Origin of the sequence: Micromonospora globbae (assembly GCF_003610785.1) — a bacterium.
Lineage (GTDB): Bacteria > Actinomycetota > Actinomycetes > Mycobacteriales > Micromonosporaceae > Micromonospora > Micromonospora globbae.
On sequence record NZ_RAQQ01000006.1, the window covers coordinates 112,462 to 167,616 of the forward strand.

A 55,155-nucleotide genomic window follows, 5' to 3' on the forward strand; every position below is an offset into this window, starting at 1 on the left:
GCACCTACTGGACCACCGAGCTGCCGGTGGAGTCGCTGCTGCGGCCGCTGCTGGCGGCCTCCCCGTTCGGGGACCTGTCGTCGACGATCCATCTCACCGACGACGTCCGCGAGGCCGTCCGCCTGCTGACCGGGGCGTAGGCCCGGGTCGCAGCCGGATCACCGCCGGCCAGGCCCGGTAGAGAGCCCGGGAACGCCGACGGCCGGCTCCCGCGCGGGAGCCGGCCGTCGTGGTACGCGTCCTACTTGTTCATGGTGGTGCCGGTCGAGCGCAGGGCCTCGCAGGCCTCGACGACCCGGGCGGCCATGCCGGCCTCGGCGGCCTTGCCCCAGACCCGCGGGTCGTACATCTTCTTGTTGCCGACCTCGCCGTCCACCTTCAGCACACCGTCGTAGTTGCGGAACATGTGGTCCGCGACCGGGCGGGTGAAGCAGTACTGGGTGTCGGTGTCGATGTTCATCTTCACGACGCCGTAGTCGAGCGCCTCGCGGATCTCGGAGAGCAGCGAGCCGGAGCCGCCGTGGAAGACCAGGCTGAGCGGCTTCTCCTTGCCGTACTTGGCGCCGACCGCCACCTGGATGTCGTGCAGCACCTGCGGGCGCAGCTTCACGTTGCCCGGCTTGTAGACGCCGTGCACGTTGCCGAACGTCAGCGCCGCCATGTAGCGGCCCTTCTCGCCCAGGCCGAGCGCGTCGACCATGGCGAGGCCGTCCTCGACGGTGGTGTAGAGCTTCTCGTTGATCGCGTTCTCGACGCCGTCCTCCTCGCCGCCGACCACGCCGACCTCGATCTCAAGGACGATCTTGCCCTTGGCGGCCTCGGTGAGGAGCTGCTCGGCGATCTCCAGGTTCTCCGCCACCGGGACCGCCGAGCCGTCCCACATGTGCGACTGGAACAGCGGCTCCTCGCCACGCTTGACGCGCTCCTGCGAGATGCCCATGAGCGGCCGGACGAACTTGTCCAGCTTCTCCTTCGGGCAGTGGTCCGTGTGCAGGGCGATGTTGACCGGGTAGTTCTTCGCGACCTCGCGGGCGTAGTGGGCGAACGCCACCGCGCCGGTCACCATGTCCTTCACCGAGGGACCGGAGAGGTACTCGGCGCCACCGGTCGAGACCTGGATGATGCCGTCGCTCTCCGCGTCGGCGAACCCCTTCAGCGCCGCGTTCAGCGTCTGGGAGGAGGTCACGTTGATCGCGGGGTACGCGAACCGGCCCGCCTTGGCGCGGTCCAGCATCTCCGCGTAGGCCTCGGGGGAAGCGATGGGCATGTCGAACGCTCCTAACTAACCGCTCTCGGCCGGGTGGCCGCTGTTGTCCATGGGTGCGCCGGACCGCGCTGTCCTCCGCCGGAAGTATCCCGCAGTACGACTGACCGGACGCAACCGACCCGGTGCACGTCCACCGCCGGTGACCCGGGGAAGTCGCCGGTCACCGCCCCTCCAGGCGGTCCGGGACCGCGATGCTGATCAGCCAGGTCACCACGGCCATCACGATGGCGCCCCAGAACGCGGCCCAGAAACCGTCGATGGAGAACGGCAGGTCGAGCGCGCGGGCGATCCGGTCGGTCAGCAGGAACAGCAGCGCGTTGACGACCAGGGCGAACAGGCCAAGGGTCAGCAGGTAGAAGACGCAGCCGATCACCCTGATCACCGGCTTGAGGACCGCGTTCACGATGCCGAAGATCAGCGCCACGACGATCAGCGTCAGCACGGTGTTGGCCCCGGACCGCCCGCCGACGTCGACCCCGGGCACGATCAGCGTGGTGATCCACAGCGCCACCGCGGTGATCGCCAGTCGGATCAGGAAGCCCACCGCTCCATCCTGGCATCGGTGTGATCCGGCGGTGGGCCGATTCCGTCGACTCGGCTTCGCCGCCCGGGCGAGCGGGGAACGGGTGCAGCCCGTACGGTGGTGTGTGGTGACCGTCCGCCGAGATCCAGGGAGGGACGATGGGTCAGCCCGACGAGGACTTCGCGCCCAGCGACCACCTCAGCCCCGAGGAGCGCGACCTGGAAGCGGAGCCGGCCGACGCGTTCGAGCAGGCCGTCGCCGTCGACCCGGGCGACGCCGAGCCCGAGCCGCACCGCGGTCTGGAGGTCGACGACTGGGACGCGATGGAGCAGGCGCGGGTGGTCGTCGGCGACGAGGACGACTACCGCTGACGCGTCCGTAGCGGAGAGCGGCGGCGGCCGGGAGGGCGGGGCCCGTCGGAGATCCGGCTGGCCGCTCACCCGGCCGCGGCCCGGTCAACCGTTCGGTCACTGTGCGACGCCGATCGTGGGGTCGGGACAGCGAGGAACCTTAATGGTTCCTTAAGATCCGCTGGCCCACCCGATCATCCCCCGACACGAGGGAACCCCATGATCAAGAATTCCGCCCGGCGCTGGCTCGCCGGGTTGGGCGTCGCAGGCGCGTTCGTCGCCGCCTCCGCCACCCCCGCATTCGCCGAGGAGCCCGAGATCACCCTCGGCTGGTACTTCAGCGACACCACCGTCGCCGCCGGCACCCCCGGCAAGGTCGAGGCAGGCGTCATCTCCGCCTCGGCCTCCACGGTGCTGCACGAGTTCACGGTCCGCTACGACTACACCGATCTGGTCGGCACCGTCGACGTCACGGCGTTCGAGGACACGTTCGACGAGTGCAGCAGCCCCTCGAAGGGCCTACTGGTCTGCACCTCCATGTGGGAGGAGATCGTCGAAGAGTGGGGGCTGGGCGGCCTCTTCCCCGTCCAGATCACCCCCACCAAGACGGCGAAGGACGGTGACAGCGGCACGCTCAAGACGACGGTGAGCGCCGCGGGCATCGACGCCGTCAGCACCGAGTCGACCGTCCGCGTCGGTGAGGGCGTCGACCTCGCGGCCGGTCCGCAAAGCAGCTTCTCCCTGAACCCCGGCAAGAGCTACACGGCCCCGTTGAAGGTCAGCAACGTCGGCGACTCGGTCGCCAAGGGGGCCGTCGCCGTCTTCTTCAACGACTACGGCATGAACGCGGCCAAGCGCTTCAGCAACTGCACGTACGTGGGCGACATCCTGCGCGCCTGCCACTTCGACGGCGACCTCGCGGGGCACAGTTCCTTCAGCACGTCGCTTCCGTACGTCCTCGGCTCGGACACCTTCGCCCCGGGCCTGGTGTACGGGGAGATCCTCTGGCTGACGCCTGCCGAGTTCGAGGACTTCGCGGGCTACGTGAAGCGCCAGGGTATGAACTTCGGCGAGCCGGGCACCGACGGCGAGTTGTCCCTGACCGAGGCCGGCGGCGACAAGGTCAGCACCCAGGGCTTCCAGGCCGACACCCAGCCGGACAACAACTGGTCGAGCGTCGAGGTGAAGGTCACCGGCAAGAACAGCACGGACCTCGAGGCCCTCGGCGACAAGGTCGGCGGCAAGGCCGGCGACACGGTGAAGGCCACGGTCGGCGTGCGCAACAATGGGCCCGCGACCCTCGACCGCAACCGGGCGGCCAGCTCCGTGACCTACCTGACTCTGGGCGTGCCGAAGGGCACCACGGCGGTCGAGGTGCCGCAGACCTGCATGCCCGAGAACGGCGACGAGTGGGGCGAGCCGGGCGAGCCGGGTGCAGCCCACTACCGTTGCTTCTTCGGTTCGTTCCTGAAGGCCGGCGACACGGCCACCCTGGACTTCACGCTGCGCATCGACAAGGTCATCGCGAACGCCACGGGCACGGTGAAGATCAACGTGCCCTGCGCGTGCGACGGCGGCTTCTACGCCGACCTCAAGCCCGCCAACGACACCACCAAGCTGCTGGTGAACGCGACTGCCGACGGCGACGGCGGTCAGGGTGGCGGTGACGACGGTGACGGCCCGACCCTGCCGATCACCGGTTCCTCCACCGGCCTGATCGCCGGCGTCGGCGCCCTGCTGCTCGTGGCCGGCGTCGGCGGCTACGTCCTGGCGCGCCGCCGCAAGACCCGCTTCGTGGCCTGATCCGTACCACCACCAGCCGGTGCCCCGCCGACCACCCGGTCGGCGGGGCACCGGCGTCTGGTTCCGTCGCAAGGGCCGCCCGCACCCGTCGGCGCCCGGGTGTTCCGGACCCCGGGTGGCGCACCGCTTCTGTGACGTCGAGCACGGGGCATCTCGGACGGCCCCCTAGACTACGGACGTCCGTCGCCGCTCGCGACGTGCCCGCCAGTCCCGCCTGCCGACACCCGGAGGTCACTCGTGCCGACGCCCACCACCACGCTGGCCCTCGGGCCGGACTGGCTCGACCCGGAGTGGTTGATCTCGACGTTCGGGCTGCTCGGCATCCTCGCCATCGTGTTCGCGGAGTCCGGCCTGCTGATCGGCTTCTTCCTGCCGGGCGACTCGCTGCTGTTCACCGCGGGCCTGCTGACCGCCGACGGGCAGTACATCACCTGGCCCCTGTGGGTGGTCTGCCTGCTCATCACGATCGCGGCCATCGCCGGCGACCAGGTGGGTTACGCGTTCGGCCGCAAGGTCGGGCCGGCGCTGTTCCGCCGCCCCAACTCACGGCTGTTCAAGCAGGAGAACGTGCTCAAGGCGCACGAGTTCTTCGAGAAGTACGGGGCGCGTTCCATCGTGCTGGCCCGCTTCGTGCCGATCGTGCGGACGTTCACGCCGATCGTGGCCGGCGTCAGCCGCATGAACTACCGGACGTTCGTGACCTACAACGTGATCGGCGGGGTGCTCTGGGGCACCGGCGTGACGGTGCTCGGCTACTTCCTCGGCCAGATCTCGTTCGTGAAGGAGAACATCGAGTTCATCCTCATCGCGATCGTCGCGGTCTCGGTGATCCCGATCGCCATCGAACTGCTCCGGGCGCGGATGGCGGCGAGGCGCGGCACCACCGCCGAGGAGCGGGCTGCCGCCGAGCAGGCGATCCGGGAGACCCGGCAGCACTACGGCAAGCACTGACCGGCCGGCCGTCCGGCGCCGTCCCTGGTCGGGGAGGGCACCGGACGATCGGGTACGGGTCAGCGGGCCTTCTTGGTGGCCCGCTTGCGCGGCGGGGTCAGCAGATCGGCGATCGTGGCGATCGCGCTCGGGACCAGCCGGTAGTAGGCCCACACACCGCGCTTCTCCCGCTCCAGCAAGCCGGCCTCGGTGAGGATGCGCAGGTGGTGGCTGACCGTCGGCTGGGAGAGGCCGAGCGGCGCGGTCAGGTCGCAGACGCACGCCTCGCCCTCGGGGGCCGACTGGATCAGGCTCAGCAGCCGCAGCCGGGCGGGGTCGGCGAGGGCCTTGAGGACCCCGGCGAGACGCTCGGCATCGGCACGTTCGATTGGCTCGCCGGCGAGCGGCGAGATCTGAGGCATAGTCATTTCAGCCAACGCAGTTCCCACGTTTTCCATCCTTCCACCAGCAGCATCGATCCGCCTGCATATCAGCAGATCCGAATCGGCAGACTTTTACGCCACAAGGCCGAGGTCAGCCAACGTATAGGCCGCCCGATACGGCAATCCGGCGGCTCGCACCGCGTCGCCGGCTCCTCGATCAACAATAACCGCAACGCCGATGACCTCGGCCCCGGCCTCGCGCAACGCCTCCACCGCGGTCAACACGCTCGACCCCGTCGTCGACGTGTCCTCCACCGCCAGCACCCTCCGGCCGGCCACGTCCGGCCCCTCGATCCGTCGCTGCATCCCGTGCGCCTTCCCGGCCTTGCGCACCACGAAGGCGTCCCGGGGCCGGTCGGTCGGGGCGGCGGCGTGCAGCATCGAGAACGCGATCGGGTCGGCACCGAGGGTCAGGCCGCCGACCGCGTCGTACTCCCAGTCGGCCGTGAGGTCGAGCATCACCCGACCGACCAACGGCGCAGCCTGGTGATGGAGCGTGACGCGACGCAGATCGACGTACCAGTCCGCCTCGATGCCGGAGGAGAGCACCACCCGGCCATGGACCACGGCCAGATCGGTGATGAATTTACGCAGGTCGTCGTGGTCCCCCATGGCGATAGAGGGTACTGCGCGAGTCTGGGAGCCGCGTGCCGGGTCCATCGGGATCCACCGCGCGAGCGACCGATGGATGGCGATGTTCAACTACTCTGCGCGATCAATCCCGACCCGATCGCCACGGCCGGGCCGCCGGCGGGCGCGCCGACGGAGCCCGCCAGGGTCAGGCCTCGTCGCGGCCGATGCGACCGCGGGTGTCCCGGGCGACCGCGTGCAGGAGTCGCCGCGGCGCGTGGCGCAGACCGGCCACGGCCAACTTGTACCGCCACGCGGGAACGCTGACGAGCTTGCCTTTCCGCAGGTCACGCAGGGCGTCGTCGACCACGTCGTCGGCTCGTAGCCACATCCAGCCGGGCGTCTTGGACATGTTGATGCCGGCCCGGTCGTGGAACTCCGTACGCGTGTAGCCGGGGCAGAGGGCCATCACCCGTACGCCGAACGGCCGCGCGGACTGGCCCACCGACTCGCTGAAGTTCGTGACCCACGCCTTGCTGGCCGAGTACGTCGATCCGGGCATCACCGCGCCGAAACCGGCGACCGAAGAGACATTTATCACTGCGCCGCGCCGCCGCTCGGTCATGGGTCGCAGCGCCGCGAGGGTCAGGCGCATCACCGCGTGCACGTTGAGCCGGAGCAGCCGGGTCTCGTCCCCGGCGGAGGAGCGCAGGAAGGGCTTGTTGAGGCTGATCCCGGCGTTGTTGACCAGCAGGTCGACCGGGCTGCCGGAGGACAGCCGCTCCTCCACGAGCGCGCAACCGTCGTCGGTGGACAGGTCGGCCGAGATGGTCTCGACCTCGTGGCCGTGCCGCTCCGCCAGCTCGCCGGCCGTCTCGGCGAGGCGGGCGGCGTTCCGGGCGACGAGCACCAGGTGCCAACCGTCGGCGGCGAGCCGGCGCGCGAACGCCGCACCGATGCCGGCGGTCGCGCCGGTCACCAGGGCCCGCTGCTCGTGGGGCGTGGAATCGGGGGTCACGGGACGATCCTCACCGGGGCGGGTACGGGGGCGGGGGCTGGTGCGGGGCGGGTGGGAACCCGGGCGGTGCCGGCGGGAAACCGGGCGGCACGGACGGCGGGAAGCCGGGCGGCACGGACGGCGCGGGCGGGCGCCGGCGGAACCACACGTTCGCCGCCGGCAGCGCCAGCAGCACGGCTACCACAAGGTAACCGAGTGCCTGGCCGACGGAAAGCCCCGCGCTCAACGGGATCCACCACGGCGGGTAGGCGTCGCCGACCAGGTTGAGCAGCTCGGCCGTGGCCTGGTCGTCGGCGCCCAGCCGCAGCGGGGTGGACCGCTGGACGACCAGCACCGTCAGGCCGCAGCAGCCGCAGAGCAGGCCGAGGCCGCAGACGACCCAGGTGGCCACGCGCGCACCGGGGCGACCGCCGGCCACGCCGAGGGCGAGGACGGCGAGGAGGACGGCGGCCAACACGTTGATCACCGCTGCCAGCACGGCGGAGGTGCGCAGCAACGCCACCACACCGTCGATGTCGTCGGTGGTCGCCGAGGACCCGCTCGCCGCCGACCGGAAGCGGTCGACGGTCCCGCCGACGACCAGCAGGCCCACCACGACGTACGCGAGCGCGAGGACCGCCATCAGCAGCAGCACCGTCGTCGCCAGCGTGACCGTGGCGGGGCGGCGGGCCGGCACCGGCTGCGGGTACGACACGACGGGTCCCTCCGATAGGCGTCGACTGCAACCTATCGGAGGGACCCGTCGATGTGGCTCTCCGCGGCTCAGCTCATGGGCGGCGGCGTCGGGCCGGGCCGGTCCGACGGCGGTGGCTGGTCACCGGGCTGGCCGGGTGCCGGCGGCTGACCCGGCTGACCGGGCTGACCAGGCGTCGGGTAGCCCGGGGCCGGCGGGTAGCCGGGGGTCGGCGGGTAGCCGGGGGTCGGCGGGTAGGCGGGCTCGCCGGACGTCTGCGGGTAGCCGGGCGTCGACGGCTGGCCCGGGTAGGCGCCACCGGGGACCGGCGGCTCCCAGACCGGCTGCGGCTTCCGGAAGAACTCGTTCGCCTTCGGCAGCGCGAGCAGGATCAGCGCGGCGAGCAGCGCGAGCACGCCGATCACCCCGAGCAGCGTGTTGACCGGGGTGAACCAGCCGGGCAGCGCCGCGTCGAGCCGGCGCTGGATCTCGTCCGGGCTCGGCGCGTCACCACTCGTGCCACCGGCGCCGCCGGTGAAGCCGCCCGCGGCGCCGCTGACCAGGTTGCCGCCCGAGCAGCAGATCATGATGCCGCCGAGGACCCAGGTCGTGATCCGGGAACCGTTCTTGCCGCGGTTGTTGAGCAGCGCGAGCACGACCAGCGCCGCCGCGAGGAGCAGCGAGAAGACGGCCGCACCGATGCCGATGGCGTAGGTGACGGTGCCGATCGCGTCGGCGGTCTCCCCCGAGGTGTCGGCGTACGCGTCCTGCAGCGCGTCGCGGATCTTGCCGATCGTCGCCAGCGTGATGATCAGCCCGATCACCTGGAGGACGGCGAAGAGTATCAGCAGGTAGCTGGAAATCGTCACCACACCCGGCCGGGACCGGGCCGGGGTGCTGGGTGGATCGACCACGATGCTCCTTCCCTAGATCGCGCCCACACCGTATCGGCATACGACCAGCCGGGCACGCCGCGACGCCGCGGGCCGGGCGGCCGGACGCGGAAGGCGGCCCGCTAACCCCGGGCCGTCGACGGATGGACCAGGATCTCGCCGAGGTGCAGCAGTTCGCCCCGGGCCACCTCCCAGCCCGCCTCCCCGTACGCCTCGAAGGTGAGCCGGGCGCCACCCGGCGCCTGGTAGTCGTGGTAGCGCATGGTGCCGCTCGGATCGAGACCGGTGCTGCCGCTGGTCGTGTACCGGGCCTGCCCGGACTCCATCCAGTCGTACCGCCGGCCGGCGAACTCGATGGTGGGGGCGCCCGGGGTGAGCGCCGCCGCGGGCTCCGCGTCCCAGAGCACGAGCTCCAGCTTCCGGTCCTCCTCGATCGAGAGCCGGCGCCGGACGCCGTCCGCGTCCTCGATCAGGTGCTCGATCCAGCTCCACCCCACCTCGACGAGGCGGATCGTGCCGCGGACCGAATAGGACACCTGGCGGATCTCCACGACGTCGCCGGGACGGATCCGGCGCGGGTCAGCGCGCGGGACGTCCCTGGCGGCCGCTCGCCGCCGGGCCCGGGACCGGTGCGCGGCCGCCACGGCGAGGGCCACCGCCGCAACCACGACCAGGCAGCCCACCACCAGGTACGCGACCCATCCGTTCACCGACCACCCTCCCCCGGCACGTCGGCGCGAACGCTAACAACCCCGCGCACCCGGGCGTACGGGCCGATGGTCGAAGTGAGCGCCCGGTCACGGACCGGTGGGCACGCGTGCCCACCGTCGGACGCACCGGGCTGCCGGATCACGCCGCGGCGAGGCGGTCCGCCGCGTACTCGCGGAGTGAGGAGCGGCCCATCACGCAGCCGGTGAACGTCGTGAACTCGGCCGGGTCGTCGCGCAGCGCCGTCCAGGCCGCCCGGGCGGCGCCCGGGTCGACCTGTTCCAGGAGCGTCGCCGCGTACGCCCGCCCCGCGGGCGACCCGCGGTCGAGCAGCCGGTCGACGTGGCCGCGTACCTCGTCGGGGTGCGCGGCCAGCGCGGCCTCGACCCGCCGGTACGCCTCGGTCACCGGCAGCACCGTGCCGGCGAACCCCACCCCGCCGAAGGCGAGCGTGTCCGCCCGCGCCAGTTCCTCGACGGCGTCCGTCAACTCCCGGTCACGCGCTCCGCTGCCGACCATGTCCTCATCATTCCCCGCGCCGCCCCGTCCCATCCCTTCCCGGACGTGACGGGGGTCGGCGGCACACGCCGCCGACCCCCAGGACGGGCGGGTCAGGCCGGGGTCACCGACAGGGTGTCCCGGCTCGGCGCCAGGTCGACCTTGACCGTCTGGCCGTCGCGGACCTGTCCGGCCAGCAGGGCCTTGGCGAGCTGGTCGCCGATGGCCGACTGCACGAGCCGCCGCAGCGGGCGGGCCCCGTAGATCGGGTCGTACCCGTGCTCGGCCAGCCAGCTCCGGGCCGCGTCGGTGATCTCCAGGTCGAGCCGCCGGTCGGCGAGCCGGCGCCGCATCCGGTTGAGCTGGATGTCCACGATGGCCCGCAGGTCGTCGCCGCGGAGCGCCGCGAAGACCACCACGTCGTCGAGCCGGTTGAGGAACTCCGGCTTGAAGTGCGATCGGACCACGGCGAGAACGCCCTCGCGGCGCTGCTCCTCGGCGAGCGTCAGGTCGCTGATCACCGACGACCCGAGGTTCGAGGTGAGGATCAGGATCGTGTTGCGGAAGTCCACCGTGCGGCCCTGGCCGTCGGTGAGCCGGCCGTCGTCGAGCACCTGGAGCAGGATGTCGAAGACGTCCGGGTGGGCCTTCTCCACCTCGTCCAGCAGGATCACCGAGTACGGCCGGCGACGCACCGCCTCGGTGAGCTGACCGCCCTCCTCGTAGCCGACGTAGCCGGGCGGGGCACCGACCAGCCGGGCCACGGAGTGCTTCTCGCCGTACTCGCTCATGTCGATGCGGACCATGGCGCGCTCGTCGTCGAAGAGGAACTCGGCGAGCGCCTTGGCCAGCTCCGTCTTGCCGACACCCGTCGGGCCGAGGAACAGGAAGCTGCCGGTGGGCCGGTCCGGGTCGGCGACGCCGGCGCGCGCACGGCGTACGGCGTCGGAGACCGCCGCCACGGCCTCGGCCTGACCGACCACCCGCGCGGCGAGCGACTCCTCCATCCGCAGCAGCTTCGCCGTCTCACCCTCCAGGAGCCGCCCGGCCGGGATGCCCGTCCAGGAGGCGACCACCGCGGCGATGTCGTCGGCGCCGACCTCCTCCTTGAGCATCGCGCCGTCGGCCTGCAGCCGCGCCAGCTCCTCCTCGGCGCGCTTCAGCTCGGCCTTGAGGGCGGGGATCCGCCCGTACCGCAGCTCGGCGGCGCGTTCCAGCTCGCCGTCACGCTCGGCCCGCTCGGCCTCGCCGCTGAGCCGCTCCAGCTCCTCCTTGGCGGTGGACAGCTTGGTGATGTGGTCCTTCTCCAGCTTCCAGCGGTCGGAGAGCGCGGTGAGCTGCTCGCGCTTGTCGGCCAGCTCGCGGCGCAGCCGTTCCAGCCGCTCGGCGGAGGCGTCGTCCGGCTCCTTGGCCAGCGCCATCTCCTCGATCTCCAGCCGGCGCACCGCCCGCTCGATCTCGTCCACCTCCACGGGGCGGGAGTCGATCTCCATCCGGAGACGGGACGCGGACTCGTCGACCAGGTCGATCGCCTTGTCGGGCAGGAACCGGTCGGTGATGTAGCGGTCGGAGAGGGTGGCGGCGGCGACCAGGGCGGCGTCCGTGATGCGTACGCCGTGGTGCACCTCGTAGCGCTCCTTGAGCCCGCGCAGGATGCCGATGGTGTCCTCGATGGTCGGCTCGCCGACCAGCACCGGCTGGAAGCGCCGCTCCAGGGCCGGGTCCTTCTCGATGTGCTCGCGGTACTCGTCGAGCGTGGTCGCACCGACCATGCGCAGCTCACCGCGGGCCAGCATCGGCTTGAGCATGTTGCCGGCGTCCATCGAGCCCTCGCCCTTGCCCGCGCCGACCACGGTGTGCAGCTCGTCGAGGAACGTGATGACCTGCCCGTCGGAGTTCTTGATCTCCTCGAGCACGGACTTGAGGCGCTCCTCGAACTGGCCGCGGTACGACGCGCCGGCGACCATCGCGCCCAGGTCGAGCGAGACGAGCTTCTTGTCCCGCAGCGACTCCGGCACGTCACCGGCGACGATCCGCTGGGCGAGACCCTCGACGATCGCGGTCTTGCCCACGCCCGGCTCGCCGATGAGGACCGGGTTGTTCTTCGTACGCCGCGACAGCACCTGGATGACCCGGCGGATCTCCGAGTCCCGGCCGATCACCGGGTCGATCCTGCCCTCACGGGCGCTCGCCGTGAGGTCGACGCCGTACTTGGCGAGGGCCTGGTAGGTCTGCTCCGGATCGGCGGTGGTGACCCGCCGGTCGCCGCCGCGTACGGTCGGGAACGCGGCGACCAGGTTCTCCTCGGTGGCGCCGGCGTTCCTCAGGGCGACGGAGACCGCGCCACCCACCCGCGCCAGGCCGGCCAGCAGGTGCTCGGTGGACGTGTACTCGTCGCCGAGCGGCCGGGCGATCTGCTCCGCGGCGCCGATGGCGTTGACGAACTCGCGGGCGAGGGTCGGCTCGGCGATGCTGGAGCCGCGCGCGGCGGGCAGGGCGTCGATGGAGCGCTGGGCGACGCGGCGCAGCTCGGCGGCGTCGGCCCCGACGGCGCGCAGCAGGCCCGCGGCGGTCGAGCCCTCGGTGTCCAGCAGTGCGAGCAGCAGGTGCCAGGGTTCCACGGTCGCGTGGCCGCGCTGGTTCGCCAGCGCGACGGCACCGGTGATGGTTTCGCGGCTCTTCGTGGTGAGACGTTCCGTGTTCATGGCTCCCCCGGATCGGCGTGTCCACTAGGAAGGACACAACCAGAGTTGAGCCTATTCCGCTCAACCCTGGCGATGTGACTCCGGTCACTAGCAGGAGATGGAATGTGCGGGATGCGCCCTCCGGAGGGGCGTTCCGCCACTAGGATCTGCGGAAATCGCTGAGCGGTAGCCTTGTCGGGTGCGAGTACGTGTCGAACAGACCGCGCTGCCGGGGATCGGCGTCCGTCACGACCTCGTGACGGAGTCGGGACGCCGGCTGGGCGTGGTCACCCACCGCAACGGTCGTCGTGACCTTGTCCTCTATGACCCAGACGATCCTGATTCGTGCCAGGCTGACGTTCCGCTGACCGACGACGAGGCGGAGGCCCTCGCCGACATCCTCGGCGCGTCACTGATGCTCGGTCAACTCTCCGGGCTGCGCGAACAGGCCGCCGGGCTGCTCACCGAGCAGATCGCCATCCCGGCCGGTTCCCCGTACGTCAATCGGAAGCTCGGCGACACCAAGGCCCGTACGCGGACCGGCGCCTCGATCGTGGCGGTGCTCCGCCAGGGCGAGGTGATCGTCTCGCCGGACCCGGCCTTCCGCTTCGCCGCCGGTGACGTGGTGGTCGTCGTCGGGACCCGCCAGGGTCTCGACGGAGTGACCGCCATCCTCGCCGACAGTGACCCGGACGGCTGAGGCGCGTATGCACGAGACCACAACACTGCTCATAGAAGTTGGCGCGCTGCTCTTCCTGCTGGGCCTGCTCGGCCGGTTGAGCCGCCGTATCGGCCTCTCGCCGATCCCCCTCTACCTGCTCGCCGGCCTGGCGTTCGGGCACGGCGGCCTGCTCCCGCTCAGCGCCAGCGAGGAGTTCTTCGCCGTCGGCGCCGAGATCGGCGTGATCCTGCTGCTCGTGATGCTCGGCCTGGAGTACTCGGCCAGTGAGCTGGTCGGCAACCTCCGTTCCGCGGCGCCGGCCGGGCTGATCGACGGCCTGCTCAACGCGCTGCCGGGGGCCGCGTTCGCGCTGCTGCTCGGTTGGGACTGGGTGGCCGCGCTGGTGCTCGCCGGCATCACCTGGGTCTCCTCCTCCGGTGTGATCGCCAAGGTCCTCGGCGACCTGGGCCGGCTCGGTAACCGCGAGACACCGGTCATCCTCTCGGTCCTGGTGATCGAGGACCTAGCCATGGCGCTCTACCTGCCGCTCGTCACCGCCGTGCTCGCCGGCACCGGCCTGCTGGGCGGCGGCCTGACGCTCGCCATCGCGGTCGGCACCGTGCTGCTGGTGCTCTTCGTCGCCGTCCGCTTCAGCAGCGCCATCTCGACGTTCATGTCCGCGAAGGACCCCGAGGCGCTGCTGCTCGGGGTGCTCGGCATGACGCTGCTGGTGGCCGGCGTCGCGGCCGAACTCCAGGTCTCGGCGGCCGTCGGCGCGTTCCTCGTCGGCATCGCGCTCTCCGGACCGGTGGCCCACCACGCGACGGAGCTGCTCACGCCCCTGCGGGATCTCTTCGCCGCGGTCTTCTTCGTCTTCTTCGGGCTGACGACGGATCCGCGGGAGATCCCGCCGGTGCTGCTGCCCGCGCTCGGGCTGGCGATCGTCACCATGGCGACCAAGACGCTCACCGGGTACCTGGCCGCCCGGCGGGTCGGCATCGCGGAGCCCGGTCGCTGGCGCGCCGGCCTCGCGCTGGTCCCCCGCGGTGAGTTCTCGATCGTCATCGCCGGGCTCGCGGTGGCGGCCGGCAGCGTCGAGCCGCGACTGGCCGCGCTCGCCACGGCGTACGTCCTCATCACCGTCGTGACGGGGCCGCTGTTGGCCCGGCTGCCCGACTTCCCGTGGTTCAAGCGGTGGCTGCACCGCCGCGCGAACGTCCAGCGGCGGGAGCCGGTCCCCGTCCCCGACTGACGCCGCTCGCCCCGAGCCAGCCGGGTCGGCCGTACGGTCGGCCCGGCTCGGCCAACGGTCGGCGAATTGCTCCCTGGAGGGTCTACCGCTACTTACCGGTACCGCGTTACCGTGTCGCCCCAGCAGCCAGGTCCGCAGGTGGCCGTGTCAACTGCGGGCGCGATCGGAAGGTTGGCCGGTGAGCGTGCAGGAGTCGACGTTCCACGGCTTCGCCAATCCCGTCGACCCGTCTCCGGCGGAGTTGCGCGCGTGGGCCTACCACCCCGACTCGGTGCCGCTGACCTCCATGCCGCCGGACTGGGACCTGCTCGTCGCCGGTGACCGGCTGGTGAGCACCCTCTTCGACCTGGCCATGGACCAGTCGTGCCCGGCCCGCCGGTTCGCGCTGCACTGTCTCTACATCTACGCGGCCGACGGGATCCGGACGAACTTCCGCGCACACCCCAAGCGCCGCTTCCGCAAGCTCGTGGAGCAGGCCGAGAAGAACGGCGACGAGTTGATGCGCACCTGGGCGCACAACAGCCGGGTGCTGCTGGCCCGGCCCGAACTCTTCGTCTACCGGGACTGGTGCGAGGGCGGCCTGGTCCGGGAGAACCGCCGGCTCGGCTGAACCGGCGCGGGCGCAGGCCCGGTCGTGGCGTTCCCGGGAACGACGAACGGGCCGGGACCCCCCGTGGCTCCCGGGCCGTCCGTCGCGCCCGACCTCAGGTCGGGCCGCCCTGCCTCCCCGGTCGGATCTCCACCCTGTTCCTGCCGGCCCCGTCGTTCCTACCCGGCCCGTCGTTCCTGCCGGCCCGGTCCGTTGCCGGCGGCCCCCTCGTCCGCGAAGCGTCCCGACTTCACCACGTCGGCGAAGTGCGCCCTCGTGATGTCCCCGAACCGCTTCCGCACCATCTCGGTGACCTTGTCCAGTCGGTCCTCCGCCTGCTGGGCCACCTGCTTCGCCGCCTCCGTCATCGCTCCCCCTGCCATGCCGGTAGGTCCGGATTGTGCGGAAAGGACCCACCTGCAGGCTAACCAGAACGGCCCGGCCCGCGCCGGTGAACCGGTGAGCGGGCCGGGCCGTCGAGGGGCCGGAGAAGTGTGGTCAGCGGTCGGGCCCGCGACGCGGGCGCCAGACCACGAGGGCCGTCGAGGTGCGGTTGGTGGGAACCAGGTCGCGACCGGAGAAGCGGGCCAGCGCCTCCAGCTCGGCGATCCGGCGGTACGCGGCGTCCAGCTCCGCCTCCAGCCGGGCCACCCGCTGCTGGGCCTCCTCGAGCAGGCGCTCCAGGCCGATGATCCGCTTCACGCCGGCGAGGTTGATGCCGTCGTCCTGGCTGAGTCGCTGCACCTCACGCAGCAGCACCACGTCCCGGACGCTGTACCGGCGGCCGCCGCCGGCCGCCCGCCCGGCCTGCACCAGGCCGAGCCGGTCGTACTGGCGCAGGGTCTGCGGGTGCATGCCCGCCATCCGCGCCGCCACCGAGATCATCAGGACCTTCGCCTCGTAGGCAGGGTCATCCGGCGAAGCGGCGAACCCGTCCGACATCCCGCTCACCTCCGCGTCCATCCACAGCCTCAACTGGCTCGACGCACCCGCGCGTCGAGATGTTCCCGGGCCGCCGGCGGCGTGTGCTCGGCGAACGCCTCGAGCGCCGCCCGTGCCTCGTCCGACAGCCGCGCGGGTACCACCACGTCCAGTGTGACCAGCAGGTCGCCCGCCCGCCCGTCCCGGCGGACCACGCCCTTGCCCCGCGCGCGCAGCACCCGTCCGCTCGGCGTACCCGGGGGCACCCGCAGCGTCACGGCGCCGTCGAGCGTGGGCACCCGCAGATCCGTGCCGAGCACGGCCTCCGCGAAGGTGACCGGCACGGTGAGCGTCAGGTCGTCGCCGCTGCGCCCGAAGATCTCGTCGGGCCGGACCTTCACGTGCACGTAGAGGTCGCCCGCCGGACCGCCCCGCTCGCCCGGCTCGCCCCGCCCCGCCAACCGGATCCGCTGGCCGTCGGCCACGCCGGCGGGGAAGCGGACGTTGAGCGTACGTGTCTTGGTCACACCGCCGGTGCCCTGGCACTCCGGGCACTTCTCCTCGACCACCGTGCCGACGCCCTGGCAGTTGCGGCACGGCTCGGAGAAGCTGAACGAGCCCTGGTTGCGGGTCGTCACCCCGGCGCCGTGGCAGACCGGGCAGGCGCGCGGCTGGGTGCCCGGCTTCGCCCCGCTGCCGTGGCAGGTGTCGCAGACACCCGGCGCGCGCAGGGTCAGCGGCAGGGTCACGCCCCGGACCGCGTCCCCGAAGTCGAGCGCCACCTCGGTCTCGATGTCGCGGCCCCGCGCCGGACCACGCGGAGTGGCCGGGCCGGCGGGCCCGCCGGAGAAGATCGAGCTGAACAGGTCCGAGAAGCCGCCGCCGCCGAAGCGTCGCTCTCCCGCGGCCGTCGCGCCTCCGAACAGGTCCGACACGTCGAACGGCATCCCACCCGGCTGGCCCCCGCCCCGGGCGTTGCGTCGGAACGCTCCCGACCCGAACAGGGAGCGCATCTCGTCGTACTCCCGGCGGCGGCCGGGGTCCGACAGCACGTTGTACGCCTCGGAGACGGCCTTGAACCGCTCCTCGGCCTTCGGGTCACCCGGGTTGTGGTCCGGGTGGGACTCCCGGGCCAGCTTGCGGTACGCCTTCTTGATCTCGTCCGCGGAGGCGGCCTTGTCCACGCCGAGCACGGCGTAGAAGTCCTTCTCGATCCAGTCCTTCGAACTCACCGGTCCACCCCCTTCCGACCGTCCTGCCCGGGTCGCCCCGCCCACCGTCCGGCGGGCGGGGCGATCCGGTCACGTCGTCCCGGCACTACTCCGGGTCCGCTACCGCGACCAGCGCCGGCCGCAGGAGCCGCTCACCGAGCTGGTAGCCCCGGCGCATGATCTGCACGCAGGTCGGCTCGGTCACGTCGGCCGAGGTCTGGTGGGCCACCGCCTCGTGCCGGGTCGGGTCGAACGGGTCGCCCTGCTCGCCGAACGGCGTCAGCCCGAACTTCCCGAGCGCCGCGATGAGCTGCTCCGCCACCGATCCGAACGGCCCGACCAGGTCGCCGTGTTCCCGGGCCCGGTCCAGGTCGTCGAGGATCGGCAGCAGTGCGGCCAGCACCGTGCCGGTCGCCTGCTCGGCCACCGCGGCGCGGTCACGCTCCACCCGCTTGCGGTAGTTGGCGTACTCGGCCGTCACCCGTTGCAGGTCGCGGGTGCGCTCGTCGAGGTCGGCCCGGAGCGCCTCCAACTCGGCGCCGAGCGTGGAGCTGGTCGCCGCGTCCACCGGCTCGGCGGGCGCGTCGACCACCGGCGGGCCGGCGGGCGTCGCCCCGTCGACCGTGCCGGCCTCCACCTCGATCTCGTCGACCACGACCTCGGCGTCCTCGACCAGCCCCTCGGCTGGGGCGTCCGTCCCGGCGTCGGCGGCCGTGCCCTCCGGCTCGGCCGGCTGGCTGATCTTGCGGTTGTTGCGGATGACCACCCGCGGCGCGTCACCGGTGGCCGGCTCGGCGGGCGCGGAGCCACCCGGCGTCGACCCGGTGTCCTCCGGGCCGGCAGCTCGTGGCTTCTCCTTCTCCGTCATGCGGCTACCTCATCCCTTCGCCGTGCGCGTGTCGGGGCGGAAGGTCACTTCTTGTCCTCGTCCACGATCTCCGCGTCGACGACGTCGTCGCCGCCACCGGTCTGCCCGCCGGTCGCCCCGGCGCCCGGGCCGGCCTGGCCGGCCTGGCCGCCCGCCTGCTGGCCCTGCTCGGCCTGCTGCTGCGAGTACAGCAGCGAACCGGCCTGCTGGGAGACCTGCGCCAGCCGCTCGTGCGCGGACTTGATCTTCTCGATGTCCTGGCCGCCGAGCGCGCTGCGCAGCTCGCCGAGCGCCTCGTTGAGCTGGTCGCGGTTCTCCGCGGGCAGCTTGTCGCCGCTCTCGGCGAGGAACTTCTCCGTCTGCCACTGGAGCGCCTCGGCCAGGTTGCGGGTCTCGGCCTCCTCGCGGCGGCGCTTGTCCTCCTCCGCGTGTTCCTCGGCGTCGCGGCGCATCCGCTCGATGTCGTCCTTCGGCAGCGAGGAGCCGCCGGTGATGGTCATCTTCTGCTCCTTGCCGGTGCCGAGGTCCTTCGCGTGGACGTTCACGATGCCGTTCGCGTCGATGTCGAAGGTGACCTCGATCTGCGGCACGCCGCGGGGCGCCGGCGGCAGGCCGGTCAGCTCGAAGGTGCCGAGCTTCTTGTTGTAGGCCGCGATCTCGCGCTCACCCTGGAAGACCTGGATCAGCACCGACGGCTGGTTGTCGTCCGCCGTGGTGAAGACCTCGGAGCGCTTGGTCGGGATGGTGGTGTTGCGCTCGATCAGCTTGGTGAAGATGCCGCCCTTGGTCTCGATGCCCAGGCTCAGCGGGGTCACGTCGAGCAGCAGGACGTCCTTGACCTCGCCCTTGAGGACGCCGGCCTGGAGGGCGGCGCCGACGGCCACGACCTCGTCCGGGTTCACGCCCTTGTTGGGCTCCTTGCCGGTCAGCTGCTTCACCAGGTCGGTGACGGCCGGCATACGGGTCGAGCCACCGACGAGGATCACGTGGTCGATGTCCGAGATCTTGATCCCGGCGTCCTTCACGGCCTGCTCGAACGGGCCCTTGCAGCGGTCCAGCAGGTCCTGGGTCATCCGCTGGAACTCGGCACGGCTCAGCGTGACGTCCAGGTGCAGCGGGCCCGCGGACCCCGCCGTGATGTACGGCAGGTTGATGTTGGTGGTGGTGGCGGCCGACAGCTCGATCTTGGCCTTCTCGGCGGCCTCCTTGAGCCGCTGCATGGCCATCTTGTCCTGCGAGAGGTCGATGCCGTGCTCGCCGCGGAAGGTCTTCACCAGGTGGTCGATGATGCGCTGGTCCCAGTCGTCACCACCGAGGTTGTTGTCACCGCTGGTCGACTTGACCTCGATGACGCCCTCGGCCAGCTCGAGCAGGGAGACGTCGAAGGTGCCACCACCGAGGTCGAAGACCAGGACGGTCTGCTCCTTGGAGCCCTTGTCCAGCCCGTACGCCAGGGCGGCCGCGGTCGGCTCGTTGACGATCCGCAGCACGTTGAAGCCGGCGATCTCACCGGCCTCCTTGGTGGCCTGCCGCTGGCCGTCGTTGAAGTAGGCCGGAACGGTGATCACCGCGTCGGTGATCTGCTCGCCCAGGTACGCCTCGGCGTCCCGCTTGAGCTTCATGAGCGTACGGGCCGAGATCTCCTGCGGCGTGTACTTCTTGCCGTCGATGTCCACGGTCCAGTTGGTGCCGATCTCCCGCTTGACCGACCGGATCGTCCGGTCCGGGTTCGTCACCGCCTGCCGCTTGGCGACCTCGCCGACGAGCACCTCGCCGTTGCGGGCGAACGCGACGATCGACGGCGTCGTCCGCGAGCCTTCGGCGTTGGCGATGACGGTGGGCTCACCGCCCTCGAGAACGCTGACGCAGGAGTTCGTCGTGCCGAGGTCGATACCGACCGCACGTGCCATCTTCGCTTCCTCGCTTCGTTGGGTTTGAGCAGGTGACGGGCACCGCCCGCAGCGCACCCACCACAAGTTGAGTGGACTTGACTCAATAGTGCCACGCCCCGGTAGATCGTCAAGTCGAGGTTGAGCCGACTCGACGCAACTCCCGATGCTACCGATCGGTTGTATTCCCTTGCGCCGGTCGGGCACGCTTTAGCGGTGACGACGCACGGGGACCCCGCCACCCAGCCCGGCGCGCCCGACGTCGCCGCCCGCACCGGCCCGCCGGACGCGGAGGACCCGCCCGCCACCGCCGGGGACGAGAGCCTCCCCGGCGCCCTGACCGCCCTGCGGGCCGCGATCGGGGCGGCCCTGTTTCCCCTGGCCCTGCCGTCGGCCGAGGCGGCCCGCCGCGCCGCCGACGGCCTGACCGCCCAGCTCGACGACTACCTGCTGCCCCGGCTCGCCCGGCTCGACGCGCCCCTGCTGGTCGTGGTCGGCGGCTCCACGGGGGCCGGCAAGTCGACCCTCGTCAACAGCCTGGTCAAGGCCCGGGTGAGCGCCGCCGGGGTGCTCCGCCCCACGACCCGCTCGCCGGTGCTGGTCTGCAGCCCGGCCGACTCGTCCTGGTTCCGCCAGGGCGAGCTGCTGCCCGGCCTCACCCGCACCAACGAGCCGAGCGAGGACCCGCGCACCCTCCAGCTCGTCGCCGCCCCGGCGCTCCCGCCCGGGCTCGCGTTCCTCGACGCGCCCGACATCGACTCGGTGGTCGACGCCAACCGGGCGCTCGCCGGCCAACTGCTCGCCGCCGCCGACCTCTGGCTCTTCGTGACCACCGCCGCCCGCTACGCCGACGCCGTCCCCTGGGAGCTGCTGCGCAGCGCCCGGGCCCGCGGCACGGTGATCGCCATGGTCCTCGACCGGGTACCGCCCGAGGCGACCGACGAGATCACCGCTCACCTGTCCGAGATGCTCGCCGAGCAGGGGCTCGGCCAGGCACCGCTCTTCGTGCTGCCGGAGACGTGGGTCGACGGGCAGGGCCTGCTGCCCGAACGGGTCACCGCACCCATGGCCGACTGGTTCGCCCGGCTCGCCGCCGACGCCGGCGCCCGGGCCGCCGTGGTCCGGCAGACGCTGGACGGTGCGCTCGCGGCCCTGCACCCCGCCGTCGAGGGCCTCGCCGACGCGGCCGAGGAGCAGCTCACCGCGGCCGACGCCCTCGACGAGCGGGTGCGGGCCGCGTACCGGTCGGCGCACCGCACGGTCGAGCAGGGGCTGAGCGACGGCCGCCTGCTCCGCGGCGAGGTGCTCGCCCGCTGGCAGGAGTTCGTCGGCACCGGCGAGTTCTTCCGCACCCTGGAGGCCCGCATCGGCCGGCTCCGCGACCGGGTGGTGGCCGCGTTCACCGGCCGTCCGGCGCCCGCCGCCGAACTGCGCACCGCCATCGAGTCCCAGCTCGTAACGCTGCTGCGCGGGGTGGCCGCGGAGGCGGCCGAGCAGGCGTACACCGGGTGGAAGGCCCATCCGGCCGGCGCCGCGCTGCTCGAACCGGACCTCGCCCACCCGGGCGCCGACCTGCCCGCACGGGCCGAGCGGCTGGTCCGCGACTGGCAGCGCGGGGTGCTCGACCTGGTCCGGAAGGAGGGCGGCGACAAGCGCTTCGTGGCCCGCACCGCGGCGTACGCGGTGAACGCCACCGGCCTCGCCGTCATGATCGCCGTCTTCGCGTCGACGGCGTTCATCCCGACCGGGCTCGAGGTGGCCACCGGGGCGGGCACCACCGTGGCCGCGCAGGCCGTGCTCCAGGCGATCTTCGGTGACCAGGCCGTGCGTACGCTCGCCACCCGAGCCCGTGCGGACCTGCTGGAGCGGGTGCGGTCCCTGCTGGACGACGAGGCCGGCCGCTACCTGGCCCTCAGCGCGGCGGCCCGGCCCGGGCCGGAGACCGCGGAGGCCCTGCGCACGGCCGCCGGCCGCGTGGAGACCGCCCGGCGCCGGTCCCGCCTGACCGGCGGAGGATCGGCCACATGAGCGAGCGCAGCGCGCGGATCGTGGGGCACGGCGCCGTGCCGCCTCGTGGTGACGCCGAGTGGAACGGGGTGCCGGCGTGAGCAACGTGGTCGGCCGGATGCGCGAGGCGTTCCGCGGCGACCAGCGCGTCGACCCGGACGTCCTGCTCGCCCGCCTGGACGCCGTACGCCGCTTCCTCGCGGCCGCGGACGGGCACCTGCCGGACGCCCGGCTGGTCCCCGCGCACACCGTGGTCGAGCGGGCCGGCGCCCGGCTGGCCCTCTCCCGCGACCACACCGTGGTGGCGCTCGCCGGCGCCACCGGCAGCGGCAAGTCGAGCCTGTTCAACGCGCTGGCCCGGCTGGAGCTGTCCCCGGTCGGGGTGCGCCGGCCCACCACGGGCGTCGCCCACGCGTGCGTCTGGGGCCCGCCGGAGGGCGCGGCCGGGCTGCTCGACTGGGTCGGCGTCCTGCCGCGGCACCGGTTCGTGCGGGAGAGCGCGCTCGACGGCGACGACGAGGCCGCGCTGCGCGGCCTGGTCCTGCTGGACCTGCCCGACTTCGACTCGGTGCAGTGGTCCCACCGGCTGGAGGTGGACCGCCTGCTCGGGCTGGTCGACCTGGTGGTCTGGGTGGTCGACCCGCAGAAGTACGCGGACCGCGTGATCCACGACAGCTACCTGCGCGAGTTCCACCGCCACCGCGACGTCACGCTGGTCGTGCTCAACCAGGCCGACCGGCTCCCCCCGGCCGAGCTGCCCAAGGTGCTGGCCGACCTGCGGCGGCTGCTCGACGCGGACGGGCTGGACGGCGTACCCCTGATCGCGACGACCGCCACGGAACCGGCCGGCATCGCCGACCTGCGCGCGACGCTCGAACGGACCGTCGCCGAGCGCCAGGCGGCGCTGCGCCGGCTCGCCGGCGACGTGGACACCGTGGTGGCGGACCTGGGCGAACTGGTCGGCACCGACCGCCCGGCCGCCGGCCCGGACGCCGCGACGACCGATACGTTGACCCGCGCCCTCGCGGGAGCGGCCGGTGTGCCGGCCGTCACGGAGGCGGTGCGGCAGGCGTACCGCCACCGGGCCGCGGCGAGCACGGGCTGGCCCCTGGTGCGCGGCTGGCGGCGGCTGCGCCCCGACCCGCTGCGCCGGCTCCACCTGCCCGGCACGGCCGGCGGGGGCACCGACCCGGCGGAGAGCCTCGTGGCCGCGACCTCGGTGCCCGACCCGACGGCCGCCCAGCGTTCCGCGCTCGGGCTGGCCATCCGGTCGGTGGCCGAGCACGCCGCCGCGGACCTGCCGGGGGCCTGGCCCACGGCGGTCACCGACGCGGCGCGGTCCCGCCTCGGCGACCTGCCCGACGCGCTCGACCGGGCGGTGGCCGGCACGGATCTCGGCCTGGACCGCCGGCCGCTCTGGTGGCGGTTCGTCGGCACCGGGCAGTGGCTGGTGACCCTCGCCGCGGTGGTCGGGCTCGGCTGGCTGGTGCTCGGCTACGTGGTCCGGGCGCTCGGCCTGCCCGCGCTGGAGAACCCGACCGTGGGCGTGGTGCCGCTGCCCACCGTGCTGCTGCTCGGTGGACTGCTCGCCGGCCTGCTGCTCGCGGCGCTGACCCGGCCCCTGGTCCGCTGGGCGGCCGTACGGGCCCGCCGCCGGGCCGAGCAGCGGCTCGTCACGGCCGTGGCGGCGGTGGGCGACGAGTACGTGCTCGCCCCGGTGCGGGGCGTCCTCGCCCGGTACGCCGAGGCGCGGGACGCCCTGCGCGACGCGTCCCGCCGCTGACCCCGCGGGGTCGCTACGGCTGCCGGTACGCCGCGTCCGGCGTAGGGTCGGCACATGGCTCCTCCCCGGACCCCGTACGACGCGGTGCTGCACGCCGCCCGCGACGTGACGCGGCTGGACTGCGCCCTGGACGCCGAGATGCTCGGCGCCGCGCTGCTGGGCAGCGTGTACGCGATCGCGGAGACCGATCGCAGCGCCGCCGTCCGCGAGTTCGTCGGCGGTTTCCTCGCGGCCACGTCCCGCCGGCGCACCGCCGCCGCGACCACCATCCGCTCCGTGTTCGCCACCCTCGTGCCCGACGCCGAGGGCGCCGCGCGGGTCCGGCCCGGCAGCCAGGCGCCGGCCTGGTCCGGCCAGCTCGGGCGGGTGCACCTGACCGGCAGCTGGGCGTACGGCGACGTGTACGGCGACCAGACCTCCTACGTCGCCACGTTCGCGTACGACGACGACGCGGGCGGCCCGGAGCACGCGATGGTGGCGCTGATCGACCACAACATCGGCATCACGAAGGACATCTTCGTCGGCGGGCCGGCCGAACGGATCCTCGACCAGGTGCGGCAGATGTGCGCGGCCGACGAGCTGACCTGGTTCCGGGAGGAGGACCCGGCCCGGATCCGCGGCGAGGTGGCCCGCCACCTCGCGGTCACCGACGACCTCGGCGAACTGCCCGGCGAGGGCGCGCTCGCCACGGACCGGGCGCTCGCCGGCGCGCGGCTCGCCGTGCTGCCCGCCGCGCCGGCCACCGCACCGCCGGTCGCCGAGCCGCTCTCGGCGGACGAGCGGACCCGGCTGGTCCGGCGTTTCCTCGCCTCGCCCGAGGCCGCGCGGGCCGGGCTGGACACCGTCGACGACGCGGAGCTGGCCTCGCTACACTTCTGCCTCGGCCTGCTGCTGGACCACGCGGCGAGCTTCCCGGACGCCGACCCGCTGCGGTGGAGCCCGGCCGTCGCCGGCCTGTTCCTGCTGGACTGGGTGCACCGGCGGGCCGTGCTGGACATGGACGACGCCGCCATGCTGCCGCGGGTGCTGCGGGCCTGGGCCCGGTACGCCGCCCGGCAGCGGGGGCTCCCGGCGATCGCCGTGGCGCAGACCGACGCGGCGATCGAGGAGATGGTGCCGGAGTTCGCCCGCCTGTACAGCACCGGGGAGCGGCGCAGCCCGGCCACCGCGGCAGTGGCCGAGCTGATCGCCGACGGGGTGGACCTGGACGACCCGGCCGCCCTGCACGCCTGGATCGAGGCCAACCGCCACCGCCTGACCGACCCCGACTGACCCCCACCCGCCCCGACTGAGCCCCACCCGCCGGGCCCGCCCCCGCGCGCCCCCTCCTCCGTCCGACGATCATGAGGTTGGCGGGGAGTTCGATCTCCGATTCCCCCGCCAACCTCATGATCAACGGGGAGGGTGGCGGGCCGTCAGGGCTCGACGAGGTTCAGGCGGCGGGAGGGTGCCGGGAGGGCGGCGGGGAGGGTGGCGGGCCGTCAGGGCTCGACGAGGTTCAGGCGGCGGGAGGCCACCGAGACGGTGAGCCGCTGTCCCCAGTCCAGGGTCAGCCGGTCGGCCTCGAGGCCGTCGGCGAAGACCACCAGACCGTCGGACTCGGCCACCAGCTCCAGGCGCTCGCCGCCGTCGAGGCGGCCGGTCGTGAGCGCCACCCCGGTGACCGGGGACGGCCACGCCTCCCGTACGAACCAGCAGAGCGCGGCCTCCTCCGGGGCGGGCGGACGCGGCGCACCCGGACGGTCCCGCGCGATGGACGCACACCAGCCGGTCGCCCCCGTACCGCTGCCGACCACCACCCCGGAGGAGGAGTGCCGCTCCCGCCGGATCCGCCCGGGCTCCCCGACCGACAGGAGGTAGCGCGCGGACTGGTGGGAGGCGTGCCCCACGTACACCTCGTTGAGGCCGACCAGCTCCTGGCCGTCGTCGAGCGCGGCCCGGACCATCGTCCGGGCCCGCGTCGGCGCCGCACCGGCCGCGACCGCCGGCAGCAGTGCGGCCAGCGCGGCGGCCCGGTGCCGCACCAGGACGCCGGCGTTGCGCCCGGGCTCCGGGTCCACGCCGATCACCGGCTGCCCCGCGAGGTACTTGGCGACGTTGGCCACCAGCCCGTCCTGGCCGACGGCGACCACCACGTCCTCGGGGCCGAAGAGGAACCGCGGCAGGTCCGACCGGTCGACCGCCCCACGCCGCCAGTCGGCGGGTACGGCCGCGCCGACCGCCGTGAGCGCCGCCTGGAGCGCGTCGTGCCGCTCGACCACCTCGGCCAGCGTGCGGCCCCGTTCCCGCAGGTACCAGTCGGCCGCCGCCCGGGTGCCGTGCCGGGCCACCAGTTCGTCGAGTTCGCTGCGCCGGCTCACCACGACCACCCGCGGGGCGAGGGTGCCGCCGCCAGCACCCACCGGCCCCGCACGGCCCACAACCGCGCTACTCGCCGACCCCGCACCGTTCACCGGCCCGGCGCCGCTCGCCGGCCCCGGCCCGGCGCTCACCGGCCCCCTCCCGCCGGTGAGCGCCGGAACCCCGGACCCGGCCCGATCGCCACGCGCATCCCTCATCGCGCCGGAGTCAGTCGGGCCAGCAGGTCGGTGAGCAGGTCGGGCGTGACGGTGAGCTGCCCGATCTGCGGCAACTGCCCGGCCAGCTCGCGGACGGCGAGGGTCTGGAGGACCGCCGGCGGCAGCTCGGCGTACGCGGCGAGCTTGGCCGCCTCCGCCTCGGCCTCGGCGTGCCCGACCGCCCGTACGCCCTCGGCCCGGGCGGCGGCGAGCGTCCGTTCCTTGTCCGCCTCGACGCCCGCCAGCACCCGGGCGCGGTCGGCGGCCGCGGCGGTGGCGACCTTCTCCCGCTCCGCCTTGCCCTGGGCGGCGGCCAGCTCGGCGGCGGCGTCCAGTTCAACCTTGCGCCGCGAGTTCGCGCCGTGCTGTTCGACGAGCTGCTGCTCGCGCCGGGCCAGCTCGATCTTGTTCTGCAGCTCGTTCTCGGCGATCGACCGTTCCTGCTCGACGGCCTGCGCCCGGCGGGCGTACGTGGCCCGGTCGGCCTCGACCTGCACCGCCTCCCGCGTCGGGGTCTGCAGGGCGCGTTCGAGTTCGGGTTCGGGCCGGATGGCGACCACCCGGGCGCTGACCACCGCGACGCCGACGTCGGCGAGCCTCGGCTCGGCTGCCAGGGTCGCCGCGACCGCCTCCCGCACCGGCGCGATGGCGGCGAGCGCCTCGGCCAGCGGCATCCGGGCGAGCAGGTCGAGGGCGGGCTGCTGGGCCAGCTCGGCGAGGAGGGTGGCGACCTGGTCGAGCGGGCGGGAACGGGCCCGGCCGGTCCGCGGGTCGATGGAGAAGTCGAGTCGGCGGGCGGCCAGCGCGGGGTCGGCCACCCGGTAGGTCACCGTCGCCTGGACGGTGATGTCGGCGAAGTCCTCCGTGCGGGCGTGGAAGAGCAGCGGCAGCTCCCGGTCGTCGACCGGCACCTCGCTGAGCACCGCCCGCAGGGGCCGGTACCAGAACGACAGGCCGGTCCCCTCCCGGCGGACCCGGTCGCCCACCTGCAACCGGACCCAGCTCGTCGGCGTCCCGCGCAGGTGGCGCAGGAAGGCCCTTCTCGTCACGTCGGCCATGGCCGCACCTCCATTTCTCGTCACTCCGACGATAACCGCTCTGCTAGATTATCGTCAAGGTGGTGATAAACAGATGGCCGAGTACCCGCCCTTCGCGGTGACCGTCGACCTCGTGGTGCTGACCGTCCGGTCCGACGAGCTGAACGTGCTGCTGGTCCGGCGCGGCGTCGAGCCGTACCGGGGGCGGTGGGCGCTGCCGGGCGGCTTCGTCCACGTCGACGAGGACCTGCCCGCCGCGGCCGTCCGCGAGTTGACCGAGGAGACCGGCCTCGCCGAGCCGGCCGGTCACCTGGAACAGCTCGGCACGTACGGCCGGCCGGACCGCGACCCGCGCGGGCGGGTGGTCACGGTGGCCTGGCTGGCCCTCCTGCCCGACCTCGACCGCCCGGTCGCGGGCACCGACGCCGCCTCGGCGGAGTGGCTGCCGGTCGCGGCGCTCCGGCCCGGCCAGCTCGCCTTCGACCACGACCGGATCCTGGCCGACGGCGTGGAACGGGCCCGCGCGAAGCTCGAGTACACCTCGCTGGCCGCCGCGTTCTGCCCGCCGGAGTTCACCGTCGCGCAGCTGCGCACCGTCTACGAGACCGTCTGGGGCACCCGCCTCGACCCGCGCAACTTCCACCGGAAGGTGACCGGCACACCGGGGTTCGTGGAGCCGGTGGGGCGGTCCACCGAGGGCGAACGGGGGCGGCCCGCGCAACTGTTCCGCCGCGGCCCCGCCGAGCTGCTGCACCCGCCGATGCTCCGCCCCACCGCCGATCGGCCATGAGGTTGGCGGGCATCTCGATCTCCGACGACGCCGCTCATGCGGTGGGTGCGGCTCAGTTGAGCGCCGCGAACACCGCGCCGGCCACCAGCCCGCCCACCAGGCCACCGACGAGCACCTGCGGCACGGTGTGGTCCCGCAGCCGGACCCGGGACCAGCCCACGAGGACGAGCAGCGGCACGGCGGCCAGGAGCGGGGCCCCGAACGTGAGGATCAGGATCACCACCGTGCCGGCGGCCACCGCCGAGTGGATCGACATCTTCCACCAGTGGCTCACGGCCACCGCCACCACGAGGCCGATGGCCCCCGCCACGACGAGCGCCAGCACCGGCCTGGGCGCGCCGAGCGCCGCCAGCAGGGCGAGGCCCGCGACGACCGAGCAGAGGCCGACGAGCAGCGGTACGCGACGCTGCTCGCGCAGCCCGACGTGATGGTCGGTGAGGCGTCCCCGACGCACCCCGCCGACGATGTACGCGAACGGGATGCCGCTGACGAAGAGGACGGCGAGCAGGCCCCACCCGAGCCCGCCCAGCCCGCCCGCCGTGCTGTGCCAGCCGACGGCGAGCGTCAGCAGCGAGACCAGCACCGCCGGCGCCGACAGCTCGGTGACGAGCCGGGCGAACCGCAGCGTCGGGCCGGGTCGGGGCGCGGCACGCCGACGGGATTCCGCACCGCCGCCCACGCCGTCTCCTCCACGTGCACCCGCCGGCCCGGACCGGCCGGACGGCTCAGCCGCTCCTGATCGTCACCGTACCGGCCGCGGCTCGACCGAGGGCCCGCCAACGGGTTCCGCCACGGACGGGGCGACACCGCCCGTCGGCGACGGAGCGCCGCTCGCGCTCCGCTCCGGCGTGGGGCGGGGTCCGACGGTCGGACGGACGCTGGCGGTCGGCCGGGGGACGTCCGTCGTGCTCGGGGACGGGTCGGTGGGCTCCGGTGGATCCTCGGGCGGCACCGGATCGGTGGGGTCGGCCGTCGGGGTCGGCGTGACGGGCCGGGGCGGTGACGGCGTGACCGTGTCGGACGGGGACGGACTGACGGTCGGCTCGTCGGTCGGCGAGACGCTGGGCGACGGGCTCGGCGTGACGGGCGGCCGGGCCGGCGGCGGCGCGGTCCGCGTGGGGCGTGGCGCCGGGCGTACGGGCCGCCGGGGCGGCTCGACCGCCCCGCGGGTCGGGTCCACCTCGCGGGCGCCCGACCGGTCCGGCTCCCGGGTCGGGAAGTCGGCCGACCAGCCGCTCACCGCCGTCGGGCTGCCCGTGGAGCGCGGCGGCACGGCCGCCTGGCTGCTCGTCGGCAGCGGGACGACCACCGGCCCCACGCTGGGTGTCGGGATGAACGGGGTGCCGTGGTCGGGCAGCGCCGTGCTGCCCACGGTGGCGGAGCCCGCGCTGATCGCCGCGAGGATCGGCATCGACGCGGTGCCGGCCAGCAGCGCGACAGTGAAGAGATAACCCCGCGGCGGACCGGCGGAGCCGGGGGCCCGGTGCGCCCCCACCACCCGTCGGTAGCCACCCGCCGCCCGGTGCCGGCCGAGCAGCGGCGTGGGGGGACCGTCGGCCGGCTCGGACACCAGCGCCTCCCTCTGGTCGATCGTGGACAGTCGGGTCGGGGAGCCGGGCACGCAGGGGTGCGGCAAAACACCCGATCGCGGCGAACCCGCCGGGAATCAGGGTGGCGGAGTGACGCTGGGTTGACCAGCCCTCTACAGCGTGTCGACATGCCCAACTGCCCGAACGGTGACGAACCATGACCGGATCGTCGTCGGGCGCGCCGCGCGCCGTTGTTGACAAAGGCCGCGAAGCGATCGGTGCCCGAACGAGCAGGCCGGGCGTACTGTGGGCCCCCTCACCTCCTCTGCGAATATGGAGCACGACGGCAACGCAGCCGCGGCCTCCGCGCACCCTCGCGGCAGGCGCGGCGGGACGCCGGCGCTCCCGAACCGGGTTCGGCCAACTGAATCCGGCTCACGCCGCGCGGCAACCCCCCACCGGGGCTAGGCGCGGCCGCCAGGAACCGGTCCGGCATCAGCCGGGCAGGCGCAGGATTTGCGCGGCCGGGTGACCCCCCGGTGCCGACGCAGACACGACAGGGAGAGACGGATGGCAAAGGGCGACCCCGGGTCCACCACCCGCAGCAGGCGGGCCGCACCCCGGTCCAGGAAGGGCGCGGTCGGCGACCCCGAACTTGTACAACTGCTCACCCCCGACGGCGAGCGCGTCGACAGCGTCACCGGGCCGGACGGCACCGTGTACCGCGTCGACTTCACCGACGAGGAGTACCGCGGCCTCTACCGCGACCTGGTGCTCGTACGGAAGCTGGACGCCGAGGCCACCGCTCTCCAGCGGCAGGGTGAGCTGGGCATCTGGGCGAGCCTGCTCGGCCAGGAGGCGGCGCAGGTCGGCTCCGGGCGGGCGTTGCGCCCGCAGGACATGGCCTTCCCGACCTACCGGGAGCACGGCGTCCTCTACTGCCGGGGCATCGACCCGATCATGCCGCTCGGCCTGTTCCGGGGCGTCGACCAGGGCGGCTGGGACCCGAACGAGTTCAAGTTCAACATGTACACGATCGTGATCGGGGCGCAGACCCTGCACGCGACCGGGTACGCCATGGGCGTCGCCATGGACGGCCGGACCGGCACCGACGACGGCGAGGCGGTCATCGCGTACTTCGGTGACGGCGCCAGCAGCCAGGGCGACGTCAACGAGGCCTTCGTCTGGGCCGGCGTCTTCAACGCGCCGCTCGTCTTCTTCTGTCAGAACAACCAGTACGCGATCTCCGAGCCGCTGGAGCGGCAGACCCGGATCCCGCTCTACCAGCGGGCCGCGGGCTTCGGCTTCCCGGGCGTACGCGTGGACGGCAACGACGTGCTCGCCTCGTACGCGGTGACCCGGCACGCGCTGGACAACGCCCGGCACGGGCAGGGCCCGAGCCTCATCGAGGCGTACACCTACCGGATGGGCGCGCACACCACCTCCGACGACCCGACCCGCTACCGGATCGCGAGCGAGGTCGAGGCGTGGCAGGCCAAGGACCCGATCGCCCGGATGAAGGCGTTCCTCGAGAAGCAGAAGATCGCCGACGCCGACTTCTTCGCCGAGGTCGACGAGCAGGCCAAGCGGGAGTCGGTGCACCTGCGCGAGCGCGTGCTCGCGATGCCCGACCCGGAGCCGACCAGCCTCTTCGACCACGTCTATCCCCACGGCTCGCCCCTGCTCGACCAGCAGCGCGAGCAGTTCAGCCGGTACCTGGAGTCGTTCGAGGGGAGCGCGCACTGATGGCCACGGAGACGCTCACCATTGGCAAGGCCCTCAACGTGGGCCTGCGTCGCGCCCTCGAGAACGACCCGAAGGTCGTCATCATGGGCGAGGACGTCGGCAAGCTCGGCGGTGTCTTCCGGATCACCGACGGGCTCCAGAAGGACTTCGGCGACCAGCGGGTGATCGACACCCCGCTCGCCGAGTCCGGCATCATCGGCACCGCGGTCGGCCTGGCCATCCGCGGCTACCGGCCGGTCTGCGAGATCCAGTTCGACGGCTTCGTCTACCCCGCGTACGACCAGATCGTGTCGCAGGTGGCGAAGATGCACTACCGCTCCCGCGGGAAGCTGCGGATCCCCATGGTGATCCGGATCCCGTTCGGCGGCGGCATCGGCGCGGTCGAGCACCACTCCGAGTCGCCCGAGGCGTACTTCTCGCACACCGCCGGCCTCAAGGTGGTCTCCTGCGCGAACCCGCAGGACGCGTACGTGATGATCCAGCAGGCCATCGCGTCGGACGACCCGGTCGTCTTCCTGGAGCCGAAGCGGCGCTACTGGGAGAAGGGCCCGGTCGACGTGGACGCGCCGCTGGCCGACGCGTACCCCCTGCACGCCGCGCGGGTCGCCCGCCCCGGCACCGACGCCACCCTGCTGGCGTACGGGCCGATGGTGCGCACCTGCCTGGACGCGGCGACCGCCGCCGCCGAGGACGGCCGCGAGCTGGAGGTCATCGACCTGCGTACGCTGTCGCCGCTCGACCTCGGCGTGGTGTACGAGTCGGTGCGGCGCACCGGCCGGGCCGTGGTGGTGCACGAGGCGCCGTCCAACGTGGGTCTCGGCGCCGAGATCGCGGCGCGGATCACCGAGGAGTGCTTCTACTCGCTGGAGGCGCCGGTGCTGCGCGTGACCGGCTTCGACACCCCCTACCCGGCGGCCCGGGTGGAGGAGGAGTACCTGCCCGACCTCGACCGGGTGCTCGACGCCGTCGACCGCACCTTCGGCTGGTGAGCGGCATGTCACGGATCAAGGAGTTCAACCTTCCCGACCTGGGTGAGGGCCTGACCGAGGGCGAGATCCTCAGCTGGCTCGTGAAGGTCGGCGACATCGTCGAGCTGAACCAGCCGATCGTCGAGGTGGAGACGGCCAAGGCGGCCGTGGAGATCCCGGCGAAGTGGGCCGGTCGGGTGCAGGCGATCTTCCACCCGGAGGGCACCACGGTCGAGGTCGGCACCCCGATCATCGCGATCGACACCGACCCCGACGCCGGCCCGATCGAGACTCCCGAGGCGCCGTCGGGCGCCGCGGGCGACCTGCCCACGCCGTCGGCCGCCTCGCTGGCCGCGGTGGAGGTGGCACCGGCCGAGGGCATGGTCGAGCCGGGCCTGATCGGTGGCCCCGCGCCGGGCGGACGTACCGCGGTGCTGGTCGGTTACGGCCCGCGGACGACGGCGGCCAAGCGTCGCCCGCGCAAGGGCGTCGTCCCGGCACAGACCGCCACGGCCGCGGCGGCGGCTCCGGCGCAGCCCGCCCCGACGCAGCCCGCCGCGACGGCGGCTCCGGCCGCGCCGGTCGTCCCGGCACCGGCCGCGCCGGCCGGGAGCAACGGGCACACCGCTACGGCGGGCACGGTGCTGGCGAAGCCGCCGGTGCGCAAGCTCGCCAAGGACCTGGGCGTCGACCTCCGGACGCTCACCGGGTCCGGGCCGCTGGGCTCGATCACCCGTGAGGACGTCCAGCGGGCCGCCACGGCGGCGACCGAGCCGGCGCCGGCCACCGCCACCGTCACCGCGGCGGCGAGCTTCGGCGCGGACCGCGAGCAGCGCGTCCCGGTCAAGGGGGTACGCAAGCTCACCGCCGAGAACATGTCCCGCTCGGCGTTCACGGCGCCGCACGTCACCGAGTTCCTGACGGTCGACGTGACCCGCGCCATGAAGGCGCTGGACCGGCTGCGCAAGCGCCGGGAGTGGCGCGACGTCCGCATCTCGCCGCTGCTGCTGGTCGCCAAGGCCGTGCTGCTCGCCGTCAAGCGGCACCCGATGATCAACTCGACCTGGGCAGGCGACGAGATCGTCGTGAAGGAGTACGTCAACCTGGGCATCGCGGCGGCGACCGAGCGCGGGCTCATCGTGCCGAACATCAAGGACGCCGGCCGGCTCTCGCTCCGCGAGCTGGCCGACGCGCTGACCGACCTGGTGCAGACGGCCAAGGCCGGCCGCACCTCGCCGGCGGACATGTCCGGCGGCACCCTCACCATCACCAACGTGGGGGTGTTCGGTGTGGACACCGGCACGCCGATCCTGCCGCCGGGCGAGTCGGCGATCCTGGCCTTCGGCGCGATCCGCGAGATGCCGTGGGTGCACAAGGGCAAGGTCCGCCCGCGCCAGGTCACCACGCTGGGCCTCTCCTTCGATCACCGGATCATCGACGGTGAGCTCGGGTCGAAGTTCCTCCGGGACGTGGGGGACTTCCTCGCCGACCCCGAGGCGGCGTTGCTCGCCTGGACCTGACCGGTCCGTCGCACCAGCCACGGCCGGTGTGCCAGGGATGAACTCCCGGCACACCGGCCGTGTCCGTTGGGCGACAGAAACGTCGGCACAGCGTCGCCAGAACCTTTGATTATTCGGCTCGTGTCGCAGCTCACCTAATAATCGATGGACGTTGCCGTCGCGTTGGGGTTCAATGGAGACATCAAGGGGCCGACAACCGAATAGCCGGAGGAGAGACCAACCATGAGCATGATCGAGCGAATCAGGACCCGCCGCGACGCCAACCGCCGCGCCCGTGCCATCGAGCACGCGCTGCGCTCCGCCAACTCGCCGGCGGTCCGCGAGGAGATCCTCGCCATCGCCCAGCGTCACATGAGCTGACGCGCGACGACTTTCCTCACCTCCTCCAGATCGATGACCCGCCCGGTACCACCGGGCGGGTCATCGGCGTTTCACACCCATTGGCACCGGGATTCCACCTGGGGGCAGCGCCCGGTACGGTGGGCTTCGGTCGTCGCCCGCCGACGCGGGACGGGCCGAACTGGTACGAGCAGTTCGCCACCGTCCGGTGACAGGCAGTGACGACCGGTGCTCCCCGGGCGCCGTGAACGGCCACCGGATACGGTGCGGGGAGCGCAGCACGGCCGGTACGCCGGCGACGCCGGCAGCCACGCCGAGAAGACCGACCGGCACGGCGGCCGACATGTGATGGAGGAGGCGCACCGATGACGTCCGAGGGCCCGCACCACCCCGGCCAGGAGCCGGACGAGGTGTCGCCGGGCGCCGGCGGACCGGCGCCGTACGGCGACCGCCCGGCGCAACCGGGAAACGGCTACGGCGCCGCCGGGCCGGACCTGGGCTGGGCGCCCCCGCCCCCGGCAGCACCCAATTCGCCCGCCCCCGCCTGGGCGGCACAGCAGGACCAGCCTCCCGCCGCGTGGGGCGCCGCACCGACGTCGCCCGCGGCCCAGCCGGGGCAGCCCGCGCCGTGGGCCGCCACCGGCGCACCCCAGCCCGGTTGGGGCGGACAGCCCGAGCAGTCCGGGCAGGGCTGGGCGGGTGAGCAGCCCGGCTGGACGAACACCCAGCCCTCCGCCCGCGGCGCGGCCCAGGTGCCGCCGCCCGCCACGCCGCCGCAGACCTGGCCGCAGGAGGACCCGGCCCGTTCGGGCGGGTGGACCCCGCAGCAGGCCGGCGGGCCGTCGCCGCAGAACGGCCAGCCCGGTGCTGGCTGGGGTGGCCAGCAGCCGGGGCCCGCGAACGGCGGGTGGGCCGACGGCACCACACAGGACGACCCCGCCACCTCCGGCGGCTGGAACGGCGCCGCCCAGGCGACTCCGGCCTGGGCGCAGGCGGAGCAGGGCTCCCCGGCGTGGGCGGGCGCGCCCGCCGCGCGCGGTGCCGCGCAGGTGCCCACGGCGGACGCCGGCGCCGAGGGATGGGCGCCACAGCAGGACCCGGGCTCCAACGGTGGTTGGGCGGAGGACGCCCAGCGGGACCAGCAGTCGGAGACCTCCGGCGGCTGGGGCGCGGGCACCGCGACCCCGCAGGACCCCGGGCAGCCCTGGGGCGCCGCCCCGGAGGACCGGCCACGGCAGCCGGACTGGGTGCTCGCGCAGGACCAGGACCGGCCGCAGGACGACCCCGGTTCGGCCCAGTCCGACCCGGCCCGCTCCGGCGGCTGGGCCGCCGAGCCCAACGCCGGGGCGCCGGCGCGTGCCAGCGCCTCCGTGCCCGGCACGGGCAACCCTCCGCAGTGGACGCCGAGTGAGCGCCCGGCCGTGCCCGACGTGGAGCCGTGGGCGCCCGGCGAGGCGTGGGGCCGCACCGACGCCGACTCCGCGAACCGACCCGCCGAGCGTGCCGAGGACGGCCCGATCTACCAGCCCGCCCCCGCGCCGGGCATCTCGCCGGCGAACGTGGTGCCGCTCCCGCCGCAGGAGCAGCGGGTGCCCGGTGCGAGCCTCGCCGCCGAACCGCCCGCCGACTACGCGCCCCCCGCCGACTTCGCGCCGCCCGCGCCGTACGGTGCGGCCGACGGGCAGCCCGGTGAGCGGAACGACTGGCCGCCCGCCGGCCCGGCCGGGCACTCGCACGAGCCGGAGCAGGCCGGTTGGGGGCAGGCCGACGCCCGCAACGACGCACCCTCCGCGCCCGTGGTGCCCGCGCCGCGTACGTCGCCCGAGGCGGGAGCGGCCCGCGCCACGGCGAGCGCCGCCGTGCCGCTGGCCAGCCGGGTGATGCCGCCGCCGGACCAGCCCGTGCTGCCGACGGGTGCGCCCGCTCCGCAGCCCCGGGTGTACGGCCGGCCGACCCGCCCGGAGGCGGCGGACGAGCCGGAGCAGGCCGCCGGGCCGGCGTACGGCGCGGAGCCGCAGGCGTACGGCGCGGAGCCGCAGGCGTACGGCGCGGAGCCGCAGGCGTACGGGGCCGAGCAGCAGGCGTACGGTGCCGACGCGCGGCCCGAGACCGGCCCGGACTCCTTCGACGACCGCGACCGGATCGCACCGGCGTCGAACGGCTACCTGGAGGCCCCGCCGAGTTCGGGTCCGCCGGCCCCGCCACCGTTCCCGCCGGGCATGCCGACCTTCACCGACGCGCCCAGCAGCAACCGTCCGGTCAACGGGGTGCGCCCGCACCCCGGCGGCGAGCGTCCGGCCGACCCGTTCGGGCCGCCGGCGCCCCCGTCCCCCGATCACGGGATGCCGGGCGTCGCGGGCTACGGGCCGCCCCCGATGCCCGAGCAGCAGCCGGCGCACACGACCGCCTTCCCGCCGGCCTTCCCGCCGCCGCCTCAGCAGCAGCAGCAGTCCACCCCGTCGTGGGCGCAGGGCGCGCCGGACACCGACCAGAGCCGGTTCGACGCGTTCAAGCCGGACGAGGAGCCGAAGACCGAGGCGCCCACGCCGAAGGTCCGCAACGGACGGGTGCTGGCCGCCGTGCTCACCGCGGCGGTGCTCATCCTCGCCGTGCCGCTCGGGCTGCTGTTCCTGCTCGGCAAGATCGGCGGGGACCAGGCGCCGGCGGCGTTCGACCCGGCGGTGGGCTCGTGCGTGAAGCAGTCCGGCCAGAGCGCCGCACCGGCGGACTGCGGTGAGGCGGGCGCGTTCACGGTCGTCTCGAAGGTCGACAACAAGGACAAGTGCGGCGACCCGAGCCTGCCGCACGTCGTCCTGCAGGGCGACGGCCCCAACCGGGTGCTGTGCCTGAAGCCGGCGACCAGCCAGTAGACGCGACACCGGCGGGGCCACGGGCGACCGTGGCCCCGCCGTCGTGTGGACGGCCAGGTGTGATCGAGCCCGCGCGGGGTAGCGCCGGTCGCCGCCCTCCGGGTCCGGCAGACTGGGGCCCATGAGCGCACGAGTACGGGCTCCCGAGCTGCGCGGCCGGGGCTGGTTGAACACCGGCGACCGCGATCTCACCCTCGCCGACCTCCGCGGCAAGATCGTCATCGCGGACTTCTGGACCTTCTGCTGCATCAACTGCCTCCACGTGCTGGACGAGCTGCGGCCGCTGGAGGAGAAGTACGGCGACGTCCTCGTGGTGATCGGCGTCCACTCCCCGAAGTTCGAGCACGAGAAGGACGCGGACGCGCTCGCGGCGGCGGTCGAGCGGTACGGCGTCCACCACCCGGTGCTCGACGACCCTGAGCTGAACATGTGGCAGCAGTACGCCGCCCGCGCCTGGCCGACCCTGGTGGTGATCGACCCCGAGGGGTACGTGGTGGCCACGATGGCCGGCGAGGGGCACGCCGAGGGGCTGGCTCGGCTGATCGACGAGCTGATCGCCACCCACGAGGCGAAGGGCACCCTGCACCGGGGCGACGGCCCGTACGTGCCGCCCGCCGAACCGGAGACCGTCCTGCGCTTCCCGGGCAAGGCGGTGTTGCTGGAGAACGGCAACCTGCTGGTCTCCGACTCGGCCCGGCATTCGCTGGTCGAGCTGGCGCCGGGCGCGGAGACCCTGGTCCGCCGGATCGGGTCGGGTGAGCGGGGCCGCGCCGACGGGCCGGCCGCCGCGGCCACGTTCTCCGAGCCGCAGGGGCTCTGCCTGCTGCCGCCGCAGGTGGCCGAGGTGGCCGGGTACGACCTGGTCGTCGCCGACACGGTCAACCACCTGCTGCGGGGCGTACGGCTGGCGACCGGCGAGGTGGTGACGGTGGCCGGCAGCGGGCGGCCGTGGCGTTCGACGGTCGACGACCACGCCCACGACGCCCTCGCCGTGGACCTGTCGTCCCCCTGGGACCTGGCCTGGTACGACGACAAGGTCGTCATCGCGATGGCGGGCATCCACCAGCTCTGGTGGTTCGATCCGGTGAAGCGGACCGCCGGCATGTACGCGGGCACCACCGTGGAGGCGCTGCGGGACGGCCCGCTGGCCGAGGCGTGGATGGCCCAGCCGTCCGGTCTCTCCGTCTCCGCCGACGGTGCCCGGCTCTGGGTGGCCGACAGCGAGACCAGCGCGATCCGGTACGTCGAGAACGGCGTGATGGGCACGGCGGTCGGGCAGGGTCTCTTCGACTTCGGCCACGTCGACGGGCCGGCGTCCTCGGCGCTGCTCCAGCACCCGCTCGGCGTGTGCGCGCTGCCGGACGGGTCGGTGCTGATCGCCGACACGTACAACGGCGCGGTCCGCCGCTTCGACCCGGCGACGGACCAGGTGTCGACCGTCGCCGACGGCCTCGCGGAGCCGAGCGACGTGGTGCTCACCCCGGCCGGGGAGGTGCTGGTCGTGGAGTCCGCCGCGCACCGGCTCACCCGGCTGGCGCCCGGCGCGCTGGCCGCCGCGGGCGCGAACACGGTGGACGGGCCCCGGCACCGCACCGAGCGGAAGCCGACGGACGTGGCGCCGGGCGAGCTGACGCTGGACGTGATCTTCACCCCGGCGCCGGGGCAGAAGCTGGACGAGACGTACGGGCCCTCCACCCGGCTCGTCGTGTCCGCCTCCCCGCCGGAGCTGCTGCTGGAAGGGACGGGGACGACCACCGAGCTGTCCCGGCGCCTGGTGATCAACAGTGCGGTGGACGGCGGTGTGCTCCAGGTGACCGCCCAGGCGGCGACGTGCGACGCGGACGTCGAGCACGCGGCCTGCCACCTGACGCGGCAGGACTGGGGGGTGCCGGTGCGCGTGGTCGACGACGGCGCGGCACGCCTGCCCCTGGTGCTGCGCGGTCTGGACGCCTGAGGCTCCGTGGCGGAGGGCCCTTCTCGACGCGGTGAGCCGGGAAGGGCCCCTCGCGTCACGCGAACGGGCTGAGCGCGACCCCGGCGTCGATGAGCGCGGCGCGGACCATCTCCGCCGAGGCGACGGCGCCGGGGCTGTCCCCGTGCAGGCAGATCGACTCCACCTGGCAGGGCACCACGCTGCCGTCCACCGCCACCACGGTCCGCTCGGTGGCCATGCGCACGGCCCGCTCGGCGACCTGCTCCGGGTCGGTGACGAGCGCGCCGGGCGCGTTGCGGGGCACGAGTGTCCCGTTGGGCAGGTAGCCCCGGTCGGCGAAGCCCTCGGCGACCACGCGCAGCCCGGCGCCGACGGCCAGTTGGGCGAGCACCGAGCCGGGCGCGCAGAGCAGCGGGAGCTGGTCGTCGTACTCGTTGACGGCTGCCACCAGCGCGGCCGCCTGTGACTCGTCCCGAGAGGCGGCGTGGTAGAGCGCGCCGTGCGGTTTCAGGTAGCGCACGCGGGTGCGGAACGCCCGGCAGAACGCGTCCAGGGCGCCGAGCTGGTAGATGACCTCGTCGCGCAGCTCCGCGAAGTCGTACGCGATGTGCCGCCGGCCGAACCCCGCCAGGTCGCGGTAGCCGACCTGGGCGCCCACGGCGACCCCCCGCCGCGCCGCCTCGGCGCAGACCCGGCGCATGGTGGACGGGTCGCCGCCGTGGAACCCGCAGGCAACGTTCGCGGAGGTGATGAGGCCGAGCAGAGCCTCGTCGTCGCCGAGCCGCCAGATGCCGAAGCCCTCGCCGAGGTCAGCGTTGAGGTCCATGGAACCTGACGGTAGTGCCTGGGCGGGCCTGCGCGAGGGGGGTCACGTCGGCCACCACCCCGACGACCGGGTACCCGCCGGTCGTCGGGTGGTCGGCCAGGAAGATCAGCGGTTGGCCGTCGGCGGGCACCTGCACCGCACCGAGCACGACGCCCTCGCTGGGCAGTTCGCCGGTGACCGCGCGGGGCAGCGGCGCGCCGGCGAGTCGCGCGCCGATCCGGTTGCTGAGCGGGCTCACGGTGTACGCCGTGCCGAACAGCCGGTCGAGTGCGGCCGGGGTGAACCAGTCGTCGCGCGGGCCGAGCCGGAGGGTGAGCCGCAGTTCGTCCCGGGGTGGCGGGCCGACGGTCAGGTCGACCGGCGGGGGCGGTCCGGCCGGCGTGCCCAGGGGCAGCCGGTCGCCGTCGCGCAGCGGGGGCGGGCCGAGCCCCGAGAGGGTGTCGGTGGCCCGGCTGCCGAGCACGGGCGGTACGTCGACACCGCCGCCGACGGCCAGCCAGTTGCGGACCCCTCGGCTGGCCGGGCCGATCCGCAACACCGCCCCGGCCGGTACGGAGAGCGGCCGGCCCACGTCGCCCGGACGCGCGCCGACCCGGATCTCCGCGTCGGCGCCGGTGACGGCCACGGTGGCCGCCCGGGTGAGGCGCAGCGTGCAGCCGGTCGCGGTGATCTCCAGCCCGGCGGCGGCCTCCGGGTTGCCGACGAGGCGGTTGGCCAGCCGCAGCGCGGCCGGGTCGAGGGCACCGGAGCGGGGCACGCCGAGGTGCGCGTAGCCGGGACGGCCGAGGTCCTGCACGGTGGTGAGCGCCCCCGCCCGGAGCACCTCGATTTCGCCCGCCGGCTGGTGTCCGGCGGTCACGTCGCCACCAGGCGGACGCGGGTGCCGGGGGTGAGCCGGGCCGGTGGATCGCCGGCCACGTCGAAGAGCACCATCCCGGTCCGGCCGACCAGCAGCCAGCCGCCCGGGGACGCGCTCGGGTAGATACCCGCGTACGGGCCGGCCAGCGCGACCGAGCCGGCCGGGACGCGGGGCCGGGGTGTCGGCAGTCGGGGCAGCGCGAGGTCGGCCGGGAGCCCGGTGAGGTACGGGAAGCCGGGGGCGAAACCGCAGAAGGCCACCCGGAACTCGGTGCGGGCCAGCCGGTCGACCACCGCCGGCACGGTGGTGCCCCAGCGCTGCGCGACGATCGGCAGGTCCGCACCGTCGTACGTCACGGGGACCTCGACGAGCCCGGCCGCGCCACCGGCGCTGGCCGTCCGCGGTGTCCAGGTGGCGATGAGCCGGGCGGCCGCCGTCGGATCGGGTACGCCGTCCAGCAGGACGGTGGCGGCCGCCGGGACGATCTCCGTGGCGGTCAGCTCACCGCGCTCGCGGCGGGCGGTGAGCTCGGCCCGCCACGCCTCGACGAGGCCGGCCACGTCGGCGGACGGGTCGCCCGGGTCGGCGCAGTCGAGCAGCAGGGCGTGCATCCCGACGGGTCGGATCCGCATGCCGCCATCTTGGCGGACCGGCGCCGCGGGCCGCCGTACCGTCGCGGGTGGACGGGCGTGACGAGTCGCACTACCTACAGGTAACCTACGGTGCCGTAACCTATGGACGTGACGACCTCCGCACCGTTCCGGCTCAAGCCGGCCGACATTGGCAAGCCCCGGATGCGCGGCTGGCTGCACACGTACGCCTTCTTCGTGGCCGTGGTGTGCGGGATCGTGCTCTGCGCGGTCGCCGCCACCAGACCGGGCTGGGCGCCGCTCGTCAGCTGCGTCATCTACAGCCTGACCGTCTGCGGGCTCTTCGGCACCAGCGCGCTCTACCACCGTCGCGTGTGGTCGGAGCGCGGCTACCAGATCATGCGCCGCATGGACCACTCGATGATCTTCGTGTTCATCGCGGGCACGTACACGCCGTTCAGCGCCCTACTGTTGGAGCAGCGCCCGGCCACCGTGATGCTCTCGGTGGTGTGGGGCGGGGCGCTCGCGGGCGTGGCGCTGAAGGTGGTCTGGCCGCACGCCCCACGCTGGGTGTCCGCCCCGCTCTACCTGGCACTCGGGTGGGTCGCGGTGGCGATGCTGCCGCAGATCCTCGACGGCGGCGGCGTGACCGCCCTGGTCCTGCTGCTCGCCGGCGGCGCCGTCTACAGCGTGGGCGCCGTCTTCTACGCGCTCCGCCGGCCGAACCCGTGGCCCACGGTCTTCGGCCACCACGAGTTCTTCCACGCCTGCACCCTGGTGGCCGCCATCTGCCACCACATCGCCATCTACTTCGCGCTCTTCGCCTGACCACGACGAGGGCCCGTCCCCACGCGCACGATGGGACGGGCCCCCGCCGGGGTGGGGGTCAGACGGTGCGGCCCGGCCGGCGCACCTCGCGGTACTCCTCCACCACCCGGTCGTCCTGCACCGGCACCACCCGGTCGGTCACCACGCGGTCGGTCCGGGCCGGGGCCGTGGTCACCACCGTGCGCCGGCGGCTGTTCCAGAAGTAGAGGGTGACGAGCAGCGCCGCGACGCCGGCGAGCATCAGCACCCAGCCGACGACGGAGAGGTCGAGCCAGCCCAGGTCGGCCTCCACGGCGAACGCGAAGATCGCACCCAGTGCGATCAGGAAGATGCTGCCACCAATGCCCATGGTCGCCTCCTCGGCTCTCAGCTGGCGTTACGTCCCGCCGCGGCCATCGGTGAGGTTGCGGCATCCATCGACTTACCCCGGCACGGTGATCGCCAATCGGGCAAGCTGGGGGCATGACGGACGCGTACGCCGACGGACGGACACTGGTGCTGCTGCGCCACTCGAAGGCCGAGCAGTCCGAGCAGGGGCCGGACGCGGACCGGCCGTTGACCGACCGCGGGCGGGCGGACGCGGAGAGCGCCGGCGCGTGGCTCGCCAAGCACGGCCTGCTGCCGGACGTGGTGCTCTGCTCGACCGCCCGGCGGACCCGGGAGACCTGGCACGGGGTGGCGATGGGCATGACGGGTTCACCGCCGGAGGGCGGCCCGGCCGGTCCGGGCCCGGACGTCCGGTACGAGCCCGACGCGTACGAGGCGCATCCGGAGGACCTGCTGACGCTCGTCCGGCGGGTGGATCCGGCCGCCCGCACGGTGTTGCTGATCGCGCACAATCCGGCGATCTCGCTGTTGTCGGCGGTGCTGGACCCGGGCCGGGCGGATCCCGAGGGGCTGCGGACGACCGGCATCGCGGTGCACGGGAGCCCTCGTCCGTGGGCGGAACTGGACCGGGACGGCGCACCGCTCAGCGCGGCGTACACCGCACGTAGCTGAGCCACCCGCCCGGTCTCGGGCGGGTGGCTCGGCGTACGCGTCTCAGGAGGGTGGTGCCGTCGGCGGCGGCGGGTCGGGTGGCGGCGGCATCATCGCGGTGGGATGGGACAGCCGGTTCTCCTCCACGATGAGGGTCCGCGCCCGCTTGCGCCGGTCCTGCCAGTACCAGAGCGTGGTGAGCAGGACGGCGAGCCCGGCCAGGATGAACACCCAGCCGACCGCGCGCAGGTCGACCCACCAGACGTTGGCCCTGATGGCGAAGGTGAGGATCGCGCCGACCGCGATCAGGAAGATTCCACTACCAATGCCCATGTCCGCTGCACTCCCCCGTGCGATGGGTCCGGGCGTGTTCCGACGTGGTCCCGCGGGGGTTACCCGCCCCGACGGCGAACCCACCCGACGCCCCGCATCGAATGCGGTCCCGCCGGGCGGCGATCCCGCGCGGTCGGCCCCGCCTTCGCGGCGTGCCTCCCGAGTGACCGGGATCGGGGGAAAGGGGACGGCCGGCGGGGTCGTCGCCCGCCGGCCGTCGTGCCGGTCATCGCCGGAGAAGCTCCGGTCGTCCCGTCCGCGAGGGAACGGTGGAAATCAGAAGGCCTCTTCCGGGAGGTCCATGACGTCCAGGTCGGTGCCCTCGATGATCCGCCGGTCGGCGCCGATGCGGGGCAGCACCTCGCGGGCGAAGAAGCGAGCGGCGGCCACCTTGCCGGTGTAGAACGCCTTGTCGGCCGCCGAGACCTCGCCGCCCAGCGCCCGCAGCGCCACGTCGGCCTGCTTCTGGAGCAGCCAGCCCACCACCAGGTCGCCGACCGCCAGCAGGAACCGCCGGCTGCTCAGCCCGACCTTGTAGAGGGCCCGGGTGTCACCGCCCTGCGCCGCACCCAGCCAGCCGGTCATCACGCCGACGATCGTCTGGATCTCGGCGAGCGCCTTGCCGAGCGCCTGCCGCTCCTCCTTGAGCTGGCCGTTGCCGGCCTCGGAGGTGATGAACTCCTGGATCTCGCCGGCGACCGCCATGAGCGCCTTGCCGTTGTCCCGGACGATCTTCCGGAAGATCAGGTCGAGGCTCTGGATGGCGGTGGTGCCCTCGTACAGGGTGTCGATCTTCGCGTCCCGCACGTACTGCTCGAGCGGGTAGTCCTGGAGGAAGCCGGAGCCGCCGAACGTCTGCAGCGACTCGTGGCCGAGCAGCTCGTACGCCCGCTCCGAGCCGACACCCTTCACCAGCGGCAGGAGCAGGTCGTTGACCCGCTTCGCGAGCTTGGTGGCCTTCTCGTCGCCGGCCGCCTCGGCCATGGCGACCTTGTCCTGCCAGGACGCGGTGTAGCAGACGAGCGCGCGCAGGCCCTCGGCGTACGACTTCTGGAGCAGCAGCGAACGGCGCACGTCCGGGTGGTGGGTGATGGTCACCCGCGGCGCGGTCTTGTCGGCCTGCTGGACGAGGTCGGCGCCCTGGACCCGGTTCTTGGCGTACTCGAGCGCGTTCAGGTAGCCGCTGGAGAGGGTGGCGATGGCCTTCGTGCCGACCATCATCCGGGCGTACTCGATGATCATGAACATCTGCCGGATGCCGTCGTGCTTGTCGCCCAGCAGCCAACCCTTGGCCGGCACACCGTGCTCGCCGAAGGTCATCTCGCAGGTGTTGGAGACCTTGAGGCCCATCTTGTGCTCGACGTTGGTGGCGAAGACGCCGTTGCGCTCGCCCAGCTCGCCGGTCTCCTCGTCGAAGTGGTACTTCGGCACGATGAAGAGGGAGAGGCCCTTGGTGCCCGGGCCGCCCACGCCCTCGACGCCGACCGGACGGGCCAGCACGTAGTGGACGATGTTGTCGGTCAGGTCGTGCTCACCGGACGTGATGAAGCGCTTCACGCCCTCGATGTGCCAGGACCCGTCGGGCTGCGGGATGGCCCGGGTGCGGCCGGCGCCGACGTCCGAGCCGGCGTCCGGCTCGGTGAGGACCATCGTGGAGCCCCACTGCTTCTCGATGAAGAGCTTGGCCCACTTCTTCTGCCGCTCGGTGCCCTCGACGTGCAGGACGTGGGCGAAGGACGGGCCGGAGGCGTACATCCAGACCGGGGCGTTCGCGCCGAGCACCAGCTCGGCGAGGGCCCACCAGAGAGCCCGGGGCGCGTTGGTGCCGTCCAGCTCCGACGGGAGGTCCAGCCGCCAGAACTCCGACTCCATGAAGGCCCGGTACGACTTCTTGAACGACTCCGGAAGCGGAGCGGTGTGGGTGGCCGGGTCGAAGACCGGCGGGTTGCGGTCGCTGTCCGTGTAGCTGGCGGCCAGATCCTCGCGGGCGAGACGGTCGACCTCGGCGAGGATGCTGCGCGCGGTGTCGACGTCGAGGTCGGAGTACGGCTCCTGGCCGAACGCCCGGTCCGCCCCGAAGACCTCGAAGAGGTTGAACTCGAGGTCCCGCAGGTTGCTCTTGTAGTGGGTCATGCTCACTGGCCCCGCTTCCGGACAGGTGTTACCGATCAGTAACTCCAGACTCTATTACCGACGGGTAGCCAGCGACAAGCCGATCACCGAAGTGACGGCGATTACACACCTGCGGTTCACCTGCCGAGACGACGCCCTCCGTCAGCTCTCGGCGGCGCCGACCTCCCAGCTCGGGACGGCTGCGGTGTCCGCGGTACGCGGACCGGGGTACTCCATCAGCACCAGGGCGATGTCGTCGTCGAGCCGGCCGTGCACCCACTCGACCAGCGCGGTCTCCAGCGAGGCCAGCCCGTCGGCGACGGTGCCGTGGCCGAGCAGCCGCCACGCCCGGTCGGCGGTCGGGAAGAACTCCCCGTCGCGCCGCGCCTCGCCGAGCCCGTCGGTGAACAGCAGCAGCCGGTCGCCGGGCTCCAGCCGCTCGACCCGCGGCCGTACGACCGGCATGAACCCGAGCGGGGGCGCGGGCGCGGGCGGCTCCAACGGGATCACCGCGCCCCGCCGCAGCAGCAGGGGCGGCGGGTGTCCACAGTTGACGATGGTGAGCGTCCCGCCCCGCTCCTCGACCAGTGCGGCGGTCACGAAGTCCTCGTCACCGACGCTGCGGGCCACGGCCCGGTCCAGGTCGGTCACGATGGCGCGCAGGTCGGCCCGCTCGTACGCCACGTGCCGGTACGACCCCAGCACGATGCTCGCCAGGCGGACCGCCTCCAGGCCCTTCCCCCGCACATCGCCGATGATCATGCGGACGCCGTACGGGGTGTCGATCGCCTCGTACAGGTCGCCGCCGATCTCCGCGGTCGCCGTGGAGGAGATGTAGCGGCCGGCGACCGACAGGCTGCCCACCTGCGGGCCGAGTTGCCGCAGTACCGCCTGCTGGGCCACGGCTGCCAGCTTGGACAGCTCGGCGATCTCCTCGGCCTGGCGCTGCCGCACCGAGGCCACCACGGCCGCGATGCCGGTCGCCAGCGCGATCCCGGCCACGTTCACACCGTTGACCAGCGAGATCGACCAGTCGCAGATGGCGAAGGTGGCACCGATGGCGGTGGCCGCGACGCCCACGCCGAGCACCATCCGCCAGGACGCCAGCGCGGCGGCCAGGAACGGCGCGGCCACCATCAACGCGATGTAGTGCGCGCCGCGGCCGTCCGCCAGCTCGACCGCCGAGACGATCGCGAGCAGGACGACGGCCGCGCCGAGGCCGGCGCGGGATCCGGGGCTCAGCGGGCTTCGGCCCGACTGGAAGGGATGCGTGCGTACGAAGGACAGCATGCCTGATGGACGTGAACGGGTGAATGAACCTGGCCCGTCGTCCGAGGAGGTTCTGTCCGGCTGGGTCGCGCTGTCGGCCGTATCGCCGTGGAGCATCCGCTCAGCCGAGCACCTCGTAGCGCACGGTCATGGCGCCCACGTCGAGGGACGCGATGCTCGCGAAGGCGGCCCGGGAGAGGTCGAGGCAGCGCCCGTCGATGAACGGGCCGCGGTCGTTGATCCGTACGGTGACCGACTTGCCGTTCGCGGGGTTGGTGACCCGGACCTTCGTGTCGAACGGCAGGGTCTTGTGCGCCGCGGTCAGCGCGTCGGGGTTGAAGTTCTCCCCGTTGGCGGTCATCTGCCCCTCGGAGTAGAAGGACGCACCGCACGAACCGCTGTCCACGACGCTGGGGGCCTTCGTGGTCTTCTTCGGCGACGGCTTCGGGCTGGCCGTACGCGCCTTCGCCCGCGAGGCCGCCTGCGGGGAGCGGCTGGGCGTGGGGCTGGCGGTCGCGCTCGGCGTGGGGCTGGCGCTGGCGCTCGGGGACAGGGTGGGCGACGCGGGCGGGGTGCTGCTGGCCACCGTCGTCGGCGAGATCTCGATGGCGACGGGCCGGGAGTCGTCCGTGCCCGAGGTCAGGCGCACGGCGCCGACGGTGCCACCGACGGCGACGGCCACGCCGACCGCCGCGGTGGCCGCGATGGCGGCCGGCGAGGAGATCCTGCGGGTACGGGAGTGCCTACCAACCACCAGCCCGGTCCTTTCCTGTGCCGAATCAAGCCGGGTCGGACCGTAACGAGAGAGGTACTTCCGAAGTCAACGTGATCACGGTGGTATGCCCGTATTTGCAGTGATACGTGTAGCCGATCATCCGACCCATGATCGGCCGGGCGGCCCCGGCCCGCGGCGTGCCGCGCCACCCGCCGGGCAGGCTCGCCACCCGCCGCCCGCCGCCCGCCGCCCGCCGGCCGCCGGCCTGCCCGCCGCTCACCGGCGCGCCTGCCGCAGGATGGGTGGATGCCCGCTGAGCTGAGGGACCGTCTCGTCGCGCTGTTCCGGTGGATCGATCCCGGCCCCGGTTCCACCCACCTCGTGAGCGACGTGTCCGGCTGGTGGCGGGACCCGGGCGTGCTGGCGGCCCTCGGTCCGGCCCTCGTGGGCCCGTACCGCGCCGCCCGGCCCACCGTGGTGCTCGCCCCCGCGGTCACCGGTCTGCTGGTCGGCCCGCTCGCCGCGACCGCGCTCGGGGTCGGCTTCGTACCGGCGCACAAGCCGGGCGACGGGCGGCTGCCGGCGGGCCCGCTGACCTGGGCGCAGAGCCCGCCGGACTTCCGCGGTCGCCGGGTCGACCTGGCCGTGCGGGAACGGCACCTCGGCCCCGGCGACCGGGTGCTCGTGGTGGACGACTGGGTGGCGACCGGCGCCCAGGTCCGCGCGCTCTACGACATCTGCGCCGCCCGCGGCGCCGAACCGGTCGGCACCGCTGCCGTCGCCGTGGACTGCTCGCCCGAGACCGCCGCCGAACTGCGGATCCGCGGGCTCGTGTCGGGAACCGACCTGCACGGTTGACTTCAACCATGCTTCAGATTCGAGGATCGACGCATGAGCGACGGGATCCTCGACGAGGCGTACGAGCGACTGCACCGCACCGGCCCGGAGTACCGGGGCTGGCTGTCCAACCACGGCCCGATGGCGGCGGAGGCGCTCGCCCGGCGCGGCCACGACCAGGGGCTCCACCGGTGGCTGGACGCGTACGTCACCCGACTCGACGAGCTGCCGCGCGGCCTGCGCCCGATCGACGACTGGCGCGGCGCGCTCGGCGACCCGAAGCGGGCCGGTGACTGGCTCGCGTACTTCGACCGGGAACTGCGCGAGCGGCCCTGGCGGGAGGTGCTCGGCACCTGGTGGCCGCGGCTGCTGCCGGGCATCGCCGCCGGGGCCACCCACGGCGTCATCCGGGTCGGCCACGCCGTCCGGGCGCTGCTGGAGAACGACCGGAGCGTCCCCCGGCGCGTCGAACTCGGCCAGGCCCTCGGCTACTGGGCGGCCCGCTGGCAGCCGGTGCCGGGCGCCGACCGAGTCCTCCCCACCGGCGGTGCGGTGACCGTCGCCGGGAACCCGACCGACCCCGAGGCGGACGACGGACCCGACGTCGAGGCAGCGCTGGCCGGGCTGCCCCGGATCCCGGACCGCGAGGGCGGCATCCGGGAACGGCTGGGCCGCCTGCCCGCCCTCGACGGGTGGCCGGAGGCGCTCGCGGCGCTGCGCCCGGCACGTACGCCCGCCCAGGCGGAGGCGGGACTCACCGCGCTCGCGCACCAGGCAGCGCTGGGCTACCTGCGGTTCGGGCACGCCGAGCCGGTCATGCTGGTGCACGCCGTCACCGCCCCGACCGCGGTCCTGCGTACGCTCCCGGTGCTCGACCCGGCGCTGTGGGCGCCGAGCCTCGCGGCGGCCTGGTCCGCGACGGCCGCCGTGACCTCGGTGTACGCCCCGCCGAGGCCCGCCGCCGCGCCGGCCGTCGCGGCCATGACTCCGGCGGAGGTCTTCGCCCGGGCGGCGCGGCACGGCGACGCGCACGTGGTGAAGCTGGCCGACGCCGTCCTGGACGCCCACGACGCCACCGGTGACCGGCGGGTGCTCGACGCCGCCGGCTACGCCGCTCAGATGATCTGAACGAACTCCTCGACGGCGGTGGAGACGCGGCCCAGGGCCTCGGCCGAGCGGACCAGCGGCCCCGGCAGCATGAGGGAGTGGTCGGCCTCCGGGATCTCCACGACGTGCGGGGTGAGCCGGCGGGCCACCCCGCTGTCCCAGGAGGGGTCGGCGGTGCCGCCCACCAGCAGGTACGGCGCGGTGGCCCGTTCCAGCGCGGTCACCACCTCGGGCAGGTGCAGCAACGGCGTGAGCCAGATCGCCGGCAGCCGCCGGTCGGCGGCGAGCGGTGCCGCGAAGCTGCCCAGCGACTTGCCGACCAGCAGGTCGGTCGGCGCGGCCAGGGCGGGGAGCACCTGCTCGACCACCCACGCGCCGCTCCGGTCGTGGCCGAGCCCGGGCGGCACCTGCCAGACGATCTCGTGCAGCTCGAAGCCCGCCCGGGTCAGCGACTCGCCGGCGTACGCGAAGAGCGGCGCCCGGGTGTCGTACCCCCGACCAGGAATGAGCACCGCACGCCGGTCCGCCATGATCGCCTCCCGAGGTCCCCTCCGACTACCGCTGCGGCCACCGTAACGCCGGCGGGCGCAACCGTGGGGGCGGACGAAAAGCGGCGGCGGGGTTCCGGGCTCTCGCCTAGCCTCGGCAGGATGTGGCCACGGATCGGCGGACTGCGCACCCTCGCCCTCGGCACCCCCGGTGAGCTGCGGCGCACCCTCAACGGCCTGGTGCTCGCCGGGGCGAAGACGGCGACCGCCGGCCTGCTCAGCGAGTACGCCGAGGAGGGCGAGGATCTGGAGCGGGTCGGCGAGCGGCTGGTCCTCGTGGACGACGACGACCACCTGGTCGGCGTCGTCGAGGTCACCGGCGTGGAGGTGGTCCGGTTCGCCGACGTGAGCTGGGACTTCGCCCGCTCCGAGGGTGAGGGGGACCGGTCGATCGAGGACTGGCGCTCCGGCCACGCGGCCTACTGGGCGCGGCTGGGCACCACCGTCACCGACGACACCGACGTGGTCTGCCTGCGCTTCCGGCTCGTCGCCACCGACGACGGCATCATCGGCACGTGAGCACGACCGGGCCGTGAGCAGGGTCGCGCCGTGACCGGCGGCCCAGCCGTGACCGGCGGCTCAGCCGCGCAGCTCGGGCAGGAGCCGGGTGGCCACGTCCGCCAGGACCTCCTCGTCACCGGCGTACCAGCTGCTGGCCCGCGGCCAGTGCGTGACCACGTCGGTGAACCCGAGGTCGGCCGCGCGCCCCACCTGGTCGGCGAAGAACTGGGCGCTGGTCAGCGAGAAGACCGGAGCCGCGTCCAGCGAGAGGTAGCGGTCCAGGGTGGCCGGATCCCGGCCGGTCTCGGCGAGCGTCCGGTCGAGCCGGGCCGTGACCTCGGCGACCCCGGACCACCAGCTCTCCAGGTCGTCGCCGCCGGTGCCGGTGGTGACCCAGCCCTGCCCGAACCGGGCCACGAGCCGCAACGAGCGGGGCCCGTTCGCGGCCACCACGAACGGCACGCGGGGCGTCTGGACGCAACCCGGGTTGTTGCGGGCGTCGACGGCGGTGAACCACTCGCCGCGCCAGGTCGTGCCGTCCTCCCGCAGCACCAGGTCGAGCAGCTCGACGAACTCCGCGAACCGGTCCACCCGCTGCCGCGGGGGCAGCGTCTCCCCGCCGAGCACCGCGGCGTCGAAGCCGATCCCGCCGGCACCGACCCCGAGCAGCGTACGGCCGCCGGAGACGTCGTCGAGCGCGGTGATCTGCCGCGCGAAGGCGGCCGGGTGCCGGAAGTTGGGTGAGGCGACGAGCGTGCCGAGCCGGATCCGCGAGGTCACCGTCGCGGCGGCGGTGAGCGTGGTCATCGAGTCGAACCAGGGACCGTCGACCAGGTCACGCCAGCCCAGGTGGTCGTACGTCCACGCGTGGTCGAAGCCCCACTCCTCCGCCTGCCGCCACCGTCGCTGCGACTGCGCCCAGCGCTGGTCGGGGAGGATCACGATGCCGATACGCATGATCGCAGCCTAGCCGCGCGGTCCGACACGCCTTGCCATATATCGATCATCAATATATGGTCCGGCCGTGGCATCGATGCGCGAGCCGACGTTCCTCATCCTCACCGCGCTCGCCGGTGGGCCGCGGCACGGCTACGGCATCATCGGAGAGGTCAACGCGCTCTCCGCGGGCCGCGTCGCCCTGCTGCCCGGCACCCTCTACACCGCGCTGGACCGCCTGGTCGCACAGGGCCACGTCGCCCACGACCGGGACGAGCACGTCGACGGGCGGCTCCGCCGCTACTACCGGCTCACCCCGCGCGGTCAGCAGGCGCTCGAGACGGAGACCGCCCGGCTGCGCCAGCTCGCCACCGCCGCCGAGACGCGGCTGCGTGCCCTCCGCCCGCGTACCGCCTGACCCGAAGGGACGGCCATGCCGCCGACCGGCGACCCCCTCGCCCGCCGCTACCGGCGGCTGCTGATCGGCTATCCCCGCGACTGGCGTCGGGCCCGCGCCGACGAGGTGGTGGCGGTGCTCCTCGACACGGCCACGCCCGGCCGGACCCGCCCGACGACCCGCGAGGCGGTCAACCTGCTCCGGCACGGCCTCCGCGCCCGGCTGGGCCGCCCCGCCAGCCGTACCGTCGTGGCCTGGGCGACCCTCGCGGCCGTGATCTGCGGTCTCTTCACCGCGGCGCTCGCCACCTGGGCCGCCTGGCACACCGCGCGGCCCCTGCCCGACCGGGCGGCCGCCAGGGCGGTCGTCGCCGAGGTCCTACCGGGACACGAGGTCGGCGGCATCGATCCCGCCGCCGCGCTGTTCACCTTCTACAGCCAGCCGTTGCGGGCCCGGAACCTCGATTCCCTGCTGCTCGGGGACGGCGGCGAGTACCAGCAGGCGTCGGTCACGGTCGCGGTGACGAGCGCGCCGACCCAGCGGCAGGAGGTGCTGGCGCTCGCCCGACGCCGGCTCGACGAGACGGGTTGGCGGACCTACCCGACGCACGTACGCCCCGACGTGACCTGCCGTGTCGACGGCTGCACGCCGACCGGCGCGGTGACGGAGATCGTCACGGCCCGCCGCGGTGACACCGCGCTGACGCTGACCGTGGCGCCCCGGCCGTCGATCGACGACACGTACGTCACGGTGGGGCTGTCCCGCGCGACCCCGACGGCCGTGCCGTTCGCGGCGGTGGCCGGTGGGCTGCTCGGTGCCGCCGCCGGCTGGCTGCTCTTCGGTTGGGTGAGCCGCCGCACCGAGCGACCGCACCCCGCCGCGGGCACCGTCACCGTCCTGTACGCGGCCACCATGCTGCTCTGGTGGGCGCCGGTGCTGCTGGCCGCCCCGTCGCTGTTCCGGCACCACCTCGGGGAGCCGCACCCGGTGTGGCACCCGCTCTGGGAATGGCTCGGGCAGCCGGCCCTCTCGCTCTTCTTCGTCGTCGGCGCCGGCTGCGCCCTCTGCGGGCTGGCGCTCGCCGCCCTGCCCCGCCGTGGCCCCCTCCCGTACGCTGCCGACCAGCACGAATTATTGGGGTGAGCCGGGCACGCACCCCCGCTACGGTGGCGCGATGCCCGATCTCCAGCGGCTCGACGCCCGCCACGCCGCCGCCCTGCTCGACTTCGAGCGGGAGAACCGGGCCTACTTCGCCCGGTTCGTGCCCGACCGGGGCGACGACTACTTCACCGGGTTCGCCGACCGCCTCGCCGAACTGCTCGCCGACCAGGCCGCCGGCCTGCTCCACTTCCACGTCCTCGTGGACGACGACGGGACCGTGCTGGGACGGTTCAACCTCGTGGACGTCCAGGACGGCGGCGCCGAGCTGGGCTACCGGGTGGCCGAGCGGGCGACCGGGCGCGGTGTGGCCACCGACGGGGTACGCCGCGTCTGCGCGCTTGCCCTCGACACGTACGGGCTGCGCCGGCTGTACGCGTCGGCCACGCGGGACAACGCCGCCTCGCTCGCCGTGCTCCGGCGTACCGGATTCGTCCCGGTCGGCGAGGTCATGCTCCACCGTCCCGGGATCAGACACGTCCTCGACCTGACCGCCCCGAAGCCGTCGGTCTGACGACGCGTTCACCGCCGCGCGCGTTGCTTGTGCTTCGAGCGGGCGGTGAAGCGGGGACCGCCCGGGGCCCGGACCGCGGTCCGACGGCGCGGAGCGCGTCGGGGAAGCCAGCGGCGGAACGGGATGCGGGACAGCGTCACGAGCAGCCCCAGCAGCAGCATCACGAACCCGCCCGCACCCAGCACGCCCTGCACACGACCCCGATGGCCGGAAAGCTGCCCGAAATCCGTCACGAAGTCGCGCGGGTCGGCGGGGTTCACCCAGATCGGCACCTCGTCGCCGTACGACCGGCACACCTCGACGCACGGGACCTCCTGCTCGTACGTCCGGCCGCCGATCTCGTACCGGAAGTACATCGTGGTGTTGTGCCGCTTCGTCACCCGGTCGTAGATGATCGCTCGCGTCGGCTCGCCGCCGGCCCGAAGCTCGGCGGTCCAGTCATCGAGCGCGTTCTGCGTGTGGATGGGCAGCCAGAGCAGCAGACCGCCGACACCCGCCAGCAGCAGACCGCCGACGGCCTGCCGGACGGGGGTGTCGAGCAGCCTGGTGAGTGCAGAGCGCATCCGGTCATCGTGCCGACCCGCCGCCACCCCGGCCGCCGCTACGCGGACCCGCCGGCCGCCGGTCCGGTAACCGGCGACCTGCCGCTCCGTCGCTCGGGCGCGGTCCGGGTCGCTCCCGCGCTCACCCGAGGAACTTCGCCAGGATGCCCGCCAACGCCGCCGGCCGTTGCAGCACCGCGTGGTCCTCGCCGGCCATCACCACCAGTTCGGCGTCCGGTGCCGTCTCGGCCACCGCCCTCGTCGCCGCCGCCAGGCCCGGCGCGGTCCGGTCGCCGTAGACGGCCAGCACCGGAACGGCGACGCCGGCGATCCGGTCGCGCGGCAGCAGCTGCCAGGGCGTGCTGACCAGCACGTCGTACGGCAGGCTCGGCGCCTTGTCGACCAGGAACGACCATCCCTCGCCGGCCCTCATCCCGGCGATCGCCTCGGTCGGGACACCGACCACCTCGCCGAGGAACAACTCCACCGCACCGTCGTCGTCACCGGCCGCGACGAGCGCCCGGAGCCGGTCGTAGACGTCGGCCGGTGGCCTCGGCAGGCTCTCGTCGGCGCAGTACGACGGCTCGTAGACCGCTACCCGATCGATCGGGAGGCCCCGCATGGCCCCCTCCAGCACCAGCACGGCACCGGACGAGTGGCCGAAGACCGACGCCCGCCCGCCGACGTGCCGGATGACCGCGGCCAGGTCGTCGACCTCGTTGGCGACCAGATAGTCGTCGGCCCTGTCATCGCTGGCTCCCCGCCGGCGCCGGTCGTAGGTGACCACGGTGAACCCGGACGCGAGTTCGGCACCGAGCGCCGCCACGGTCGAGCGGTCGTTGAAGGCGCCGCCCACGAGGATGACCGGCGCGCCCTGGCCGCTCGTGTCGACGGCGAGGGCGGTGCCGTCCCGGGAAACGACGGTCTCGGTCATGTCTCAGCCTCTCGCGTCCTCGGGGATCGGTGGGACAGCGGCGGATAATCCGCGCGCAGCCACCCTAGACAACGGCGGTACGCCGTCGCAGCCCGCGCGCCCACGCCGGGTCGTCAGGCCTGGCCGACGACGACTCCCGGATCGCGCTGACGCGCGGGCAGACGCAGAACTCGTTGCCGTCGGGATCGGCGAGGACCACCCCACCGTGTCTACCCGCCTAGGCGGAGGGGGACGGGACCTCCAGTGGGCGGCCGGCGGCGTGTCGCGCGTCCGCGACGGCGACGCCGAGCAGCACGACGGCGGCGACGATGGCCGCGAGCAGCGGCGGCCCGAAGGCCAG

General features: G+C 73.7%; 57 protein-coding genes (2 of these 57 cut by a window edge). 26 read left to right on the top strand and 31 right to left on the bottom strand.

The genetic code is table 11. The annotated features are described in order from the left end of the window. A protein-coding gene (locus D7I43_RS10155) for an LOG family protein (RefSeq protein ID WP_240032888.1) crosses the window boundary here: on the top strand, positions 1-140 show its final stretch. 1,060 nt of this gene lie to the left of the window's left edge; only the last 140 of its 1,200 coding nucleotides appear in the window; its start codon lies beyond the left edge, outside the window; it ends in the stop codon at positions 138-140. A 101-nt stretch (positions 141-241) separates the two neighbouring features. On the opposite strand, the gene fbaA is transcribed toward D7I43_RS10155, so the two are convergent. Together fbaA and D7I43_RS10165 are read right to left on the bottom strand one after the other, a co-directional pair. Next, positions 242-1,267: a class II fructose-bisphosphate aldolase gene (fbaA, locus tag D7I43_RS10160; RefSeq protein WP_120328182.1), complete on the bottom strand. Its 1,026-nt coding sequence runs from the start codon at positions 1,265-1,267 to the stop codon at positions 242-244. Positions 1,268-1,427: 160 nt separating this feature from the next. Further along, entirely contained in the window at positions 1,428-1,811 is a 384-nt protein-coding gene (locus D7I43_RS10165) for a phage holin family protein (protein WP_120328183.1), read from the bottom strand. Between the two features lie 137 nt (positions 1,812-1,948). On the opposite strand from D7I43_RS10165, the gene D7I43_RS10170 reads away from it, so the two are divergent. The 3 genes from D7I43_RS10170 to D7I43_RS10180 all read left to right on the top strand — a co-directional run bounded on the left by D7I43_RS10170 (position 1,949) and on the right by D7I43_RS10180 (position 4,894). Next, complete coding sequence (locus D7I43_RS10170) at positions 1,949-2,161, top strand: hypothetical protein (protein ID WP_120328184.1); 213 nt, start codon at positions 1,949-1,951, stop codon at positions 2,159-2,161. A gap of 198 nt (positions 2,162-2,359) precedes the next feature. After that, positions 2,360-3,943, top strand: coding sequence for an LPXTG cell wall anchor domain-containing protein (locus D7I43_RS10175; protein WP_120328185.1), 1,584 nt, complete (start codon positions 2,360-2,362; stop codon positions 3,941-3,943). A gap of 237 nt (positions 3,944-4,180) precedes the next feature. Next, entirely contained in the window at positions 4,181-4,894 is a 714-nt protein-coding gene (locus D7I43_RS10180; protein WP_120328186.1) for a DedA family protein, read from the top strand. Positions 4,895-4,953: 59 nt separating this feature from the next. Here the strand turns inward: D7I43_RS10180 and D7I43_RS10185 are convergent, their stop codons facing one another. The 8 genes from D7I43_RS10185 to clpB form a co-directional block, all read right to left on the bottom strand. Beyond that, positions 4,954-5,331: an ArsR/SmtB family transcription factor gene (locus D7I43_RS10185; RefSeq protein WP_091081602.1), complete on the bottom strand. Its 378-nt coding sequence runs from the start codon at positions 5,329-5,331 to the stop codon at positions 4,954-4,956. A 57-nt stretch (positions 5,332-5,388) separates the two neighbouring features. Further along, a complete protein-coding gene (pyrE, locus tag D7I43_RS10190) occupies positions 5,389-5,928 on the bottom strand; it encodes an orotate phosphoribosyltransferase (protein ID WP_120328374.1) in 540 nt (179 codons plus the stop codon). 166 nt (positions 5,929-6,094) lie between these two features. Next, positions 6,095-6,904, bottom strand: coding sequence for an SDR family NAD(P)-dependent oxidoreductase (locus tag D7I43_RS10195; protein WP_120328187.1), 810 nt, complete (start codon positions 6,902-6,904; stop codon positions 6,095-6,097). A 10-nt stretch (positions 6,905-6,914) separates the two neighbouring features. After that, positions 6,915-7,598 (bottom strand): hypothetical protein, encoded by a 684-nt coding sequence (locus D7I43_RS10200; RefSeq protein ID WP_120328188.1) that lies wholly within the window; start codon positions 7,596-7,598, stop codon positions 6,915-6,917. A gap of 68 nt (positions 7,599-7,666) precedes the next feature. Beyond that, entirely contained in the window at positions 7,667-8,491 is an 825-nt protein-coding gene (locus D7I43_RS10205) for a hypothetical protein (RefSeq protein WP_120328189.1), read from the bottom strand. A 101-nt stretch (positions 8,492-8,592) separates the two neighbouring features. Next, complete coding sequence (locus D7I43_RS10210) at positions 8,593-9,180, bottom strand: DUF4178 domain-containing protein (protein ID WP_120328190.1); 588 nt, start codon at positions 9,178-9,180, stop codon at positions 8,593-8,595. A gap of 139 nt (positions 9,181-9,319) precedes the next feature. Next, complete coding sequence (locus tag D7I43_RS10215) at positions 9,320-9,697, bottom strand: hypothetical protein (protein ID WP_120328191.1); 378 nt, start codon at positions 9,695-9,697, stop codon at positions 9,320-9,322. A 92-nt stretch (positions 9,698-9,789) separates the two neighbouring features. Beyond that, the gene (clpB, locus tag D7I43_RS10220) at positions 9,790-12,381 is read right to left on the bottom strand and encodes an ATP-dependent chaperone ClpB (RefSeq protein WP_120328192.1); all 2,592 of its coding nucleotides are present in this window, start codon (positions 12,379-12,381) and stop codon (positions 9,790-9,792) included. 178 nt (positions 12,382-12,559) lie between these two features. Between clpB and D7I43_RS10225 the strand changes: the two genes are divergently transcribed. From D7I43_RS10225 to D7I43_RS10235, 3 genes are all read left to right on the top strand, one after another. Beyond that, a complete protein-coding gene (locus D7I43_RS10225; RefSeq protein WP_120328193.1) occupies positions 12,560-13,060 on the top strand; it encodes a cation:proton antiporter regulatory subunit in 501 nt (166 codons plus the stop codon). A 7-nt stretch (positions 13,061-13,067) separates the two neighbouring features. Then, positions 13,068-14,273, top strand: coding sequence for a cation:proton antiporter (locus D7I43_RS10230; protein WP_120328194.1), 1,206 nt, complete (start codon positions 13,068-13,070; stop codon positions 14,271-14,273). A gap of 178 nt (positions 14,274-14,451) precedes the next feature. After that, positions 14,452-14,883, top strand: coding sequence for a hypothetical protein (locus tag D7I43_RS10235; protein ID WP_120328195.1), 432 nt, complete (start codon positions 14,452-14,454; stop codon positions 14,881-14,883). 158 nt (positions 14,884-15,041) lie between these two features. On the opposite strand, the gene D7I43_RS10240 is transcribed toward D7I43_RS10235, so the two are convergent. The 5 genes from D7I43_RS10240 to dnaK all read right to left on the bottom strand — a co-directional run bounded on the left by D7I43_RS10240 (position 15,042) and on the right by dnaK (position 19,772). Beyond that, positions 15,042-15,230, bottom strand: coding sequence for a hypothetical protein (locus D7I43_RS10240; protein WP_120328196.1), 189 nt, complete (start codon positions 15,228-15,230; stop codon positions 15,042-15,044). A 130-nt stretch (positions 15,231-15,360) separates the two neighbouring features. Continuing rightward, entirely contained in the window at positions 15,361-15,804 is a 444-nt protein-coding gene (locus D7I43_RS10245) for a heat shock protein transcriptional repressor HspR (RefSeq protein WP_120328375.1), read from the bottom strand. Between the two features lie 29 nt (positions 15,805-15,833). Continuing rightward, positions 15,834-17,015, bottom strand: a complete 1,182-nt coding sequence (dnaJ, locus tag D7I43_RS10250) for a molecular chaperone DnaJ (RefSeq protein ID WP_120328197.1) — start codon at positions 17,013-17,015, stop codon at positions 15,834-15,836. 85 nt (positions 17,016-17,100) lie between these two features. Then, positions 17,101-17,862, bottom strand: coding sequence for a nucleotide exchange factor GrpE (gene grpE / locus D7I43_RS10255; protein WP_120328198.1), 762 nt, complete (start codon positions 17,860-17,862; stop codon positions 17,101-17,103). 44 nt (positions 17,863-17,906) lie between these two features. Continuing rightward, positions 17,907-19,772 (bottom strand): molecular chaperone DnaK, encoded by a 1,866-nt coding sequence (gene dnaK / locus D7I43_RS10260; protein WP_120328199.1) that lies wholly within the window; start codon positions 19,770-19,772, stop codon positions 17,907-17,909. A gap of 195 nt (positions 19,773-19,967) precedes the next feature. Here dnaK and D7I43_RS10265 point away from each other — a divergent pair, with 195 nt between their 5' ends. The 3 genes from D7I43_RS10265 (at position 19,968) to D7I43_RS10275 (ending at position 24,813) form a co-directional block, all read left to right on the top strand. Further along, positions 19,968-21,779 (top strand): ABC transporter, encoded by a 1,812-nt coding sequence (locus D7I43_RS10265; protein WP_120328200.1) that lies wholly within the window; start codon positions 19,968-19,970, stop codon positions 21,777-21,779. Between the two features lie 97 nt (positions 21,780-21,876). Next, positions 21,877-23,541, top strand: a complete 1,665-nt coding sequence (locus D7I43_RS10270) for a GTPase (RefSeq protein WP_120328376.1) — start codon at positions 21,877-21,879, stop codon at positions 23,539-23,541. 54 nt (positions 23,542-23,595) lie between these two features. After that, a complete protein-coding gene (locus D7I43_RS10275; protein WP_120328201.1) occupies positions 23,596-24,813 on the top strand; it encodes a hypothetical protein in 1,218 nt (405 codons plus the stop codon). Positions 24,814-25,022: 209 nt separating this feature from the next. Here the strand turns inward: D7I43_RS10275 and D7I43_RS10280 are convergent, their stop codons facing one another. Both D7I43_RS10280 and D7I43_RS10285 read right to left on the bottom strand, forming a co-directional pair. Continuing rightward, positions 25,023-25,961 (bottom strand): hypothetical protein, encoded by a 939-nt coding sequence (locus tag D7I43_RS10280; RefSeq protein WP_240032889.1) that lies wholly within the window; start codon positions 25,959-25,961, stop codon positions 25,023-25,025. 134 nt (positions 25,962-26,095) lie between these two features. Then, positions 26,096-27,157 carry an SPFH domain-containing protein gene (locus tag D7I43_RS10285; protein ID WP_120328203.1) on the bottom strand — a complete coding sequence of 354 codons (1,062 nt, stop codon included), beginning with the start codon at positions 27,155-27,157 and terminating at the stop codon, positions 26,096-26,098. A 73-nt stretch (positions 27,158-27,230) separates the two neighbouring features. Between D7I43_RS10285 and D7I43_RS10290 the strand changes: the two genes are divergently transcribed. Next, a complete protein-coding gene (locus D7I43_RS10290) occupies positions 27,231-27,926 on the top strand; it encodes an NUDIX hydrolase (RefSeq protein ID WP_120328204.1) in 696 nt (231 codons plus the stop codon). 52 nt (positions 27,927-27,978) lie between these two features. Here D7I43_RS10290 and D7I43_RS10295 read toward each other — a convergent pair whose 3' ends face one another. After that, on the bottom strand, positions 27,979-28,605 hold the full coding sequence (locus D7I43_RS10295) for a phosphatase PAP2 family protein (RefSeq protein ID WP_120328205.1): 627 nt from the start codon (positions 28,603-28,605) through the stop codon (positions 27,979-27,981). 328 nt (positions 28,606-28,933) lie between these two features. Between D7I43_RS10295 and D7I43_RS10300 the strand changes: the two genes are divergently transcribed. The 7 genes from D7I43_RS10300 to D7I43_RS10325 all read left to right on the top strand — a co-directional run bounded on the left by D7I43_RS10300 (position 28,934) and on the right by D7I43_RS10325 (position 38,852). Next, entirely contained in the window at positions 28,934-29,377 is a 444-nt protein-coding gene (locus D7I43_RS10300; RefSeq protein ID WP_240032890.1) for a hypothetical protein, read from the top strand. Positions 29,378-30,025: 648 nt separating this feature from the next. Beyond that, positions 30,026-31,201 carry a pyruvate dehydrogenase (acetyl-transferring) E1 component subunit alpha gene (pdhA, locus tag D7I43_RS10305; protein ID WP_120328206.1) on the top strand — a complete coding sequence of 392 codons (1,176 nt, stop codon included), beginning with the start codon at positions 30,026-30,028 and terminating at the stop codon, positions 31,199-31,201. Continuing rightward, on the top strand, positions 31,201-32,190 hold the full coding sequence (locus D7I43_RS10310) for an alpha-ketoacid dehydrogenase subunit beta (protein WP_120328207.1): 990 nt from the start codon (positions 31,201-31,203) through the stop codon (positions 32,188-32,190). The genes pdhA and D7I43_RS10310 overlap by 1 nt, the downstream gene beginning before the upstream one ends. Before the next feature lie 5 nt (positions 32,191-32,195). Next, the gene (locus D7I43_RS10315) at positions 32,196-33,689 is read left to right on the top strand and encodes a dihydrolipoamide acetyltransferase family protein (protein WP_120328208.1); all 1,494 of its coding nucleotides are present in this window, start codon (positions 32,196-32,198) and stop codon (positions 33,687-33,689) included. Positions 33,690-33,911: 222 nt separating this feature from the next. Further along, entirely contained in the window at positions 33,912-34,049 is a 138-nt protein-coding gene (locus tag D7I43_RS33015) for a hypothetical protein (protein WP_168222356.1), read from the top strand. A 344-nt stretch (positions 34,050-34,393) separates the two neighbouring features. Continuing rightward, positions 34,394-36,898, top strand: coding sequence for an LppU/SCO3897 family protein (locus D7I43_RS10320; RefSeq protein ID WP_120328209.1), 2,505 nt, complete (start codon positions 34,394-34,396; stop codon positions 36,896-36,898). 121 nt (positions 36,899-37,019) lie between these two features. After that, on the top strand, positions 37,020-38,852 hold the full coding sequence (locus D7I43_RS10325) for an NHL domain-containing thioredoxin family protein (RefSeq protein ID WP_120328210.1): 1,833 nt from the start codon (positions 37,020-37,022) through the stop codon (positions 38,850-38,852). Between the two features lie 55 nt (positions 38,853-38,907). On the opposite strand, the gene D7I43_RS10330 is transcribed toward D7I43_RS10325, so the two are convergent. Genes D7I43_RS10330 through D7I43_RS10340 form a run of 3 tightly spaced genes read right to left on the bottom strand, consistent with a single transcriptional unit; the run spans position 38,908 to position 41,148 of the window. Then, positions 38,908-39,657, bottom strand: a complete 750-nt coding sequence (locus D7I43_RS10330) for a LamB/YcsF family protein (RefSeq protein ID WP_120328211.1) — start codon at positions 39,655-39,657, stop codon at positions 38,908-38,910. Next, on the bottom strand, positions 39,641-40,516 hold the full coding sequence (locus D7I43_RS10335) for a 5-oxoprolinase subunit C family protein (protein WP_120328212.1): 876 nt from the start codon (positions 40,514-40,516) through the stop codon (positions 39,641-39,643). The genes D7I43_RS10330 and D7I43_RS10335 overlap by 17 nt, the downstream gene beginning before the upstream one ends. Then, positions 40,513-41,148, bottom strand: coding sequence for a 5-oxoprolinase subunit B family protein (locus D7I43_RS10340; RefSeq protein WP_120328213.1), 636 nt, complete (start codon positions 41,146-41,148; stop codon positions 40,513-40,515). The genes D7I43_RS10335 and D7I43_RS10340 overlap by 4 nt, the downstream gene beginning before the upstream one ends. Positions 41,149-41,256: 108 nt before the next feature. Here D7I43_RS10340 and trhA point away from each other — a divergent pair, with 108 nt between their 5' ends. After that, positions 41,257-41,934 carry a PAQR family membrane homeostasis protein TrhA gene (trhA, locus tag D7I43_RS10345; protein ID WP_120328378.1) on the top strand — a complete coding sequence of 226 codons (678 nt, stop codon included), beginning with the start codon at positions 41,257-41,259 and terminating at the stop codon, positions 41,932-41,934. A gap of 58 nt (positions 41,935-41,992) precedes the next feature. Here the strand turns inward: trhA and D7I43_RS10350 are convergent, their stop codons facing one another. Continuing rightward, positions 41,993-42,283, bottom strand: coding sequence for a DUF6458 family protein (locus D7I43_RS10350; RefSeq protein ID WP_120328214.1), 291 nt, complete (start codon positions 42,281-42,283; stop codon positions 41,993-41,995). A gap of 113 nt (positions 42,284-42,396) precedes the next feature. Between D7I43_RS10350 and D7I43_RS10355 the strand changes: the two genes are divergently transcribed. Further along, positions 42,397-42,933 carry a SixA phosphatase family protein gene (locus D7I43_RS10355; RefSeq protein ID WP_120328215.1) on the top strand — a complete coding sequence of 179 codons (537 nt, stop codon included), beginning with the start codon at positions 42,397-42,399 and terminating at the stop codon, positions 42,931-42,933. 42 nt (positions 42,934-42,975) lie between these two features. On the opposite strand, the gene D7I43_RS10360 is transcribed toward D7I43_RS10355, so the two are convergent. From D7I43_RS10360 to D7I43_RS10375, 4 genes are all read right to left on the bottom strand, one after another. Continuing rightward, on the bottom strand, positions 42,976-43,245 hold the full coding sequence (locus D7I43_RS10360; RefSeq protein ID WP_076468661.1) for a DUF6458 family protein: 270 nt from the start codon (positions 43,243-43,245) through the stop codon (positions 42,976-42,978). A 276-nt stretch (positions 43,246-43,521) separates the two neighbouring features. Next, a complete protein-coding gene (locus tag D7I43_RS10365) occupies positions 43,522-45,378 on the bottom strand; it encodes an acyl-CoA dehydrogenase (protein ID WP_120328216.1) in 1,857 nt (618 codons plus the stop codon). 141 nt (positions 45,379-45,519) lie between these two features. Further along, positions 45,520-46,647, bottom strand: a complete 1,128-nt coding sequence (locus tag D7I43_RS10370) for a PP2C family protein-serine/threonine phosphatase (protein ID WP_120328217.1) — start codon at positions 46,645-46,647, stop codon at positions 45,520-45,522. A gap of 100 nt (positions 46,648-46,747) precedes the next feature. Then, a complete protein-coding gene (locus D7I43_RS10375) occupies positions 46,748-47,380 on the bottom strand; it encodes a septal ring lytic transglycosylase RlpA family protein (RefSeq protein ID WP_120328218.1) in 633 nt (210 codons plus the stop codon). A gap of 267 nt (positions 47,381-47,647) precedes the next feature. Between D7I43_RS10375 and D7I43_RS10380 the strand changes: the two genes are divergently transcribed. Continuing rightward, entirely contained in the window at positions 47,648-48,199 is a 552-nt protein-coding gene (locus D7I43_RS10380) for a phosphoribosyltransferase family protein (protein ID WP_120328219.1), read from the top strand. A 33-nt stretch (positions 48,200-48,232) separates the two neighbouring features. Continuing rightward, a complete protein-coding gene (locus D7I43_RS10385) occupies positions 48,233-49,306 on the top strand; it encodes a questin oxidase family protein (RefSeq protein ID WP_120328220.1) in 1,074 nt (357 codons plus the stop codon). Here D7I43_RS10385 and D7I43_RS10390 read toward each other — a convergent pair. Continuing rightward, complete coding sequence (locus D7I43_RS10390; protein WP_120328221.1) at positions 49,294-49,815, bottom strand: alpha/beta fold hydrolase; 522 nt, start codon at positions 49,813-49,815, stop codon at positions 49,294-49,296. The two genes, D7I43_RS10385 and D7I43_RS10390, sit on opposite strands and share 13 nt — an antisense overlap. A gap of 120 nt (positions 49,816-49,935) precedes the next feature. Here D7I43_RS10390 and D7I43_RS10395 point away from each other — a divergent pair, with 120 nt between their 5' ends. Further along, on the top strand, positions 49,936-50,352 hold the full coding sequence (locus tag D7I43_RS10395; RefSeq protein WP_120328222.1) for an ASCH domain-containing protein: 417 nt from the start codon (positions 49,936-49,938) through the stop codon (positions 50,350-50,352). 60 nt (positions 50,353-50,412) lie between these two features. Here the strand turns inward: D7I43_RS10395 and D7I43_RS10400 are convergent, their stop codons facing one another. Next, positions 50,413-51,291, bottom strand: a complete 879-nt coding sequence (locus D7I43_RS10400; protein WP_120328223.1) for an LLM class flavin-dependent oxidoreductase — start codon at positions 51,289-51,291, stop codon at positions 50,413-50,415. Positions 51,292-51,367: 76 nt separating this feature from the next. Between D7I43_RS10400 and D7I43_RS10405 the strand changes: the two genes are divergently transcribed. Genes D7I43_RS10405 through D7I43_RS10415 form a run of 3 tightly spaced genes read left to right on the top strand, consistent with a single transcriptional unit; the run spans position 51,368 to position 53,339 of the window. Next, positions 51,368-51,688 carry a PadR family transcriptional regulator gene (locus D7I43_RS10405; RefSeq protein WP_120328224.1) on the top strand — a complete coding sequence of 107 codons (321 nt, stop codon included), beginning with the start codon at positions 51,368-51,370 and terminating at the stop codon, positions 51,686-51,688. 15 nt (positions 51,689-51,703) lie between these two features. Continuing rightward, a complete protein-coding gene (locus tag D7I43_RS10410) occupies positions 51,704-52,810 on the top strand; it encodes a hypothetical protein (RefSeq protein ID WP_120328225.1) in 1,107 nt (368 codons plus the stop codon). A gap of 31 nt (positions 52,811-52,841) precedes the next feature. Beyond that, entirely contained in the window at positions 52,842-53,339 is a 498-nt protein-coding gene (locus tag D7I43_RS10415; RefSeq protein WP_120328226.1) for a GNAT family N-acetyltransferase, read from the top strand. Between the two features lie 8 nt (positions 53,340-53,347). Here D7I43_RS10415 and D7I43_RS10420 read toward each other — a convergent pair whose 3' ends face one another. The 3 genes from D7I43_RS10420 to D7I43_RS10430 all read right to left on the bottom strand — a co-directional run. Next, a complete protein-coding gene (locus D7I43_RS10420) occupies positions 53,348-53,902 on the bottom strand; it encodes a DUF3592 domain-containing protein (protein ID WP_120328227.1) in 555 nt (184 codons plus the stop codon). 121 nt (positions 53,903-54,023) lie between these two features. Then, a complete protein-coding gene (locus D7I43_RS10425; RefSeq protein ID WP_120328228.1) occupies positions 54,024-54,815 on the bottom strand; it encodes an alpha/beta fold hydrolase in 792 nt (263 codons plus the stop codon). 217 nt (positions 54,816-55,032) lie between these two features. Beyond that, positions 55,033-55,155: the final stretch of a low temperature requirement protein A gene (locus D7I43_RS10430; RefSeq protein ID WP_158610092.1), read on the bottom strand. The gene runs 1,098 nt beyond the window's last position; only the last 123 of its 1,221 coding nucleotides appear in the window; its start codon lies off the right edge, out of view; the stop codon is at positions 55,033-55,035.

Coding starts and splice junctions, on each gene's coding strand:
- D7I43_RS10415 (WP_120328226.1), top strand. CDS start 52,842: ATGCCCGATCTCCAGCGGCTCGACGCCCGCCACGCCGCCGCCCTGCTC.
- D7I43_RS10230 (WP_120328194.1), top strand. CDS start 13,068: ATGCACGAGACCACAACACTGCTCATAGAAGTTGGCGCGCTGCTCTTC.
- D7I43_RS10410 (WP_120328225.1), top strand. CDS start 51,704: ATGCCGCCGACCGGCGACCCCCTCGCCCGCCGCTACCGGCGGCTGCTG.
- D7I43_RS10360 (WP_076468661.1), bottom strand. CDS start 43,245: ATGGGCATTGGTAGTGGAATCTTCCTGATCGCGGTCGGCGCGATCCTC.
- D7I43_RS10380 (WP_120328219.1), top strand. CDS start 47,648: ATGCCCGCTGAGCTGAGGGACCGTCTCGTCGCGCTGTTCCGGTGGATC.
- D7I43_RS10325 (WP_120328210.1), top strand. CDS start 37,020: ATGAGCGCACGAGTACGGGCTCCCGAGCTGCGCGGCCGGGGCTGGTTG.
- D7I43_RS10370 (WP_120328217.1), bottom strand. CDS start 46,647: ATGCTGTCCTTCGTACGCACGCATCCCTTCCAGTCGGGCCGAAGCCCG.
- D7I43_RS33015 (WP_168222356.1), top strand. CDS start 33,912: ATGAGCATGATCGAGCGAATCAGGACCCGCCGCGACGCCAACCGCCGC.
- pdhA (WP_120328206.1), top strand. CDS start 30,026: ATGGCAAAGGGCGACCCCGGGTCCACCACCCGCAGCAGGCGGGCCGCA.
- D7I43_RS10240 (WP_120328196.1), bottom strand. CDS start 15,230: ATGACGGAGGCGGCGAAGCAGGTGGCCCAGCAGGCGGAGGACCGACTG.
- dnaK (WP_120328199.1), bottom strand. CDS start 19,772: ATGGCACGTGCGGTCGGTATCGACCTCGGCACGACGAACTCCTGCGTC.
- D7I43_RS10395 (WP_120328222.1), top strand. CDS start 49,936: ATGTGGCCACGGATCGGCGGACTGCGCACCCTCGCCCTCGGCACCCCC.
- D7I43_RS10400 (WP_120328223.1), bottom strand. CDS start 51,291: ATGCGTATCGGCATCGTGATCCTCCCCGACCAGCGCTGGGCGCAGTCG.
- D7I43_RS10275 (WP_120328201.1), top strand. CDS start 23,596: ATGGCTCCTCCCCGGACCCCGTACGACGCGGTGCTGCACGCCGCCCGC.
- D7I43_RS10175 (WP_120328185.1), top strand. CDS start 2,360: ATGATCAAGAATTCCGCCCGGCGCTGGCTCGCCGGGTTGGGCGTCGCA.
- D7I43_RS10290 (WP_120328204.1), top strand. CDS start 27,231: ATGGCCGAGTACCCGCCCTTCGCGGTGACCGTCGACCTCGTGGTGCTG.
- fbaA (WP_120328182.1), bottom strand. CDS start 1,267: ATGCCCATCGCTTCCCCCGAGGCCTACGCGGAGATGCTGGACCGCGCC.
- D7I43_RS10270 (WP_120328376.1), top strand. CDS start 21,877: ATGCGCGAGGCGTTCCGCGGCGACCAGCGCGTCGACCCGGACGTCCTG.
- D7I43_RS10340 (WP_120328213.1), bottom strand. CDS start 41,148: ATGCGGATCCGACCCGTCGGGATGCACGCCCTGCTGCTCGACTGCGCC.
- D7I43_RS10365 (WP_120328216.1), bottom strand. CDS start 45,378: ATGACCCACTACAAGAGCAACCTGCGGGACCTCGAGTTCAACCTCTTC.
- D7I43_RS10170 (WP_120328184.1), top strand. CDS start 1,949: ATGGGTCAGCCCGACGAGGACTTCGCGCCCAGCGACCACCTCAGCCCC.
- grpE (WP_120328198.1), bottom strand. CDS start 17,862: ATGACGGAGAAGGAGAAGCCACGAGCTGCCGGCCCGGAGGACACCGGG.
- D7I43_RS10185 (WP_091081602.1), bottom strand. CDS start 5,331: ATGGAAAACGTGGGAACTGCGTTGGCTGAAATGACTATGCCTCAGATC.
- D7I43_RS10425 (WP_120328228.1), bottom strand. CDS start 54,815: ATGACCGAGACCGTCGTTTCCCGGGACGGCACCGCCCTCGCCGTCGAC.
- D7I43_RS10420 (WP_120328227.1), bottom strand. CDS start 53,902: ATGCGCTCTGCACTCACCAGGCTGCTCGACACCCCCGTCCGGCAGGCC.
- pyrE (WP_120328374.1), bottom strand. CDS start 5,928: ATGGGGGACCACGACGACCTGCGTAAATTCATCACCGATCTGGCCGTG.
- D7I43_RS10320 (WP_120328209.1), top strand. CDS start 34,394: ATGACGTCCGAGGGCCCGCACCACCCCGGCCAGGAGCCGGACGAGGTG.
- D7I43_RS10385 (WP_120328220.1), top strand. CDS start 48,233: ATGAGCGACGGGATCCTCGACGAGGCGTACGAGCGACTGCACCGCACC.
- D7I43_RS10315 (WP_120328208.1), top strand. CDS start 32,196: ATGTCACGGATCAAGGAGTTCAACCTTCCCGACCTGGGTGAGGGCCTG.
- D7I43_RS10245 (WP_120328375.1), bottom strand. CDS start 15,804: ATGTCGGACGGGTTCGCCGCTTCGCCGGATGACCCTGCCTACGAGGCG.
- D7I43_RS10350 (WP_120328214.1), bottom strand. CDS start 42,283: ATGGGCATTGGTGGCAGCATCTTCCTGATCGCACTGGGTGCGATCTTC.
- D7I43_RS10390 (WP_120328221.1), bottom strand. CDS start 49,815: ATGGCGGACCGGCGTGCGGTGCTCATTCCTGGTCGGGGGTACGACACC.
- clpB (WP_120328192.1), bottom strand. CDS start 12,381: ATGAACACGGAACGTCTCACCACGAAGAGCCGCGAAACCATCACCGGT.
- D7I43_RS10215 (WP_120328191.1), bottom strand. CDS start 9,697: ATGGTCGGCAGCGGAGCGCGTGACCGGGAGTTGACGGACGCCGTCGAG.
- D7I43_RS10310 (WP_120328207.1), top strand. CDS start 31,201: ATGGCCACGGAGACGCTCACCATTGGCAAGGCCCTCAACGTGGGCCTG.
- D7I43_RS10285 (WP_120328203.1), bottom strand. CDS start 27,157: ATGGCCGACGTGACGAGAAGGGCCTTCCTGCGCCACCTGCGCGGGACG.
- D7I43_RS10355 (WP_120328215.1), top strand. CDS start 42,397: ATGACGGACGCGTACGCCGACGGACGGACACTGGTGCTGCTGCGCCAC.
- D7I43_RS10330 (WP_120328211.1), bottom strand. CDS start 39,657: ATGGACCTCAACGCTGACCTCGGCGAGGGCTTCGGCATCTGGCGGCTC.
- D7I43_RS10405 (WP_120328224.1), top strand. CDS start 51,368: ATGCGCGAGCCGACGTTCCTCATCCTCACCGCGCTCGCCGGTGGGCCG.